This is a genomic window from Paraburkholderia sp. 31.1, assembly GCF_014397645.1.
GTDB classification, from domain to species: domain Bacteria; phylum Pseudomonadota; class Gammaproteobacteria; order Burkholderiales; family Burkholderiaceae; genus Paraburkholderia; species Paraburkholderia tuberum.
This window is the reverse complement of sequence record NZ_VZQN01000027.1, coordinates 1-57,671: the sequence shown is the minus strand read 5'-3', so window position 1 is coordinate 57,671 and position 57,671 is coordinate 1. Positions and strand designations below refer to the sequence as shown.

50 protein-coding genes and 1 tRNA gene (1 of these 51 running past the window's edge) are annotated in these 57,671 nt (G+C 64.4%); 39 read left to right on the top strand and 12 right to left on the bottom strand.

Translation table 11 applies throughout. The features are described 5' to 3' along the window. The 10 genes from F6X37_RS21345 to F6X37_RS21300 form a co-directional block, all read left to right on the top strand. Positions 1-313, top strand: partial view of a ferritin-like domain-containing protein gene (locus tag F6X37_RS21345; RefSeq protein ID WP_187612691.1) — the 3' end only. It extends 593 nt beyond the left edge of the window; only the last 313 of its 906 coding nucleotides appear in the window; its start codon lies beyond the left edge, outside the window; it ends in the stop codon at positions 311-313. A gap of 69 nt (positions 314-382) precedes the next feature. Next, entirely contained in the window at positions 383-1,267 is an 885-nt protein-coding gene (locus tag F6X37_RS21340; protein ID WP_187612669.1) for an alpha/beta fold hydrolase, read from the top strand. Between the two features lie 178 nt (positions 1,268-1,445). Continuing rightward, on the top strand, positions 1,446-2,276 hold the full coding sequence (locus tag F6X37_RS21335; protein WP_187612668.1) for a 3',5'-nucleoside bisphosphate phosphatase: 831 nt from the start codon (positions 1,446-1,448) through the stop codon (positions 2,274-2,276). 113 nt (positions 2,277-2,389) lie between these two features. Further along, positions 2,390-3,025, top strand: coding sequence for an L-threonylcarbamoyladenylate synthase (locus tag F6X37_RS21330; protein ID WP_090800752.1), 636 nt, complete (start codon positions 2,390-2,392; stop codon positions 3,023-3,025). 56 nt (positions 3,026-3,081) lie between these two features. Continuing rightward, entirely contained in the window at positions 3,082-3,744 is a 663-nt protein-coding gene (locus F6X37_RS21325) for a site-2 protease family protein (protein WP_090800750.1), read from the top strand. Positions 3,745-3,750: 6 nt separating this feature from the next. Next, positions 3,751-4,953 (top strand): tryptophan--tRNA ligase, encoded by a 1,203-nt coding sequence (locus tag F6X37_RS21320; protein WP_187612667.1) that lies wholly within the window; start codon positions 3,751-3,753, stop codon positions 4,951-4,953. A gap of 28 nt (positions 4,954-4,981) precedes the next feature. Next, positions 4,982-5,584 (top strand): class I SAM-dependent methyltransferase, encoded by a 603-nt coding sequence (locus F6X37_RS21315; protein WP_187612666.1) that lies wholly within the window; start codon positions 4,982-4,984, stop codon positions 5,582-5,584. Between the two features lie 43 nt (positions 5,585-5,627). Continuing rightward, on the top strand, positions 5,628-6,545 hold the full coding sequence (dapA, locus tag F6X37_RS21310) for a 4-hydroxy-tetrahydrodipicolinate synthase (RefSeq protein WP_090800745.1): 918 nt from the start codon (positions 5,628-5,630) through the stop codon (positions 6,543-6,545). Between the two features lie 123 nt (positions 6,546-6,668). Then, on the top strand, positions 6,669-7,808 hold the full coding sequence (bamC, locus tag F6X37_RS21305) for an outer membrane protein assembly factor BamC (RefSeq protein ID WP_184048909.1): 1,140 nt from the start codon (positions 6,669-6,671) through the stop codon (positions 7,806-7,808). Positions 7,809-7,816: 8 nt separating this feature from the next. Beyond that, positions 7,817-8,590: an MBL fold metallo-hydrolase gene (locus F6X37_RS21300; RefSeq protein WP_090800741.1), complete on the top strand. Its 774-nt coding sequence runs from the start codon at positions 7,817-7,819 to the stop codon at positions 8,588-8,590. Between the two features lie 145 nt (positions 8,591-8,735). On the opposite strand, the gene F6X37_RS21295 is transcribed toward F6X37_RS21300, so the two are convergent. Further along, positions 8,736-9,434, bottom strand: coding sequence for a Bax inhibitor-1/YccA family protein (locus F6X37_RS21295; protein WP_090800739.1), 699 nt, complete (start codon positions 9,432-9,434; stop codon positions 8,736-8,738). A 267-nt stretch (positions 9,435-9,701) separates the two neighbouring features. Between F6X37_RS21295 and ndk the strand changes: the two genes are divergently transcribed. From ndk to F6X37_RS21210, 17 genes are all read left to right on the top strand, one after another. Then, on the top strand, positions 9,702-10,127 hold the full coding sequence (ndk, locus tag F6X37_RS21290; RefSeq protein WP_187612665.1) for a nucleoside-diphosphate kinase: 426 nt from the start codon (positions 9,702-9,704) through the stop codon (positions 10,125-10,127). 210 nt (positions 10,128-10,337) lie between these two features. Further along, positions 10,338-11,489: a 23S rRNA (adenine(2503)-C(2))-methyltransferase RlmN gene (gene rlmN, locus F6X37_RS21285; RefSeq protein WP_187612664.1), complete on the top strand. Its 1,152-nt coding sequence runs from the start codon at positions 10,338-10,340 to the stop codon at positions 11,487-11,489. A gap of 221 nt (positions 11,490-11,710) precedes the next feature. Then, positions 11,711-12,835: a helix-turn-helix domain-containing protein gene (locus F6X37_RS21280; protein WP_187612663.1), complete on the top strand. Its 1,125-nt coding sequence runs from the start codon at positions 11,711-11,713 to the stop codon at positions 12,833-12,835. A gap of 85 nt (positions 12,836-12,920) precedes the next feature. Further along, positions 12,921-14,237: a flavodoxin-dependent (E)-4-hydroxy-3-methylbut-2-enyl-diphosphate synthase gene (ispG, locus tag F6X37_RS21275; protein WP_090800733.1), complete on the top strand. Its 1,317-nt coding sequence runs from the start codon at positions 12,921-12,923 to the stop codon at positions 14,235-14,237. Positions 14,238-14,257: 20 nt separating this feature from the next. Then, on the top strand, positions 14,258-15,598 hold the full coding sequence (gene hisS / locus F6X37_RS21270; protein ID WP_090800731.1) for a histidine--tRNA ligase: 1,341 nt from the start codon (positions 14,258-14,260) through the stop codon (positions 15,596-15,598). A 66-nt stretch (positions 15,599-15,664) separates the two neighbouring features. Beyond that, on the top strand, positions 15,665-16,294 hold the full coding sequence (locus tag F6X37_RS21265) for a YfgM family protein (protein ID WP_090800729.1): 630 nt from the start codon (positions 15,665-15,667) through the stop codon (positions 16,292-16,294). 79 nt (positions 16,295-16,373) lie between these two features. Beyond that, complete coding sequence (gene bamB, locus F6X37_RS21260) at positions 16,374-17,519, top strand: outer membrane protein assembly factor BamB (protein WP_184057293.1); 1,146 nt, start codon at positions 16,374-16,376, stop codon at positions 17,517-17,519. Between the two features lie 470 nt (positions 17,520-17,989). Then, positions 17,990-19,327 (top strand): ribosome biogenesis GTPase Der, encoded by a 1,338-nt coding sequence (gene der, locus F6X37_RS21255; protein ID WP_187612662.1) that lies wholly within the window; start codon positions 17,990-17,992, stop codon positions 19,325-19,327. Positions 19,328-19,502: 175 nt separating this feature from the next. Next, complete coding sequence (gene hfq / locus F6X37_RS21250) at positions 19,503-19,739, top strand: RNA chaperone Hfq (protein WP_006051315.1); 237 nt, start codon at positions 19,503-19,505, stop codon at positions 19,737-19,739. Between the two features lie 57 nt (positions 19,740-19,796). Beyond that, positions 19,797-20,984 carry a GTPase HflX gene (gene hflX, locus F6X37_RS21245; protein WP_187612661.1) on the top strand — a complete coding sequence of 396 codons (1,188 nt, stop codon included), beginning with the start codon at positions 19,797-19,799 and terminating at the stop codon, positions 20,982-20,984. Positions 20,985-21,035: 51 nt separating this feature from the next. After that, positions 21,036-22,439 carry an FtsH protease activity modulator HflK gene (hflK, locus tag F6X37_RS21240; protein WP_187612660.1) on the top strand — a complete coding sequence of 468 codons (1,404 nt, stop codon included), beginning with the start codon at positions 21,036-21,038 and terminating at the stop codon, positions 22,437-22,439. Between the two features lie 15 nt (positions 22,440-22,454). Next, positions 22,455-23,360, top strand: coding sequence for a protease modulator HflC (hflC, locus tag F6X37_RS21235; protein WP_187612659.1), 906 nt, complete (start codon positions 22,455-22,457; stop codon positions 23,358-23,360). A gap of 43 nt (positions 23,361-23,403) precedes the next feature. Next, complete coding sequence (locus tag F6X37_RS21230) at positions 23,404-23,595, top strand: DUF2065 domain-containing protein (protein WP_090800720.1); 192 nt, start codon at positions 23,404-23,406, stop codon at positions 23,593-23,595. A gap of 217 nt (positions 23,596-23,812) precedes the next feature. Continuing rightward, a complete protein-coding gene (locus tag F6X37_RS21225) occupies positions 23,813-24,964 on the top strand; it encodes an ATP phosphoribosyltransferase regulatory subunit (protein WP_187612658.1) in 1,152 nt (383 codons plus the stop codon). Positions 24,965-25,185: 221 nt separating this feature from the next. Further along, entirely contained in the window at positions 25,186-26,532 is a 1,347-nt protein-coding gene (locus F6X37_RS21220) for an adenylosuccinate synthase (RefSeq protein WP_187612657.1), read from the top strand. Between the two features lie 18 nt (positions 26,533-26,550). After that, positions 26,551-27,123 (top strand): phosphoribosyltransferase, encoded by a 573-nt coding sequence (locus F6X37_RS21215; RefSeq protein WP_167368598.1) that lies wholly within the window; start codon positions 26,551-26,553, stop codon positions 27,121-27,123. Between the two features lie 262 nt (positions 27,124-27,385). Next, positions 27,386-29,272 (top strand): potassium transporter Kup, encoded by a 1,887-nt coding sequence (locus F6X37_RS21210; RefSeq protein WP_187612656.1) that lies wholly within the window; start codon positions 27,386-27,388, stop codon positions 29,270-29,272. Positions 29,273-29,421: 149 nt separating this feature from the next. On the opposite strand, the gene F6X37_RS21205 is transcribed toward F6X37_RS21210, so the two are convergent. Beyond that, positions 29,422-31,776 carry a Tex family protein gene (locus F6X37_RS21205; protein WP_187612655.1) on the bottom strand — a complete coding sequence of 785 codons (2,355 nt, stop codon included), beginning with the start codon at positions 31,774-31,776 and terminating at the stop codon, positions 29,422-29,424. Positions 31,777-32,093: 317 nt separating this feature from the next. On the opposite strand from F6X37_RS21205, the gene F6X37_RS21200 reads away from it, so the two are divergent. The 3 genes from F6X37_RS21200 (at position 32,094) to F6X37_RS21190 (ending at position 35,736) form a co-directional block, all read left to right on the top strand. Beyond that, positions 32,094-33,041 (top strand): hypothetical protein, encoded by a 948-nt coding sequence (locus tag F6X37_RS21200; protein WP_316251989.1) that lies wholly within the window; start codon positions 32,094-32,096, stop codon positions 33,039-33,041. Between the two features lie 148 nt (positions 33,042-33,189). Continuing rightward, positions 33,190-33,408 (top strand): DUF465 domain-containing protein, encoded by a 219-nt coding sequence (locus tag F6X37_RS21195; RefSeq protein ID WP_013089766.1) that lies wholly within the window; start codon positions 33,190-33,192, stop codon positions 33,406-33,408. Between the two features lie 63 nt (positions 33,409-33,471). Next, positions 33,472-35,736: an ATP-dependent DNA helicase gene (locus tag F6X37_RS21190; RefSeq protein WP_187612653.1), complete on the top strand. Its 2,265-nt coding sequence runs from the start codon at positions 33,472-33,474 to the stop codon at positions 35,734-35,736. Positions 35,737-35,925: 189 nt separating this feature from the next. On the opposite strand, the gene F6X37_RS37010 is transcribed toward F6X37_RS21190, so the two are convergent. Next, positions 35,926-36,177 (bottom strand): hypothetical protein, encoded by a 252-nt coding sequence (locus tag F6X37_RS37010; RefSeq protein ID WP_167368596.1) that lies wholly within the window; start codon positions 36,175-36,177, stop codon positions 35,926-35,928. 231 nt (positions 36,178-36,408) lie between these two features. Beyond that, a complete protein-coding gene (locus tag F6X37_RS21185; RefSeq protein WP_187612652.1) occupies positions 36,409-37,662 on the bottom strand; it encodes a cupin domain-containing protein in 1,254 nt (417 codons plus the stop codon). Between the two features lie 32 nt (positions 37,663-37,694). Between F6X37_RS21185 and F6X37_RS21180 the strand changes: the two genes are divergently transcribed. After that, positions 37,695-38,237 carry a peptidylprolyl isomerase gene (locus F6X37_RS21180; RefSeq protein WP_187612651.1) on the top strand — a complete coding sequence of 181 codons (543 nt, stop codon included), beginning with the start codon at positions 37,695-37,697 and terminating at the stop codon, positions 38,235-38,237. Here F6X37_RS21180 and F6X37_RS21175 read toward each other — a convergent pair. The 4 genes from F6X37_RS21175 to F6X37_RS21160 all read right to left on the bottom strand — a co-directional run bounded on the left by F6X37_RS21175 (position 38,217) and on the right by F6X37_RS21160 (position 44,842). Next, positions 38,217-39,665, bottom strand: coding sequence for a hypothetical protein (locus tag F6X37_RS21175; protein ID WP_262419979.1), 1,449 nt, complete (start codon positions 39,663-39,665; stop codon positions 38,217-38,219). The genes F6X37_RS21180 and F6X37_RS21175 overlap by 21 nt on opposite strands. Then, positions 39,631-42,318: a DNA mismatch repair protein MutS gene (mutS, locus tag F6X37_RS21170; protein WP_187612650.1), complete on the bottom strand. Its 2,688-nt coding sequence runs from the start codon at positions 42,316-42,318 to the stop codon at positions 39,631-39,633. Before mutS ends, F6X37_RS21175 begins: the two co-directional genes overlap by 35 nt. Before the next feature lie 208 nt (positions 42,319-42,526). Continuing rightward, a complete protein-coding gene (lplT, locus tag F6X37_RS21165) occupies positions 42,527-43,825 on the bottom strand; it encodes a lysophospholipid transporter LplT (RefSeq protein WP_187612649.1) in 1,299 nt (432 codons plus the stop codon). A 213-nt stretch (positions 43,826-44,038) separates the two neighbouring features. Continuing rightward, positions 44,039-44,842, bottom strand: a complete 804-nt coding sequence (locus F6X37_RS21160; protein WP_090805360.1) for an inositol monophosphatase family protein — start codon at positions 44,840-44,842, stop codon at positions 44,039-44,041. 407 nt (positions 44,843-45,249) lie between these two features. On the opposite strand from F6X37_RS21160, the gene F6X37_RS21155 reads away from it, so the two are divergent. After that, positions 45,250-46,080 (top strand): RNA methyltransferase, encoded by an 831-nt coding sequence (locus F6X37_RS21155; RefSeq protein WP_090800702.1) that lies wholly within the window; start codon positions 45,250-45,252, stop codon positions 46,078-46,080. A 255-nt stretch (positions 46,081-46,335) separates the two neighbouring features. Then, positions 46,336-47,172, top strand: coding sequence for a serine O-acetyltransferase (gene cysE / locus F6X37_RS21150; RefSeq protein WP_187612648.1), 837 nt, complete (start codon positions 46,336-46,338; stop codon positions 47,170-47,172). A 45-nt stretch (positions 47,173-47,217) separates the two neighbouring features. On the opposite strand, the gene F6X37_RS21145 is transcribed toward cysE, so the two are convergent. From F6X37_RS21145 to F6X37_RS21130, 4 genes are all read right to left on the bottom strand, one after another. After that, complete coding sequence (locus tag F6X37_RS21145) at positions 47,218-48,015, bottom strand: UDP-2,3-diacylglucosamine diphosphatase (RefSeq protein WP_090800699.1); 798 nt, start codon at positions 48,013-48,015, stop codon at positions 47,218-47,220. 63 nt (positions 48,016-48,078) lie between these two features. Beyond that, complete coding sequence (locus F6X37_RS21140) at positions 48,079-48,573, bottom strand: peptidylprolyl isomerase (protein ID WP_187612647.1); 495 nt, start codon at positions 48,571-48,573, stop codon at positions 48,079-48,081. Positions 48,574-48,699: 126 nt separating this feature from the next. Beyond that, a complete protein-coding gene (locus F6X37_RS21135; RefSeq protein ID WP_090800696.1) occupies positions 48,700-49,281 on the bottom strand; it encodes a peptidylprolyl isomerase in 582 nt (193 codons plus the stop codon). A 50-nt stretch (positions 49,282-49,331) separates the two neighbouring features. After that, positions 49,332-50,123 (bottom strand): tetratricopeptide repeat protein, encoded by a 792-nt coding sequence (locus F6X37_RS21130; RefSeq protein ID WP_187612646.1) that lies wholly within the window; start codon positions 50,121-50,123, stop codon positions 49,332-49,334. 251 nt (positions 50,124-50,374) lie between these two features. On the opposite strand from F6X37_RS21130, the gene cysS reads away from it, so the two are divergent. The 6 genes from cysS (at position 50,375) to F6X37_RS21100 (ending at position 57,498) form a co-directional block, all read left to right on the top strand. Continuing rightward, a complete protein-coding gene (gene cysS / locus F6X37_RS21125) occupies positions 50,375-51,772 on the top strand; it encodes a cysteine--tRNA ligase (RefSeq protein WP_184057267.1) in 1,398 nt (465 codons plus the stop codon). A 47-nt stretch (positions 51,773-51,819) separates the two neighbouring features. After that, positions 51,820-52,929 carry a DNA-3-methyladenine glycosylase family protein gene (locus F6X37_RS21120; protein ID WP_187612645.1) on the top strand — a complete coding sequence of 370 codons (1,110 nt, stop codon included), beginning with the start codon at positions 51,820-51,822 and terminating at the stop codon, positions 52,927-52,929. A gap of 128 nt (positions 52,930-53,057) precedes the next feature. Continuing rightward, positions 53,058-54,029, top strand: a complete 972-nt coding sequence (locus F6X37_RS21115; RefSeq protein WP_187612644.1) for an acetyl-CoA carboxylase carboxyltransferase subunit alpha — start codon at positions 53,058-53,060, stop codon at positions 54,027-54,029. A gap of 53 nt (positions 54,030-54,082) precedes the next feature. Beyond that, entirely contained in the window at positions 54,083-55,558 is a 1,476-nt protein-coding gene (gene tilS / locus F6X37_RS21110) for a tRNA lysidine(34) synthetase TilS (protein ID WP_187612643.1), read from the top strand. Positions 55,559-55,973: 415 nt separating this feature from the next. Next, positions 55,974-57,224 carry an aspartate kinase gene (locus tag F6X37_RS21105; protein ID WP_090800687.1) on the top strand — a complete coding sequence of 417 codons (1,251 nt, stop codon included), beginning with the start codon at positions 55,974-55,976 and terminating at the stop codon, positions 57,222-57,224. Between the two features lie 180 nt (positions 57,225-57,404). Further along, positions 57,405-57,498 (top strand) — tRNA-Ser (locus F6X37_RS21100). Positions 57,499-57,671: the final 173 nt, after the last annotated feature.

Below are 57,671 nucleotides of genomic sequence, written 5' to 3'. Positions count from 1 at the left end.
GATCCGCGCGCGTCTGCAGCAGGCCGGCGATCACGCGTCGGCGGCGATTCTCGACGTGATCCTGCGCGATGAAATCGGCCACGTGCTGATCGGCAACCGCTGGTTTCGTCACCTGTGCGACGCGGACGGCCTCGATCCGCACCACACCTATGTGCGTCTCGCCGACCAGTATCACGCGCCGAAACTGCGTGGCCCGTTCAATTTCGAAGCGCGCCGCGACGCTGGTTTCGACGACGCCGAACTCGCCGCGCTCGCGAGTCAGGATGCGCAGCAAGCCATGCAGGCAACGGACGACCGAGCATCGCGTCAATAAACCGTTACCACTTCTTGCGCCGCTGTTCCTATAATCGAACGACCATTCTTTTTTACGGGTGCGCCGTTCATGAATACATCCCGCTCTGAGTTCGTTGCCGCGCGCGGCGTCCGGCTGCACGTGCGGCGCTGGGGCCATCCCGATGCGCGGATACTGTTCATGCTGCACGGCTGGATGGACGTCGGCGCGTCGTTCCAGTTCGTCGTCGATGCGCTCGGTGGCGACTGGCAGGTGATCGCGCCCGACATGCGCGGCTTCGGTCTGTCCGACTGGCCGGTCGCCGAGCGCGGCGGCGGCAGCTACTGGGTGCAGGACTATCTCGGCGATCTCGACGCGCTGATCGACCACTACGCGCCCGACGGCCAGGTGAACCTCGTCGGTCACAGCATGGGCGCGAACGTCGTGTGCCTGTATGCGGGCGTGCGGCCGCAGCGGGTACGGCGCGTGGTCGATCTGGAAGGCTTCGGGCTCGCGCCATCGCATTCGGCGCAGGCGCCGAAGCGCCTGCTCAACTGGCTCGACGAATTGCGCGATCCACCGCAGCTCAGGCGCTACGCGTCGCTCGACGAGGTCGCCGCGCGCCTGATCAAAACCAATCCGCGCCTCGTTCCGCGGCGTGCGCAGTTTCTCGCGCAGCACTGGTCGAAGCCGGATGGCGAAGGGCGCTTCATGCTGCTCGCCGATCCGGCGCACAAGGTCCGCGGCCCGACGCTGTATCGCCTCGACGAGGTGATGGCGGTATGGCGTAAGGTCAGCGCGAAGGTGCTGCACGTCGAGGCCGCCGGCTCGCCGACGCTCGCGCAGATCGCCGGCGACATTCCGCTCGACGAATTCAAGGCGCGTTTCCAGGCGTTTCCCGATTGGCGCGAGAAGATCATCGACGGCGCGGGGCACATGGTGCATCACGACCAGCCGGAGCAGATCGCCGCGTTGATCGAGGGGTTCTGCGCCTGACACCGCGCCTGAAGCTACGTTTGAAACGGCGCTCGTGGGTCGCCCGGAGGTCGCGGGATCGGCGCTGACTGGTCTTGGCCTCGCGGCACGCCGGCAACCGGCACTGGCGTCGCGAGATACCCCTGCGGCCCCTTACTGCATTGCAGTAAAATGACCGCAGAACCCTTCCAGGACCACGATGAACGCCGATCTTCACTGCCACTCCACCGTTTCCGACGGCCAGTTCGCGCCGGCCGACGTCGCGCGCCGCGCGCACGCTAACGGCGTGACGCTGTGGGCGCTCACCGATCACGACGAAGTGGGCGGCCAGCACGAGGCGCGCACCGCGGCCGAGGCTCTCGGCATGGATTACCTGAGCGGCGTCGAGATTTCGGTCACGTGGGCGGGGCGCACCGTGCACATCGTCGGACTCGGCATCGATCCGGGCAGCCAGATCCTGAGCGACGGTCTCGCCCGCACGCGCGACGGCCGCGCCGCGCGCGCCGAAGCAATCGGCGAGCAACTGGCCACGCTCGGCATTCCAGACGCGTACGAGGGCGCGTTGCATTACGTATCGAATCCCGACATGATGTCGCGCACGCATTTCGCGCGCTTCCTGGTCGAGCACGGCCACTGCGCAAACACCCAGGAAGTGTTCGACCGCTATCTCGGCGACGGCAAGCCGGCTTACGTCGCGCACCGCTGGGCCAGGCTCGCCGACGCACTCGGCTGGATCCAGGCCGCGGGCGGCGTCGCGATCGTCGCGCATCCCGGTCGTTACGCATATTCGCAACTCGAATTCGACGCGTTCTTTGGCGAATTCATCGACCTCGGCGGCGAGGCGATCGAGGTCGTGACCGGCAGCCACACGCCCGACCAGTACCGCGAATATGCGGACGTCGCGCGTCGCTATGGCTTCGAGGCCTCGCGCGGTTCGGACTTCCATGCGCCTGGCGAAGGCCGCATCGAACTCGGTGCACTGCCGCCGCTACCCGCTGATCTGAAGCCCGTTTGGGAACGCTGGCTGTGACCGCGCGCCGTGCCGGAGCGGCACGGCGCGCGCGCGGGCCGGCTGGATGCGGCACGCGCTCTGCTCGCCGCAGCCCATCCGCCGCAGTTCGTCTGCCGCCATCGTGAGTCTCCATGTCCCAATACTTTCGGCTTCACCCCGACAATCCGCAACCGCGTCTCGTCAAGCAGGCCGTGCAGATCATCAACGGCGGCGGCGTGGTCGCCTTGCCGACCGATTCGACCTACGCGCTCGCCTGCCGTCTCGACGACAAGGATGCGGTCGAACGCCTGCGGCGCATCCGCGGACTCGACGAAAAGCAACTACTGTCGCTGCTCGTGCGTGATCTGTCGGAGCTCGCCAATTTTGCTATGGTGGACAACTGGCAGTACAGGCTGCTTAAGTCGGTGACCCCGGGTCCGTACGTGTTCGTGCTGCAGGCCACCAAGGAAGTGCCGCGGCGCGTGTCGCATCCGTCGCGCAAGACGATCGGCCTGCGCGTGCCGGATCACGCGATCACGCTCGCGATTCTCGAGGAGCTTGGCCAGCCGCTGCTCGGCTCGACACTGATCATGCCCGGCGAAACCGAGCCGCTGAACGACCCCGAGGAAATCCGCGCGCGGCTCGAAAAGCAGCTCGATCTGGTGATCGACGGCGGCGCGTGCGTGTGCGAGCCGTCCACCGTGATCGATCTGACCGGCTCGGAGCCGGTGCTGGTGCGGGCAGGGCGCGGCTCGCTCGCGCCGTTCGGTCTCGAGGAAACGGCGTGAGCGTCGTGAGCGAAAGCGGACAGACACGCGCGAGCGCATTGTTACAATAGCGAGCTATGGATTCTTCCCTGATACAGACGATTGCGGTGTACGCGCTGCCGGTGATCTTCGCGATTACGCTGCACGAGGCTGCGCACGGCTACGTCGCGCGCTGGCTCGGCGACAACACCGCGTACGTGCTCGGCCGCGTGTCGCTGAACCCGATGCGGCACATCGATCCGCTCGGCACGATTGCCATTCCGCTGCTGCTGTACTTCGCGACGAGCGGCGCGTTCGTGTTCGGCTATGCGAAGCCGGTGCCGGTCGCGTTCGGCAATCTGCGCAACCCGCGCTGGGGCAGCCTATGGGTCGCGGCGGCCGGGCCCATGTGCAATTTCATCCAGGCGCTGTTCTGGGGCGTGTTCGGCGTTGCGCTCGCGGGGCTCAATGTCAACGAACCGTTTTTCACGCGCATGGCGGGCGCGGGCGTCGGCGTCAATCTCGTGCTCGGCGTGCTGAACCTGTTTCCGCTGCCGCCGCTCGATGGCGGCCGCGTGGTGATGGCCCTGTTGCCGCCGAAGCAATCGATCGCGTTGTCGCGGCTCGAGCCGTACGGCTTTTTCATCGTGATGGCGCTGGTAATGACGGGTACGCTCACGCGTTTCTGGTTGAGGCCACTCGTGACGCTCGGGTATAGCGCGATCACCGCAATTCTGACTCCACTTGTTTCGCTTTTCTAAATAACCATGTTCCCAGACCGTATCTTCTCCGGCATGCGGCCCACCGGGTCGCTGCACCTCGGCCACTATCACGGCGTGCTGAAAAACTGGGTGCGGCTGCAGTCCGAATACCCGTGCTTCTTCTGCGTGGTCGACTGGCACGCACTGACGACGCACTACGAAACGCCCGAAGTGATCGAAAAGAGCGTGTGGGACGTGCTGATCGACTGGCTCGCTTCCGGCATCGATCCGGCGCAGGCGACGCTGTTCATCCAGAGCAAGGTGCCCGAGCATGCCGAGCTGGCGCTGCTGCTCGGCATGAGCACGCCGCTCGGCTGGCTCGAACGCGTGCCGACCTACAAGGAGCAGATGGAAAAGCTGAAGGACAAGGACCTGTCCACCTACGGCTTCCTCGGCTATCCGGTGCTGATGGCGGCGGACATTCTGCTGTATCGCGGCTCGCTCGTGCCGGTCGGTGAAGACCAGGTGCCGCACGTCGAGATGACGCGCGAAATCGCCCGTCGTTTCAACTACCTGTACGGCCGTGAGCCGGGCTTCGAGGAGAAGGCGAACGAAGCCGCGAAGAAGCTCGGCGGCAAGCGCTCGAAGCTGTATCACGAGTTGCGCAACGCGTATCAGCAGGAAGGCGACGACGAAGCGCTCGAACGCGCGCGGGCGATGCTGCAGGAATCGCAAAGCCTGTCGATGAGCGATCGCGAGCGCCTGTTCGGCTATCTCGAAGGTTCGCGCAAGATCATCCTCGTCGAGCCGCAGGCGATGCTGACCGAGGCGTCGCGCATGCCGGGTCTCGACGGCCAGAAGATGTCGAAGTCGTACGGCAACACGATCGGCCTGCGCGAAGACGCGGAAACCATCACGAAGAAGGTCCGCACGATGCCGACCGACCCCGCGCGTGTGCGCCGCACCGATCCGGGCGATCCCGACAAGTGCCCGGTGTGGCAGTTGCATCAGGTCTATACCGACGAAGCGACCCACGAGTGGGTGCAGAAGGGCTGCCGCTCGGCAGGCATCGGTTGCCTCGATTGCAAGCAGCCGGTCGTCGAAGGGATTCTGCGCGAGCAGCAGCCGATGCTCGAGCGCGCGCAGAAGTACATGGACGACCCGTCGCTGTTGCGCGCGATCGTCGCCGATGGCTGCGACAAGGCACGCCGGTTCGCGACCGAAACGATGCGCGACGTCCGTGAGGCGATGGGGCTGTCGTACAACTGATGCGCACCCGACGCACCGCGGTGCAGCGATGAGCACGCCCGTTACCAGTGGCTTGCATGGCCTCGGTGAACCGTCGCGCTGGGTGCGTCACTGGGCGCACCTGATCGCGCCGGGCGGCGCGGTGCTCGACGTCGCGTCGGGGGCCGGGCGGCATGCGCGCTTTTTTGCGTCGCTCGGCCATCCGGTCACCGCGATCGATCGCGACGCGGCTGCTCTCGACCTGCTGCGCGACGCGCCGCTCGTCACACCTCTCGTGGCCGATCTCGAAGCCGCGACGTGGCCACTACCGGCCGATGCGGCGTTCGCCGCCGTCGTGGTCACCAACTACCTGCACCGGCCGCTTTTTCCGCAGTTGCTGCGCGCGCTCGCGCCCGGCGGCGTACTGGTTTACGAGACCTTCGCGCAAGGAAACGAAAGCGTCGGCAAACCCTCCAATCCGGCGTTTTTGCTCGCGCCTGGCGAGCTGCTCGACACCGTGCGGGGCCACCTGCGGGTGATCGCATTTCAGGACGGATTTCTCGCCGAGCCGCGTCCGGCCTACGTTCAGCGCATCTGCGCGGTTCGGGAAACGGCCCGGGCGCATGATCCCGCACGGGCAACAGCGCCACCTTGTTACGAGTTGGCTGGCTAATCCGCTACAATCGCGGTTTACCTGATCATATTCATGGCGTTTCATGACTAACGGCAACCACAGCGGTCACCAGGACGGCGTTCAGATCCGCGGCAGCATTCCTGCCATCATCACTCCGATGCTCGAAGACGGCAGCCTCGATCTGCCGGCGTTTCGCAAACTGATCGACTGGCACGTCGAGGAAGGCACGAATGCGCTCGTCGTGGTCGGCACGAGCGGCGAGTCGGCCACGCTGTCGGTCGAAGAACACGTGCTGATGGTCAAGACCGCGGTCGAGCACACCGCTGGACGCATTCCTGTCATCGCGGGCGCGGGTGCCAATTCCACCGCTGAGGCGATCGAACTCACGCAACACGCGAAGGACGTCGGCGCGGATGCCACGCTGCAGGTCGTGCCGTACTACAACAAGCCGACCCAGGAAGGCATTTACCGCCATTTCGCGAAGATCGCCGAAACCGTCGATCTGCCAGTGATTCTGTACAACGTGCCGGGACGCACCGTCGCCGACATGAGCAACGAGACCATCCTGCGCTGCGCACAGGTGCCGGGCATCGTCGGCGTGAAGGAGGCCACGGGCAACATCGACCGCGCCGCGCATCTGATCAAGTCGGCGCCGGCGCATTTCGGCATCTATAGCGGCGACGACCCCACCGCGATCGCGCTGATGCTGCTCGGCGGTCACGGCAATATTTCGGTCACCGCGAACGTCGCGCCGCGCGCAATGAGCGAACTGTGCAAGGCCGCGCTCGCTGCGGACGTGAAGACCGCGCGCGAGATTCATCTGAAACTCCTGTCACTGCACAAGTACCTGTTTGCCGAAGCGAATCCGATTCCGGCGAAGTGGGCGCTGCAGCAACTGGGGCGTGTGCAGGGCGGCATCCGCCTGCCGCTCACGCCGCTCGATGCGCAATACCACGAAGTGGTGCGCGGCGCGCTGCGCGAAGCGGGCCTGCTCGGCTGAACGGGCCGACCGTCCCGCCGCCCACGCAAGACCGCCACCGGCATTTCATTAACCGACGTCGCTTCAGCCCACGTTCCCGGCAGATCGAACGAGGCATCGCGTTCCAGCATCACGAAGGACCTCATGAAACGTTCCGCACTTTCCCTCCACGCAACCCGCATGGCGGCGCTGGCGCTTGCCCTGTCGACGCTCGCCGGCTGTGACACGCTGAACGACTGGTTCGCTTCCGACCGCGTCAACTACAAGGCGACCTCGAGCGCGCCGCCGCTCGCCGTGCCGAGCGATCTGAGCACGTCGCCGAACGACCAGCGCTATGTGGCACCGCCGGCCAATCTGGCGCTTGGTGGCACGCCGACGCGCGCTGTCACGGCGGCCGGCAACGCAACCGAAGGTCAGCCGAACGCGCAGGATCCGCTCGGCATGCATATCGAGCGCGACGGCGACCGTCGCTGGCTGGTGGTAGACGGCCGTTCCCCGGAACAGCTCTGGCCGCAGCTGCAGGAGTTCTGGCAGGAAAACGGCTTCGTGCTGAAGACCGATGCGCCGGCCACCGGCATCATGACGACCGACTGGGCGGAAAACCGCGCGAACATTCCGGACGACTGGTTCCGCCGCACGGTCGGCAAGGTCATCGACTTCGCCTATTCGTCGGGCACCCGCGACAGTTTCCGCACGCTGGTATCGCGCGGTCCGGACAGCGCGACCGATATCTCGATCACGCACAGCGCGATGGAAGAGGTGATGACCGGGCAGGACAAGACGTCTTCGCGCTGGGAAGAGCGTCCGCGTGATCCGGCGCTCGAGGCGCTGTTTCTCGCCAAGCTGATGCAGAAGTTCGGCCTGACTGAAGCACAATCGAAGCAGTTGCTGACCGACGCGCGCACCGCCGCCGCGCCGACCACGATCGAGCAGAACGCGGGTGCGTCGACGCTCGATCTGCAGGAGTCGTTCGACCGTGCCTGGCTGCGTGTGGGCCTCGCGCTCGATCGCACCAACTTTACGGTCGACAACCGCGATCGCGAGAAGGGCATCTACTACGTGCGCTACGCGGATTCGATGCAGGAACTGAAGAAGGAAGGCCTGTTCGGCAAACTGTTCTACAGCGGCAATTCGACGCGCAAGCCGGGCCAGGAATTCCTCGTCAACGTGCGCGCGAAGGGCGACGCGGTGACGCAGGTCGCGGTCGTCGACGCGAATGGGCAGATCGACACGTCGTCGGACGCGCAGCGCATCGTGTCGCTGCTGCACGCGCAACTGAACTAAGGCGGGTCGTGCGCTTCGCAAGTCTCGGCAGCGGCAGTGAAGGCAATGCGCTGCTGGTGGAGGCGCGCAGCGGTGCGGTCACCACGCGTGTGCTGCTCGATTGCGGTTTTTCCGCGCGCGAAGTCGAGCGGCGTCTGACGCGGCTCGGCGCGAGTGCCGAGCACCTCGACGCGATCCTGATTACGCATGAACATAGCGATCACATCGGCAGCGCATTGACGCTGGCGCGCAAGTGGTCGATTCCGCTGTACATGAGCTGGGGCACCGCGCGCGCGGTGGGCGCCGACGAAGCCGATGTTGACCTGCAGGTGCTGTGGGGCGACGAGGCGGTATCGATCGGAGAGCTCAGCGTTCTCCCTTATACCGTTCCGCACGACGCCCGCGAACCGCTCCAATACGTGTTCTCGAACGGCGCGAGCCGGCTTGGCGTGCTCACCGACGTGGGCACGTCCACGCCGCATATCAGCGCGGTGCTGAGTGGCTGCGACGCGCTCGTGCTCGAATGCAATCATGACGTGCAGATGCTCGCGGGCAGTCGTTACCCGCCGTCGCTGAAGGCGCGTATCGGCGGCAATCACGGGCATCTGAATAATCACGCGGCGGCTGAAATCCTGGCGTCGCTCGACCGCTCGCGCTTGCGGCATCTGGTCGCGGCGCATCTGAGCCAGCAGAACAATCTGCCGGAACTTGCGCAGGCGGCGCTGGCGGGCGTGCTTGACGCGGCTCCCACGGAGGTGGTGGTTGCGTCGCAGAGCGAAGGTTTCGCATGGTTGACGGTGTGACTGTGGCGCCCGGTTGGCGTCCGGTCGCGCTGCACGCCATGCGCCGGGTGGTCAGGTAATGAAAAAGCCCATAACGAGCAATCGTTATGGGCTTCTAATTTGAGCGTCGAGTGCGGCGTGGGGCACGCCGCACGACCGGGCAAACTTAATTGCGGTTGCCGCCAAAAATGCCGAGCAGCGCAAGCAGATTGACGAACACGTTGTACAGATCCAGGTAGATCGCCAGCGTCGCCGTGATGTAATTCGTCTCGCCGCCGTTCACGACGCGCTGCACGTCGAACATGATGTAGACGGAAAAGATCACGATTGCCATGACTGAAACCGTCAGCATCAGCGCCGGCAGTTGCAGGAACACGTTCGCGACCGAAGCCAGCAGGATCACGATCACGCCCATGAAGAGCCACTTGCCGAGGCCCGAGAAGTCACGTTTGCTGACCGTGGCGATGGTCGCCATGGCCGCGAAGATCACACCGGTGCCACCAAAAGCGAGCATGATCAGCGACGGGCCGTTCGAGAAGCCGAGCACGAACGCGAGAATGCGCGACAGCATCAGCCCCATGAAGAACGTGAAGCCGAGCAGTACGAAGACGCCGACGGCGCTGTCCTTGGTGCGCTGGATCGCGAACATGAAGCCGAAGGCGATCGCGAAGAATGCCAGCATGCTCATGGCGGGGCTGGTGGCGGCAAACAGTGAGAAGCCGGTGGCAAGACCCACCCACGCGCCGAGCACGGTCGGAATCATGGACAGCGCGAGCAGCCAGTAGGTATTCCGCAGCACGCGGTTGCGTGTTTCGACCGTGCTGACCGCGCCGTTGCGGCCAAACATATACGGATGTTCGTTCATGATCTCTCCTTACCTCGGAAGCGTGTTTCGTGATGGTGATACGGCAATTTGCGAAGCGCCGGCGGCGCACCGTTCATCCGTAAGATTAGCGCGGCAGCACGGAGTTTCAATACCTCCAGTCGCCCACATCGCCTACGCTACCAGTATTTCGCGCCCTTTGCTTTGATCCTTTCAGTGCTGTAAGGGTTCAATCGCAATGATGCACGGGAACATGCTACAATAGCGGATTCATTTGAATCTGTAACTTCTTAATTTTTTGGAGTTTTTATGGCGATCGAGCGCACCCTGTCGATTATCAAACCGGACGCAGTGGCCAAGAACGTGATCGGCCAGATCTATACCCGTTTTGAAAACGCTGGTCTGAAGATCGTGGCATCGCGCATGGTTCATCTGTCGCGTGCTGACGCCGAGAAGTTCTACGCCGTGCACGCAGCACGTCCGTTCTTCAAGGACCTCGTCGAATTCATGATCTCGGGTCCGGTGGTCGTGCAGGCGCTGGAAGGCGAAAGCGCGATCCTGAAACACCGTGATCTGATGGGTGCGACTGACCCGAAGAAGGCAGAAAAGGGCACGATCCGTGCCGACTTTGCGGACAGCATCGACGCCAACGCGGTGCACGGCTCGGACGCACCGGAAACGGCCGCGATTGAAATCGCATTCTTCTTCCCCCAAGTCAACGTCTACTCGCGTTGAGCGCCTCGCGCTGAGGTCAGGCACTGGCCTCGGTCGTAAGCCGTGTCCGCCTGGCGCGCTTCGTGCAGCCGAATTGTTTTATCGCATGAATCGCGCGCGTTGCACGGCAAAGTAGTAAGGTAAAAGCAGCAGGAATGGGCGCGAACGGGCACGGCGTTCATGCAGCTTGTTGCATGAACGTAGTCTCGCAATGAAATGGCAGGATTCGATATGACGAGCAGTCCCTCCGTCAACCTTCTCGACCTCGACGCCCAAGGGCTCGTCGCCTATTGCGACAGCCTGGGCGAGAAACCGTTTCGCGCCAAGCAATTGCAGCGCTGGATTCATCAATACAACGCTGCCGACTTCGACGGCATGACCGATCTCGCGAAGTCCTTGCGCGAAAAGCTCAAAGGGCGCGCCGCGATCACGATGCCGGGCGTCGTCAGCGACCACGTTTCGTCGGACGGCACACGCAAGTGGCTGATCGACGTCGGAAACGGCAACGCCGTTGAAACCGTCTACATCCCCGAAGAAACGCGCGGCACGCTGTGTATGTCGTCACAGGCTGGGTGTGCGGTCAACTGCCGGTTCTGCTCGACCGGCAAGCAGGGGTTCTCCCGCAATCTCACCACCGGCGAAATCATCGGCCAGTTGCGCATGGCTGAGTTTGCGCTGCGCGCGTCGCGTGGTGATGCCGGCGGCCGCGCGATGGGGGGCGACGGCAAGGGCGAGCGCGTCGTCACGAACGTCGTGATGATGGGGATGGGCGAGCCGCTGCTCAATTACGACGCGGTCGTGCCGGCCATGCGCCTGATGCTCGACGACAATGCGTACGGCCTGTCGCGCCGGCGCGTTACGTTGTCCACTTCGGGCGTCGTACCGATGATGGACCGGCTCGGCGCGGATCTGCCCGTGGCGCTCGCGGTGTCGCTGCATGCCTCGAACGACGCGCTGCGCGACGTGCTGGTGCCGCTCAACAAAAAGTACCCGCTGCGCGAGCTGATGGCGGCGTGCGAGCGCTATCTGAAAGTCGCGCCGCGAGATTTCATTACGTTCGAATACTGCATGCTCGATGGCGTGAACGACAGCGAGGCGCACGCGCGCGAGTTGCTCGCCGTCACGCGTAACGTGCCGTGCAAGTTCAATCTGATTCCGTTCAATCCGTTCCCCGAATCGGGCCTTATCCGTTCGAAGCCGGAACAGATCAAGCGGTTTGCGCAGGTGTTGATGGACGCTGGCGTGGTCACCACTGTGCGCAAGACCCGCGGCGACGATATCGATGCTGCCTGCGGTCAGCTGGCCGGCGCGGTGAAAGACCGCACGCGTCTTGCTGAGCGCACCGGGAAGGCGGCGAAGGTGATCGAGGTTCGCGCCGTGTAACGCCGTGTAATCGCGAGGGCGGCAGGGCGTCGGCGTTCGGCGGAAAGTACCGCGAGCGCAAAAATGCTCGCATGCCACCGGCGATTAAAAGAAAGTTTGCAGAATCGATCGGGAGCGGTACACAAAGCCGCACATTTTGTTATAAACGGTCTGCGATTTGGACGTGACGCTCGAGCCCGTCCGGTCGCACGATTAAAAGAATCGACGCGAAAGGATTTGGGATGAGTGAGCCGCAGCACCCGCAGCCGCACGAGACAGACACGAGCGATGGCCATCCGGCACCCGTTGCAAGGGCGGTGGTCCAGCCTGTCGTGCAGCCGGCCCTTGATTCGTTGGCAGCGGTTGGCGCGCGCTTGACCCAGTTGCGCGAGGCGAAAGGCTGGACTATCGAGGACGTGTCGGCGCGGCTGAAGGTGTCGGTCGTCAAGCTGAGCGCGCTCGAGGCGGGCGACGTCAGCCATCTGCCGGACACGACGTTCGCACTCGGCGTCGTGCGCAGCTACGCGAAAATGCTGGGCGCCGATCCGGCGCCTTTTACGGCGGCGCTGCGTCGCGAGAAGGGCGTGCCGGCGCCGAATCTGTCGATGCCGGCGTCATCGGGCAAGGATCTGCCGCGCGGCAAGGTTTCGCTGTCGCTCGGCGACAGCGGGCATAAGAGCCGTTCGTGGCTGTGGGGCATTGCGGCGATCGTCGTCGCGGTCATCGCACTCGGGATGTGGCGCACTAACGGCGGTGATTCGTCCGCGTGGCTTGCGCGCCTGAAGGCAAGCGCGAATAGTTCGACTATCAGCGACACGGCGGCTTCGGGCGCGGTCGCTAAGGGTCCGGCGACGGCGGCGCAAGGGGCATCGGCGCCGGACGCGGCGGCCACGGCTGACAACGCGGCGAGCGCGGATAGCGCGGCGTCTGCGTCGGCAACGCCGATGCCGGCTCCGCTTGCCACTGGCACCGCGCCGGGCTCGGCCCCGGCAGCGAATCCAGCGGCAACGCCGGCACCGAAGGCCGGCTCGCAGGCTCAGGCACAGGCCGCCATGGAGAGCGCAAATGCACCGGCAGTCGTGGCGAACGCGTCGGCACCGGCGGTCACGCCAGCGCTCGGCGAGGCGGTCGTCGCGCTGCGCGTGACGCAGGACAGCTGGTTCAGCGTGCGTGACAAGAACGGCAAGGAACTGTTCTCCGGCCTCGTGCATGCCGGCGATCCGAAGCAAGTGACGGGTGTCGGTCCGTTCAAGGTCACGGTCGGCAACAAGGCGGGTCTCGAGTCGGTGACGCTCGACGGCCAGCCGGTCGATCCCTCGAAATATGCGACAGCCAAGGGCAACGTGGCGCGCTTTGCGCTGCCTTGACAGATACGGTACGCGCCGCGGTCAACCGGTCCGCGGCGCTTTTTCAATTCAGGCGCTGCGTTTTTGCATAGCGCGTGCGGCGTAAATGGGTTTTTCGATGCAAACCGACGCTCAATCCCAATCCTGTAGCAAGATCGTTTCAGACGAGCCGGTGTTCGGCGGCCCCGCGATGCGGCGCAAGTCGCATGCGGTCAACGTCCGCTGGGGCGGCGAGCTCGTGACCATCGGCGGCGATGCGCCGGTGCGCGTGCAGTCGATGACCAACACCGACACCGCCGACGTGATCGGTACCGCTATCCAGATCAAGGAACTGGCGCAAGCCGGGTCCGAACTGGTGCGTATCACCGTGAATACGCCGGAAGCGGCGGCGGCCGTGCCGGCGATCCGCGAGCAACTCGACCGCATGGGCGTGATGGTGCCGCTCGTCGGCGACTTCCATTACAACGGCCACCTGCTGCTGCGCGACTATCCGGGCTGCGCGGAATCGCTGTCGAAGTACCGGATCAATCCGGGCAACGTCGGGCACGGCGCGAAGCGCGACACGCAGTTCGCGCAGATGATCGAGACGGCGGTCAAATACGACAAGCCGGTGCGCATCGGCGTGAACTGGGGCAGCCTCGACCAGGACCTGCTCGCGAAGATGATGGACGAAAACGGCTCGCGCGCCACTCCGTGGGAAGCGCAAAGCGTGATGTACGAAGCGCTGATCCAGTCGGCGATCGGCTCGGCGGAACGTGCGGTCGAACTCGGCCTCGGGCGCGACCAGATCATCCTGTCGTGCAAGGTCAGCGGCGTGCAGGATCTGATTGCCGTGTACCGCGAACTCGCGCGCCGTTGCGATTTCGCGCTGCATCTTGGCCTGACCGAAGCGGGCATGGGTTCGAAGGGCATCGTCGCGTCAACCGCGGCGCTGTCGGTTCTGCTGCAGCAGGGCATCGGCGATACGATCCGTATTTCGCTGACGCCGGAACCGGGCGCGTCGCGCACAGGCGAAGTGATCGTCGGTCAGGAGATTCTGCAGACCATGGGCCTCCGGTCGTTCACGCCGATGGTGATCGCGTGCCCCGGCTGCGGGCGCACCACGAGCACGCTGTTCCAGGAACTCGCGTCGCAGATCCAGACCTACCTGCGTCAGCAGATGCCGGTGTGGCGCGACCAGTATCCCGGCGTCGAGCAGATGCACGTCGCGGTGATGGGCTGCATCGTCAATGGTCCGGGCGAATCGAAGCAGGCGAATATCGGCATCAGCCTGCCGGGCTCGGGCGAGAATCCGGCCGCGCCGGTGTTCATCGACGGCGAAAAGGTGAAGACGCTGCGCGGCGAGAACATCGCGCAAGAATTCCAGCAAATCGTGAGCGACTACGTCGAGCGCCGCTATGGCCGCGCCGACGCGCTCAACTAAAAACCGCTATCGAAACACAGATGACTGAACAGAAGAAAAAGCTCGAGAAGCTGTCTGGCGTGAAGGGCATGAACGACATCCTTCCGCAGGAAGCCGGGCTCTGGGAATTTTTCGAAACCACCGTCAAGTCGATGCTGCGTTCGTACGGATACCAGAATATCCGCACGCCGATCGTCGAGCATACGCAGCTGTTCACACGCGGTATCGGCGAAGTGACCGACATCGTCGAAAAAGAGATGTACAGCTTCACCGACGCATTGAACGGCGAAAACCTGACGATGCGCCCGGAAAACACGGCGGCCGTGGTGCGCGCGTCGATCGAACACAACATGCTGTACGATGGCCCGAAGCGTCTGTGGTATATCGGTCCGATGTTCCGTCACGAGCGTCCGCAGCGCGGCCGTTATCGCCAGTTCCACCAGGTCGGTGTCGAGGCGCTCGGTTTCGCGGGTCCGGATGCGGACGCGGAAATCATCATGATGTGCCAGCGTCTGTGGGACGACCTCGGCCTGACTGGCATCAAGCTCGAAATCAACTCGCTGGGCCTCGCTGAAGAGCGCGCCGCGCATCGTGTCGAACTGATCGCGTATCTCGAAAAGCACATGGACGTGCTCGACGAAGACGCGAAGCGCCGTCTCTATACGAACCCGCTGCGCGTGCTCGATACGAAGAATCCTGCGCTGCAGGAAGTTGCGCGGAACGCGCCGAAGCTGATCGATTTTCTTGGGGAAGAATCGCGCGCGCACTTCGAAGCTCTGCAGCGTCTGCTGAAGGCGAACAACCTTCCGTTCACGATCAATCCGCGTCTCGTGCGCGGTCTCGATTACTACAATCTGACCGTGTTCGAGTGGGTGACCGACAAACTCGGCGCGCAAGGCACGGTCGCGGCGGGCGGCCGCTACGATCCGCTGATCGAACAGCTCGGCGGCAAGCCGACGGCTGCGTGCGGCTGGGCGATGGGCGTCGAGCGGATTCTCGAGCTGCTGAAGGAAGAACAGCTCGTGCCGGAAGACGAAGGTTGCGACGTGTACGTGGTCCATCAGGGCGACACCGCGCGCGAGCAGGCGTTCATCATCGCCGAGCGTCTGCGCGATACCGGTCTCGACGTGATCCTGCATTGCAGCGCGGACGGTCAGTCGGCAAGCTTCAAGTCGCAGATGAAGCGCGCCGACGCGAGCGGCGCCGCGTTCGCGGTCGTGCTCGGCGAAGATGAGATCGCCAACGGCACGGTCGGCGTGAAACCGCTGCGCGATACGCAAGCCCACGGCGGTAAGAACGAGCAACAGAACGTGCCCGCCGAAGACTTGACCGAATATCTAATCAATGCGATGGTTGCATCCGCCGAAGACGGCGACGACTGATCGCGATGTCGTTGGGCCGGCTGGCTCGACACGCACACGTAGCAAGAATGAGGAAATCGCCGGGCAATGAGTTACCACGACGAACAAGAATCGATCGAAAGTCTGAAGGCATGGTGGACGCAGTGGGGCAATGCGACCACGTGGATCGTGCTGGTGGTGTTGCTGGCAGGCGCGAGCTGGAACGGCTGGAATTTCTGGCAGCGTCGTCAGGCCGCGGAAGCCGCGGTGCTGTATGACCAGGTTCAGCAAGCCGCGGCATCGGGCGATAAGGCGCAGATTGCGCGCGTCGCCGCCGACATGGAAGACAAGTTCGGCCGCACTGCCTACGCGCAGATGACCGCGCTGGGCGCCGCCAAGGCGCTGTACGCCGCTGGCGACGAAGCCGGCGCGAAAGCGCAGTTGCAATGGACGATCGATCACGCGAAGGACGACGAGTTCAAGCAGATCGCGAAGCTGCGCATGGCATCGCTGCTGCTCGACGACAAGGCATACGACCAGGGCCTCGCGCTCCTGGCCGAGCCACAATCCGATGCCTTCAAGGGCGTCGTGGCGGACCGCCGCGGCGACCTGCTCGCCGCCCAGGGCAAGCGCGACGACGCGCGCGCGGCCTACAAGCTCGCGCTCGACTCGCTGTCGAACAGCGACAGTTCGGCGCGCCAGCTGATCCAGTTCAAGCTGGATGCGCTTGGCGGCTGAGCGTCCCGCGCGGCGCGCCGCGAGCCACGACCGCAAGGCGGTCTCCTTTAATCCAATTTCCTGAATGCTTCGTCCACCGATGAATCTGCTGAAACGTTACGCCGTGCCCGTTATCTGTGCGATGACCGTTCTCACGCTGGCGGCTTGCTCATCCACGAAAGACGAGCGCCGTGTGCCGACGCCGCTCACCGAGTTCAAACCCGTGCTCGACGTGCAGCAGTCCTGGTCGGCGAGCGTCGGCAAGGCGGGCCGCTACCTGTTCTCGCCGGTTGCGCTCGGCAATGCCGTGTATGCTGCCGGCACGAATGGCACGGTCGCCAAGATCGACGCGCAAACGGGCAAGGACGTGTGGCGCGTCAAGTTGCACGATGATCTGTCGGCGGGCGTCGGCAGCGATGGCACGCTCACCGCGGTCGGCGGCTTGAAGGGCGACGTGTACGTGCTAGGCGCGGACGGCAAGCAGCTGTGGACCGCGAAGGCGCCGGGCGAGATCATTACGCCGCCGCTCGTTGGCAACGGCCTCGTGATCGTGCGCACGATCGACGGCCAGATCGTCGCGTTCAACGCGCAAACCGGCGAGCAGAAGTGGAACTTCCGCAACCGCGCCGTGCCGCTGAACCTGCGCGTGTCGTCGGGCATGACGTTCGCAGGTGACGCGGCCGTGCTGGCCGGCTTCCCGGGCGGCTCGTTCGCCGCGATCAACTTGCAGACGGGCGACGCCTACTGGCAGACGCCGGTGTCGTATCCGAAGGGCGTGACCGAGGTCGAGCGTATCAACGACGTGACCGGCCCGCCCACGCTGGTGGGTTCGGAGACCTGCGCGGTGACGTTCCAGGGCCAGATTGGCTGTTTCGACGCCAACTCGGGCCGCGCGCTGTGGGGCAAGCCGTTCTCGAGCACGACCGGCCTCGCGCAGGATGAGCGCAGCGTGGTCGCCGCCGACGACTGGTCGGTCGTGTCCGCATTCGACGTGAACAACGGCTCGGTGCTGTGGAAGAACGACACGCTGAAGAACCGCGACCTGAGCGTGCCGACGCTGCTCGGCCGCGCGGCCGTGTTCGGCGACTACAAGGGCTTCGTGCATTTCCTGTCGACCGTCGACGGCACGCTCGTCGCACGAGTGAAGACCGACGGCAGCGCGATTACCGCGGCGCCGGTGCTGGCTGGCGACACGCTGGTCGTACAGACGCGCGACGGCGGCCTGTTCGGCTATCGTCCGCGCTGATCGCGATAGATGATGTCAGGCGCGCAGGCCGGCTTTGCCGGCCGCGCGCTTTTTAATTGAAGTCTGCGCTGGCTTTGGCGTGCGGCTCCTGCGTCGGGTTGCCACGCTGCCCGTCGCGTGATCGGGCAGGCTCAATAGAAAAAATCGCCGGACGGGCTGGTCCGGCAAGTCGGATCGAGGCTGTGGCCGCCGGCATGCAAGGCGGCGCGTGCGCTTCGTCGGCGGCCTTGCAAATTAAAGACGCCCTCGAACACGAGCGCGTCAGCCGTCGAGCAGCCCGGTCTGAAGCAGGCGCCCCCGGCGGCGTCTGGGCAGCCCACGCCCGTCCGCCTGGATGCGCATATCGATCGCGCATCCGGAGCAGGCTGAATTCGTGATAATTTCGTCAGAACGCCACCCCGTGGCGGCCGCCTGGCGTCGCTACGCGCGCGATCGATTGCGATCCCGCGTTTCACCGTGAACAACATCAGATGAAACCCGTTATTGCCCTCGTTGGGCGCCCCAATGTGGGGAAATCCACGCTGTTCAACCGCCTTACGCGTTCGCGTGACGCGCTGGTTGCCGACCTGCCCGGTCTCACGCGCGATCGCCATTACGGCGAAGGACGCGCCGGCGAGCGGCCGTATCTGGTCGTCGACACCGGCGGCTTCGAGCCGGTCGCGAAAGACGGCATCCTGCACGAGATGGCGCGCCAGACCCGCCAGGCGGTCGAGGAGTCGGACGTCGTCGTGTTCATCGTCGATGGGCGCAACGGTCTCGCGCCGCAGGACAAGTCGATCGCCGACTATCTGCGCAAGGTCGGCCGGCCGATCTTCCTCGTCGTGAACAAGGCCGAGGGCATGAAGTACGCCAACGTCGCGGCCGACTTTTACGAACTCGGTCTCGGCGATCCGCGCGCGATTTCGGCCGCGCACGGCGACGGCGTCACCGACATGATCAACGAGGCGCTCGAAGTCGCGTATGCCGGTCAGCCGGAAGAGAGCGAGGAAGACAAGGGAGCGCGCGGCGTGAAGATCGCCATCGTCGGCCGGCCGAACGTTGGTAAGTCGACGCTGATCAATGCGCTGGTCGGCGAAGAGCGCGTGATCGCGTTCGACATGCCCGGCACTACGCGCGACTCGATCTACGTCGATTTCGAGCGCAACGGCAAGCCGTATACGCTGATCGACACGGCCGGCCTGCGCCGCCGCGGCAAGGTGTTCGAGGCGATCGAAAAGTTCTCGGTCGTGAAGACGCTGCAGTCGATCTCCGATGCGAACGTCGTGATCCTGCTGCTCGACGCGCGTCAGGACATCTCGGATCAGGATGCGCACATCGCTGGCTTCGTCGTCGAGCAGGGCCGCGCGCTGGTGGTTGGCGTGAACAAATGGGACGGTCTCGATCCGCATGTGCGCGAGCGCACCAAAGCCGACCTCGAACGCAAACTAAAATTTCTGGACTTCGCCAAATTCCATTTCATTTCCGCCGCGGAAAAAACCGGAATCGGGCCGCTGATGCGTTCGGTCGACGACGCGTACACGGCCGCGATGTCGAAGCTGCCGACGCCGAAGCTGACGCGCGCGCTGATCGAGGCGGTCGAATTCCAGCAGCCGCGCCGTCGCGGTCCAGTGCGTCCGAAGCTGCGTTACGCACACCAGGGCGGACAGAATCCGCCGATTATCGTGATTCACGGCAATGCGCTCGACGCGATCACCGACACGTATAAGCGATACCTCGAAAATCGCTTCCGGGAAACTTTCAAGCTGACGGGGACTCCATTGCGAATAGAGTTCAGATCGTCGACGAACCCTTACGCGGACAAAGGCTGAAGCAAGCTGAAGCTGGTCTTAAAGCTGGGCTGAAACCCGCGTGTATGCTGGGTTTGGCCGGGGGTCCCGGGCCCGCGCGTCGAAATGAAAATCAGCTATAGTGTAGCGGTTGGCGGCGGATCTCTTTTTCTTCGCCGTCAATTCAGTCAACCTGCAAAAAAATACGGAGTTTGCTATGAGCAACAAAGGGCAATTGTTACAAGACCCGTTTTTGAACGCACTGCGTAAAGAGCATGTGCCGGTGTCGATCTACCTGGTCAACGGCATCAAGCTTCAAGGGAACATCGAATCGTTCGACCAGTACGTCGTGTTGCTCCGGAATACGGTCACCCAGATGGTCTACAAGCACGCCATTTCGACGGTCGTGCCTGCCCGTCCGGTGAATTTCCACCCGGATTCCGAACAGTCCTAACCCTCGCCGCGGCCGGCACACTGTCGCCCGTTGGCGATCACTCCCGGCCGCGTCATTTTGATACCCTCCAATTTGATCAATGCAGCGCTTGTTGGCATCGACTTCGGCAAGATCGATTTCGAAGCCAGTCTCGAAGAACTCAGCCTGCTCGCGCACAGCGCGGGCGCGAACCCCCTGGTCACCCTCACCGGACGCCGTTCCAGTCCCGACGCGAAGATGTTCGTCGGCAGCGGCAAGGCCGAAGAATTGCGCCTTGCGTGCGAAGCAAACGACATCGAACTCGTGATCTTCAACCATGCTCTGGCGCCTGCGCAGCAGCGCAATCTGGAGCGGGCGCTTAATCGGCGCGTGGTCGATCGCACCAGTCTGATCCTCGACATTTTCGCGCAGCGCGCGCGCAGCCACGAAGGCAAGCTGCAGGTCGAACTCGCGCAGCTGCAATATCTGTCGACCCGGCTGATTCGCGCGTGGACCCACCTCGAACGTCAGAAGGGCGGTATCGGATTGCGCGGTCCAGGCGAGACGCAGCTCGAAACCGACCGCCGGCTCATCGGCGAGCGCATCAAGGCGCTCAAGATCCGCCTCGACAAGCTGCGCCGCCAGCATGGCACGCAACGCCGGGCGCGGCATCGCAACCAGACGGTGTCGGTGTCGCTCGTCGGCTACACCAACGCCGGCAAATCGACGCTCTTCAACGCGCTGACCAAGGCGCAGGCGTATGCCGCCGACCAGTTGTTCGCCACGCTCGATACCACCTCGCGGCGCGTGTATCTGGGCGACGAAGCGGGGCAGGTGGTGGTGTCCGATACCGTCGGTTTCATCCGCGAGCTGCCGCACCAGCTCGTCGCCGCGTTCCGCGCGACGCTCGAGGAAACCATTCACGCGGACCTGCTGCTGCATGTCGTCGATGCATCGAGCGCGGTGCGGCTCGACCAGATCGATCAGGTCAACGAGGTGTTGCACGCGATCGGCGCGGACACGATCCGTCAGGTGCTCGTGTTCAACAAGATCGACGCGGTGCCAGAGCTGGCAGCCCGTGGCGACGCGGTCGAGCGGGACGAGTATGGTAATATTTCGCGCGTCTTTTTGAGCGCGCGCACCGGGCAGGGGCTGGATGCATTGCGCGCTGCCATCGCCGAAATCGCTACAGCCGAACCGCTTGCCGACATGCCGTTCGATGCGTCGCAAGATGACCGCCCGGCGCAACTGCGCGACGACCACAAGGTTCCAGAACTCGGGCACTGACCCGTTCCAAAATTGCACTGACCCGCTGTCTACTCTGGTGAACGAACACAGGTGAACGATTACAACGAGCGGAGTATCTGGCTGCGTATGCGCGCCTTGCTTTCACTGAACGATCCGCGTTGGGGCCGGGGCGACGGCAACGGCGACCGGCAACGGCCGAACGATCCGAAGCGACCGGCACGCGACGGTGAAGGTCCGCCCGATCTCGACGAAATGTGGCGTGATTTCAATCGCCGTCTGTCCCGGATTTTCGGGCGCAGGGGCGGCGGTGTCGGCGGTGGCCGTCCTGACAACGGCCGTGGCGCGCGCATCGGCGTCGGCATCGTGATCGGCGTGCTGATCGCGATCTATCTCGGCAGCGGTGTGTTCGTCGTGCAGGATGGCCAGGCGGCCGTCGTGCTGCAGTTCGGCAAGTATCGCTATACCGCGGCGCCGGGCGTGCACTGGCGTCTGCCGTTTCCGTTCGAGTCCCACGAGTTCGTCAATGTCGGGCAGATCCGCCAGGTCGAGATCGGCCGTAGCAATGTGGTGCGTCTCGCGAACGTGAAGGACGCGTCAATGCTCACGCACGACGGCGACATCGTCGACGTGCGCTTCGCCGTGCAGTACCAGGTGCGCAAGCCCAACGACTTTCTGTTTCGCAGCGTCGATCCCGATCAGAGCGTGATGCATGCCGCGCAGGCGGCGGTGCGCGGCATCGTCGGCGCGCAGAGCACTAGCGATATCCTCGATCAGGATCACGAAACTTTGCGCCAGCAGCTGATCGCGGCGATCCAGCAATCGCTCGATCAGTACCAGTCCGGTCTGGCAGTCACGGGCGTGACGATCCAGAGCGTGCAGGTGCCCGAGCAGGTGCAACCCGCGTTCGCCGACGCTGCGAAGGTGCACGACGAAAACGAACGCGCGAAACGCGATGCGCAGGCTTATGCGGCCGATCTCCTGCCGCGCGCGCAGGCCGACGTCGATCGTCAGGTCCAGGAAGCCAAAACCTATAGCGAGACCACGGTCGCGCAGGCGCAGGCCGAGGCCGAGCGCTTCAACCAGGTCTACGCCCAATACGCGAAGGCGCCGGCCGTCGTGCGCTTCCGCCTGTACATGGAAACCATGCAGCAGATATACGCGAACGCGACCAAGGTGTTCGTCGACGCGAAGAACGGCAACAACGTGCTGTATCTTCCGCTCGACAGGCTCGTCGAGCAGAACCGCGAACGCCAGGCCGCGGCGGCGGGCGCCGCCGCTTCGGGTCCTGCTGTCGCGGGCGCGCCGCAAGCGGCGAGTGCGGCCGCGCCGTCGGCCGCGTCGGCCGCTGAGACCGGTGCCGCGGCAGGCTCCGCCGCCGCTGGCGCATCCGCACCCGCCGCTTCCGCGCCTGCGCCAGCGAGCCGGCCGAGCGCCGCGTCGCTGCGCTCGCGCGAAGCGTTCCGCAATCGCATGCGCGAAGACGACGTTCAATAAGGAGCGCACAAGAATATGAACCGAATCATTGCGCTCGTCGTCGCGCTCGTCATCGTGCTGTTCGCGGCATCGTCGATGGTGTTCGTCGTCGATCAACGGCATATGGCTGTGTTGTCCGCGCGCGGCGACGCGACGCCCACGCTGCTCGGCCCGGGGCTGCACGTGAAGCTGCCGCCGCCGCTGCAAACGGTCGCGTTCGTCGACAATCGCATCCAGTCGCTCGACGCACCCGACGAAGATCATTACGTCACGTCCGACAAAACCGATCTGCTGGTCAACCCGGTCATCAAGTTCCGCGTGACCGATCCGCTGAAGCTGATCGCCGAAACGAAGGGTGATCCGCAGAGCCTGCCCGACCGGCTCGCGCTGCTGTCGCGCGGCGCGCTCGGCGACGCGTTCGGCAAGTTCACGCTGTCCGACGCGCTCGCCAAACAACCGGCGATCGCCGAACAGGCCCGCGGTGCGATGGACAAGGGCGCGGCATCGCTCGGCGTATCGGTCGTGGATGTGCAACTCACGCGCGTCGATTTCCCGGCCGCGGTGGCCGACTCGGTATTCAAGCGCATGATCGCCGCGCGCAAGCAGGTCGCGGCGGACGAGCGAGCGAAGGGCGCCGCCGAAGCGAACCAGATCCGCGCGGACGCGCTCGCGAAGCAGCAGGCGGTGCTCGCCGACGGCCTCGCGCAGGCGCAGGGCATTCGCGGCGAAGGCGATGCAAAGGCCGCGGAGATCGCTGCCGAAGCGTTCGGCAAGGATCCGCAGTTCTACCAGTTTTATCAAAGCATGCAGGCGTACCGGAAGACCTTCAAGCCGGGCGACCTGATCGTGGTCGACTCCAGTAGCGAGTTCTTCCGCTTCATGCGTAGCCCGACCGGCGGCGTCGCCCCGGACGCTTCCGCGCCTGCTGCGCGCAAACGCTGATTACCGAAGGCCGCGGCATCCGCATCGCGGCCGCTTCACTCGCATGGACATAGCTGGTTCGTTATTGCTCGCGATCGCGCTGATGCTGATTATCGAGGGGATGTTTCCGTTCGTTTTTCCAACCGCCTGGCGCGACACGTTCCGTAAAATAGCGGAACGACCGCCGCATCAGATTCGTGTCGGAGGGCTCATCGTGATGTTGCTCGGGCTGGTTCTACTGTTCATCGCGACCTGAAGCCGGCTTGCTCGTCTGACGAACGCCGCGTGTTGCGGCGTGTTTTGCCGGCCCGAGCAAAACGCGTACTGACCGGCCACGCCGCCGCGCGTCGCGCGCGTGCCGCAAAGCGCCGCCCGAGCGTCTGTGTCAGCCGCCAGAATCAAGCCGCTCTACGTCATTCACACTCATCATCGGCGCTGCAAGACGCCGTGTTCAACGCCGTAGGACTGTATCGATGTCGACCTGGTTGCTTCCTGAGAATATCGCCGACGTGCTGCCGTCGGAGGCCCGCAAGATCGAAGAATTGCGGCGTCATTTGCTGGACCGTTTCCGCTCGTACGGCTACGAGATGGTGATGCCGCCGCTGCTCGAATACCTCGAGTCGCTGCTGACGGGCGGTGGGCACGATCTGAATCTGCGCACCTTCAAGCTCGTCGATCAGCTGTCGGGCCGCACGCTCGGTCTGCGCGCCGACATCACGCCGCAGGTCGCGCGCATCGACGCGCATCTGCTGAACCGCCAGGGCGTCACGCGTCTTTGCTATGCGGGCAACGTCGCGCATACGCGCCCGCGCGGCCTGCATGCGACGCGTGAGCAGATCCAGATCGGTGCGGAAATCTACGGCCACGCGGGGCTCGAAGCGGACCTCGAAATCCAGCAGCTGATGCTCGACGCGCTGCGTCTCGCCGGCCTCGCGAAGGTGCGTCTGGACCTGTGTCACGCGGGTGTGCTGGCGGCGCTGATCAAAGCCGAGCCGGCCGCCGAGGAACTGGGCCCGGCGCTCTACGACGCGCTGGCCGGCAAGGACGTGCCGCGCCTGGTCGAGATGACCGCGCAATTCTCGCCGGTGATTCGCGATGCGCTGCGCGCGCTGCCGACGCTGTACGGCGACGCGTCGGTGCTCGAAGAGGCCCGCGCGCGTCTGCCGAATTCACCGGCGATCGCCCGCGCGCTCGACGACCTCGCGTTCCTCGCGAGCCAGGTCGACGGCGCCGAAGTGATGATCGACCTCGCCGATCTGCGCGGCTACGCGTACCACAGCGGCGTGATGTTCTCCGCTTACGTGGACGGCGTGCCGAACGCGGTCGCGCGCGGCGGCCGTTACGACCACGTCGGTCAGGCCTATGGCCGCGCTCGCGCGGCAACCGGCTTTTCGCTGGATCTGCGCGAAGTCGCGCGGATCTCGCCGGTCGAAGCGCGCAGCAGCGCGATCCTCGCGCCGTGGCGGCACGACGAAGCGTTGCGCGTGGCGGTCGCGGCATTGCGCGATGGCGGTGAAGTGGTAATCCAGGCGCTGCCTGGCCACAAGCACGATCTCGATGAATTCGCGTTCGACCGGGTGCTGGTCGAGCGCAATGGCGCATGGGTGGTTGAACCGCGCGCTTGAGCCGCGCGTTCCGATCTACGCTGCCGGGGACCCGTCCCCCGACGCTCGCCCGAGGGCGGCGCAACCACCGCCCGAATCGCGCGCGGTCGAGCGACTCTGCGCGGCCGCGCATCCCTCCCAATATTCGACATAACGTGCATACCGTTGAGCGGAAACGGAAAAATTCCGGAAGCTTCCGCGAACCCAGGTAAAATACGTTTTTAACCAGCTTACGAAACAACATGTCTGCCAGCGCAGTGAATGTGAACCCCGGGCGCAACGTCGTCGTCGTGGGTACCCAATGGGGTGATGAGGGCAAGGGCAAGATCGTCGACTGGCTGACGGACCACGCTGAGGGCGTCGTTCGCTTCCAGGGCGGTCACAATGCCGGTCACACGCTTATCATCGGCGGCAAGAAAACCATCTTGCGTCTGATTCCGTCGGGCATCATGCATCCCGGCGTCGCGTGCTACATCGGCAATGGCGTCGTGTTGTCGCCGGAAGCGCTGTTCAAGGAAATCGGCGAACTCGAAGCCGCCGGCATCGACGTCCAGAAGCGCCTGTTCATTTCCGAAGCCACCACGCTGATCCTGCCGTACCACGTCGCGATCGACCAGGGCCGCGAAGCGCGCCGCGGCGCGAGCAAGATCGGCACGACCGGCCGCGGCATCGGCCCGGCCTACGAAGACAAGGTCGCGCGCCGCGGCCTGCGCGTGCAGGACCTGTTCGACGCGCCAGCCTTCGCCGAGCGTCTGCGCGAAAACCTCGACTATCACAACTTCGTGCTCACGCAGTACCTCGGCGCCGCCGCGGTCGACTTCCAGCAAACGCTCGACACGATGCTGAGCTACGCCGACCGACTGAAGCCGATGGTCACCGACGTGTCGCGCCGTCTCTACGACGTCAACGCGAACGGTGGCAATCTGCTGTTCGAAGGCGCGCAGGGCACGCTGCTCGACATCGACCATGGCACCTATCCGTTCGTCACCTCGAGCAACTGCGTCGCGGGTGCCGCGACGGCGGGCGCGGGCGTCGGTCCGCAGAAGCTCAACTACATCGTCGGCATCACGAAGGCGTACTGCACGCGTGTCGGTTCGGGCCCGTTCCCGAGCGAACTGTACGATGCGGACAATGCCTCGCGCCAGGACCCGATCGGCCTCGAACTCGCCACCGTCGGCAAGGAATTCGGCTCGGTCACCGGCCGTCCGCGCCGCACCGGCTGGCTCGACGTCTCCGCGCTGCGTCGCTCGATCCAGATCAACGGCGTGACGGGGCTGTGCATGACCAAGCTCGACGTGCTCGACGGTCTCGACGAAGTGAAGCTGTGCGTCGGCTACACGATCGACGGCCACAACGTCGATCTGCTGCCGCGCGGCGCGACGGAAGTCGCGCGCTGCGTACCGGTCTACGAAACCTTTGCGGGATGGAAGGAAAGCACGGTCGGCATCAAGGAGTGGGACAAGCTGCCCGCCAACGCGCGTGCGTACCTGACGCGCGTGCAGGAGGTCGCGGGCATTCCAATCGACATGGTCTCCACCGGTCCGGACCGCGACGAAACGATTCTGCTGCGTCATCCGTTCAAGGTCTAAGCGATGCAAGGTGTACCCATGATCGCGATGAAAGATCCGCGCAACGACGACAAGAACCTGTGGGTCGGCTGGGACGAATATCACCGGCTGATCGAGATGCTCGCACTTGCCGTGCACGAATCGGGCTGGAAGTTCGACAAGATCCTGTGCCTCGCGCGCGGCGGTCTGCGCGTCGGCGACCAGCTGTCGCGCATCTACGATCTGCCGTTGGCGATTCTGGCAACGAGCTCTTATCGCGAGGCAGCGGGCACGCAGCAGGGCGAACTCGACATCGCGCAATACATCACGATGACGCGCGGCGAACTGCACGGTAACGTGCTGCTCGTCGACGACCTCGTCGATTCGGGCGTCACGCTCGCGCGCGTGCAGCAGCATCTGAAGGAACGCTATCCGGCCATCACCGCGGTGCGCTCGGCCGTGCTGTGGTACAAGGGCTGCTCGAAGGTGAAGCCCGATTACCACGTGCAGTATCTGCCGACCAACCCGTGGATTCATCAGCCGTTCGAGGAGTGGGACACGGTGCGTCCGCATAACCTCGGCGCGTGGATCAAGCGCGGCATCGCCCAGGCCGATGAGGCGTCGGGCAATTGACGCGAAGCCGCGCGCCTCACGCTTTGTCGCATCGGATCTCGTGCGTCATCGCGGTGTCACAAAACGGAGCCCAGTCGGGCTCCGTTTTTTTATGCGTCAAGCGCCGCGCCAGGACGTCCGCACCGCGGCAGGCGCGTCCATATCGCAGTGCTACACTGCGCGGACATCCACGTGGCGTATCCACAACAAGCCGGGCGGTACCGGATGGGCAGTTTAAAATAGCGGTCGTTTTTTCCGCCCCGGAACGGATTTCCTCGCGTCCATGACAGATAACAATCACGTACACAAACAGCCACTGCCTTCCCTTGCGATTGCCGCGATCGGAGTGGTGTTCGGCGACATCGGTACGAGCCCGTTGTACGCACTGAAGGAAGCCTTCAGTCCGTCGCACGGCATCCCGTTGACCGATCAGTCGATCCTTGGCGTTATTTCGCTGCTGTTCTGGGCAATCGTGATCGTGGTCGGCGTCAAGTACGTGCTGTTCGTGATGCGCGCCGACAACAACGGCGAGGGCGGCGTCCTCGCGCTGATGGCGCTGGCGATGCGCTCGGTCGATCAGAAATCGAAAATGGCCGGCCTTCTGATGATGCTCGGCATCTTCGGCGCCTGCATGTTTTACGGCGACGCGGTGATCACGCCGGCAATCTCGGTGATCTCGGCGGTCGAAGGTCTCCAGATCGCCGCGCCGCATCTGGCGCATCTGGTGATTCCGCTGACCATCGTGATCCTGATCGTGCTGTTCTGGATCCAGCGGCACGGCACGGCCACGGTCGGCCGTCTGTTCGGGCCGATCATGACGCTTTGGTTCCTCGTGCTCGCCGTGCTCGGCCTGTGGCACATCATGCAGTCGCCGAATGTGATCCAGGCGCTCAATCCCTACTACGCGTACACGTTCATGGCCGCGCACGTACTGCAGGCCTACGTGGTGCTCGGCTCGGTCGTGCTGGTGCTGACCGGCGCGGAGGCGCTGTACGCGGACATGGGCCACTTCGGCGCGCAGCCGATCCGCATGGCGTGGTACGTGCTCGTGATGCCTTCGCTCGTGCTGAACTACTTCGGCCAGGGCGCGCTGCTGATGCACGACCCAAAGGCGATCGAAAATCCGTTCTTCCTGCTCGCGCCGGACTGGGCGTTGTTGCCGCTCGTCGTGCTGTCGACGGTCGCGACGGTGATCGCGTCGCAGGCGGTGATTTCGGGCGCGTACTCGCTGACGAGCCAGGCGATCCAGCTCGGCTACGTGCCGCGCATGAAGGTCCTGCACACGTCCGAACTCGCGATCGGGCAGATTTATGTGCCGGTCGTGAACTGGATGCTGCTGTTCATCATCCTGTGCATCGTGATCGCGTTCAAGAGCTCGGACAATCTGGCGGCCGCGTACGGTATCGCGGTGACGGCAACGATGGTGATCACGACGATCCTTGCCTGCGTCGTGATGGTGAAGGTGTGGAACTGGAACAAACTGCTGGTTGGGCTCATTATCGGCGTGTTCATGGTGGTCGACCTGGGCTTTTTCGGCGCGAACCTGCTGAAGGTCGAAGAGGGCGGCTGGTTGCCGCTGTGCATCGGCGGCCTGCTGTTCTTCCTGCTGATGACGTGGTTCAAGGGCAGGATGATCGTGAAGGAACGCACGGCCGCCGACGGTATTCCGCTGATGCCGTTCCTGCAAGGCCTGCTCGCGCATCCGCCGCATCGCGTGTCGGGCACCGCGATCTATCTGACCGGCAGCGATTCGCTGGTGCCGGTGAGCCTGCTGCACAATCTGAAACACAACAAGGTGCTGCACGAGCGCACGATCTTTCTGACCTTCGTCACGCGCGACATTCCGTACGTGAAGGACGCCGATCGCGTGACCGTGAAGGACATGAACGGTGGCCTGTGGCTGGTGAAGGCAGCCTACGGCTTTAACGAAACGCCCGACGTGAAGGCGGTGCTGCTCGACGTCGGCCGCACGCACGACATGAGCTTCGAATTGATGGACACGTCATTCTTCCTCGCACGCGAAACGGTGGTGCCGACGCAATTGCCGGGCATGTCGGTATGGCGCGAGCGTGTGTTCGCGTGGATGCATCAGAACGCCGCGAAGCCGACCGACTTCTTCAGCATCCCGGCTAACCGGGTCGTGGAACTGGGAACGAAGATCGAGATTTGACGGCTCGCGCGTGACGTGCGGGAGCGCAAACAAAAAGCCCACGCATTGCGTGGGCTTTTTGTTCATGCGCGCGTGCAAGCGGTTGAGCGCGCGACGCAGTCATGTCACGGACCGGAGCGCGTGCGACGACGTGCTCCGGTCCGTGACGCTCACTTCTGCTTGAGCTTCGCAAACGCAGCCGCCATCGCGCCGCCCGGCTCCGGTTCGCGCGAGCGTTGCGGCGCACCGCGTCCCGCTCCGCCGCGATTGAAGCTGCCGCCCGAGCCACCGCGATCCTGCTGCGCACCGCCGCCGCTGCGCGCGGCCGCTGCACCGGGTTCGTCGTCGAGACGCATCGTCAGTGCGATACGCTGGCGCTTCACGTCGACTTCGAGCACCTTGACCTTGACGATCTGACCGGCTTTCACGACCTCATGCGGATCCTTCACGAACTTCGTCGACATCGCCGACACGTGCACGAGGCCATCCTGATGCACACCGATGTCGATGAACGCGCCGAACGCCGCGACGTTCGTCACGACGCCTTCGAGCACCATGCCCGGGATCAGATCGCTGACCTTCTCGACACCTTCGCGGAACGTCGCGGTCTTGAACTCGGGACGCGGATCGCGGCCCGGCTTCTCGAGTTCGACCAGGATGTCGCGCACGGTTGGAAGACCGAAACGCTCGTCGACGAATTCGGTGGGTGACAGTCCGCGCAACGCGTCGCGATTGCCGAGCACTTCGCCGACCTGCTTACTGATCTTCGCGAGGATGCGCTGGACGACCGGATACGCTTCCGGGTGCACCGACGAACGGTCGAGCGGATTCTCGCCGTTATTGATGCGCAGGAAGCCGGCAGCTTGCTCGAAGGTCTTGTCGCCGAGACGCGGCACCTTGCGTAGATGCTCGCGCGACGGGAACGGCCCGTTCGCATCGCGATAGTCGACGATGTTGCGCGCGAGCGTTGCGTTTAAACCCGACACCCGCGCGAGCAGCGCGACCGACGCGGTGTTCGCATCGACGCCGACCGCATTCACGCAGTCCTCGACGACCGCGTCGAGCGAGCGCGCGAGTTCGCGCTGGTTCACGTCGTGCTGATACTGGCCGACGCCGATCGCCTTCGGCTCGATCTTCACGAGCTCGGCGAGCGGGTCCTGCAGACGTCGCGCGATCGACACGGCGCCGCGCAGCGACACGTCCATGGCGGGGAATTCCTTCGCGGCAAGCTCGGACGCCGAGTACACCGACGCGCCGGCTTCGGACACGACGATCTTCTGCAGCTTCAGCTCCGGATGACGCGCGATCAGCTCGCTCGCGAGCTTGTCCGTCTCACGCGACGCGGTGCCGTTGCCGATGCTGATCAGCTCGGCCTGCGTTTGCGCGGCGATTCGCGCGAGCTTCGCGAGCGAGCCGTCCCAGTCGCGGCGCGGCTCGTGCGGGTAGATCGTGTCGGTCGCGAGCACCTTGCCGGTGCGGTCGACCACCGCCACCTTCACGCCGGTGCGCAAGCCCGGATCCAGACCGATCACGGCCTTCGGACCAGCCGGCGCCGCGAGCAGCAGGTCCTTCAGATTGCGCGCGAACACGCGGATCGCTTCGTGTTCGGCTTCGTCGCGCAGATTGGTCAGCAGCTCGTTTTCGAGGTGCGGCTGCACCTTCACGCGCCAGCACCAGCGGCACACGTCGGAGAGCCACTTGTCGGCGGGGCGGTTCTGATTGGCGATGCCGAAGTGCCGCGCGATCAGCGCTTCGCCCGGGTGCGGCACCTGCGCGTCGAGCTCTTCGCCAAGGCCGAGCTTGATCATCAGCACGCCGGCATTGCGGCCGCGGAACAGTGCGAGCGCGCGATGCGACGGCACCGTGCGGATCGTTTCCGCGTAGTCGTAGTAGTCGCGGAATTTCTCCTCTTCCGCGGTTTCCTTGCCTTCCACGACCTTCGACGACACCACGCCCTGGTTGAACAGATAGTCGCGCAGCTTGCCGAGCAGCTCGGCGGTCTCGCCGAATTGTTCGGAGAGGATGTCGCGCGCGCCGTCGAGCGCGGCCTTCACATCGGCGACGCCTTTGTCCGCGTCCACGTACGCCGCGGCTTCGGCTTGCGGATCGAGCAGCGGATTGCCGAGCAGCGCGTCGGCGAGCGGCTGCAAGCCGGCTTCGCGCGCGATCTGCGCGCGCGTGCGGCGCTTCGGTTTGTATGGCAGATAGAGGTCTTCGAGCACCTGTTTGCTGTCGGCGCCTTCGATCGCGCCGCGCAGCTCGTCGGTGAGCTTGCCCTGTTCGTCGATGCTCGCGATGATCGCCGCGCGCCGGTCTTCCAGCTCGCGCAAATAGACTAGGCGTTCCTCGAGATTGCGCAGTTGCGTGTCGTCGAGATTGTCGGTCACTTCCTTGCGATAACGGGCAATGAACGGAACGGTCGCGCCTTCGTCGAGAAGTTCCACTGCGGCCGCGACCTGGCGCGGCTGGACGGACAGTTCGGTGGCGATGCGCTGGACGATCTTGAGTGCTACGGTTTCCGTCATAAGGTCTTGGTGTTCCTGCGGACTCAGTGATGGGCCGCGCGCGGGCGGCAAATCGGGACAGGCCGGGCATGTGCCGCGACCAAGTCTAGAGCGGGGCATTTTGCCATAAATGCCAAAGGGCTCAACCGTGGGGTGTTAGAATTTCGGGCATGTTCCGTTGACCCTCTACGACGTTGCCAATCTCCTTGTCCCTCAACCGCCTGGTCTCTTCGCTGGCGTCAGGTTCACTGCCGGGTTCACTGCCGGGTTCGTCTCAATTGCCGCTGGTTTCTTTGCGCTCGTTCGGTCGGTCGGCTTTAACGGCCGCCGCGTCGTGCGTGATCGCCGCAGCGCTCGTCGTGCCGGTGTCGGCCGTGGCGCAAAGTGCGACGCCGGCGCAAGGTACGGGACCCGTCGCGGCCTCGGGCCCGCAAGCCGCCGCAACCGCCGACGGCCCTCAAAGCGCAAGTGACGTAGCCGTGCTGGACAAGTCGTTCGACGAGCGGCAACAGGTGCTCAATCAGCGCACCGACGACAACAACTATCAATTCGCTGTCGCGCAACACAACTGCTACAGCCGCTTCTTCGTCAATCACTGTCTGAACCGCGCACGCGACGCGATGCGCAGCGTGCAGGCGGACATCCGCAAGGAACAGCTCGCGCTCGACGCCGAGCAGCGTGCGCAGCGCGCCCGTGAACGCGACGAACGCACCGCGTTGCGGCGCGCGCAAAACGAGGCGGAAGCGCCGCAACGTGCCGCCGAAGACGCGCGCAACGAGCAGGCGTATCAGGAAAAGCAGCATCAGCACGCGCTCGATCAGGCGCAGCACAACGCCGAGGCGCCGCAGCGCGAAGCCAATGCGCAGGCCTACGCGGAGAAGCAACGTCAGCACGCGCTCGATCAGGCGCAGCGCAACGCCGCGGCACCGCAGCACGAAGCCAATGCGCAGGCCTACGAGGAGAAGCAGCGCCAGCACGCGCTCGATCAGGCGCAGCGTGGTGTCACGCCTGCGCAGGCGGCGGCCAATCAGAAGGCCTACGACCAGAAGCAGAGCGACTACCAGCGCAAGCTCGAGGAAGCGCGTCGGCAGGGTGCGCAAAAGGCCGCGGAGCGCCAGCAGAAACAGGAGACTTTCGAGCGGAAGCAGGCCGAGGCCGCGCAGCACAAGCTCGATGTCGAAGCACGTCAAAAGCAGGCCACCGAGAAGGCCGGGCAGAAGCGTCAGGACGAGTTGAAGCAGCAACAGCTCGAAGAGCAGCAAAAGCAGCAACAAGAGCAACAGTAAGCGTGCTGTAGTGGCTGTATCGTAGAGTAAGCCGTGGCGGTCGTGGCCAGGGCCGCCGTAGTCGCCGTAATGCGTTTTGAGGCGGACAGCAACCTCAGGCATCGGACCGCGCGCACGCGGTTCGTGCCGCCGACCAGAGGAGGCGAGCATGCGCGATCGTCATCACGTCATCGACGCAAACACACTTCGCGACCGCATTCTGCAACTGGAATCGGAGCATAGTGGACTCGACCGGTTGATCGACCGGATGTCGGATGAACCCGGCATCGACGACTTCGAGTTACAGCGCCTGAAAAAGCGCAAACTTAAAGTCAAGGACACCATCATCTTGCTGCAATTGCAGCTCGAACCGGACGCGCGCGCCTGAGTTCGCGGCCTGGCAGGCGCCGGGCGCGCAGCGCGCGAGCCGGACTTAGCAGGAACGCTTGCCTTGAATTCATCGCATGACACTTCATCCCGGGCCGCGCCGGACAACGCATCTGCTTCGGGCACGCCCGCGCCGCGCGCGGCAGCACCGGTGCCAGGTGTGTCGCTGAATCGGCGCCGCGCGAGCGAGCTCGACGACATCTTCGCCGACAACGGTCTGCTCGCACGGCAGATCGACGGTTATCGGCCGCGTGCGTCGCAGATCGAGATGGCGCGCGCGGTTGCCGCGGCGATGGAGGCGTCGGGCCGCGCGATGCCCGAGCCCGCGATGTTCGAGACGCAGAAGCGCCCGGCGCGGCGCCTGCAGCAGACCGGCGCTGAAGCCGTCTCTGAGTCGACCGGGAGCAACGCGCAAGCCGATGGTGTCGACGGTGGTGAGAATACGCTGATCGTAGAGGCGGGTACCGGCACCGGCAAGACCTATGCGTACCTCGTGCCGGCCATGCTGTGGGGCGGCAAGGTGATCGTCTCGACCGGCACCAAGCATCTGCAGGATCAGCTGTTCCAGCGCGACATTCCGACCGTGCGCGACGCGCTCGCGGTGCCGGTGTCGGTCGCGATGCTGAAGGGCCGCGCGAACTACCTGTGCCACTACTACCTGCAACGCACCGCGGACAACGGCCGTCTGCCGTCGCGCCAGGAGACCTCGTATCTGCAGGACATCGTGCGCTTCGCGAAGATCACGCGCACCGGCGACAAGGCCGAACTCGCGAGCGTGCCGGAAACGGCGCAGGTGTGGTCGATGGTCACGTCGACGCGCGACAACTGTCTCGGCCAGGAGTGTCCCCACTACAAGGACTGCTTCGTGATGCAGGCGCGCCGCGAAGCGCAGCAGGCCGATATCGTGGTGGTCAACCACCATCTGTTTTTCGCCGACATCATGCTGCGCGATACCGGCATGGCGGAGCTGCTGCCGACTGCGAATACGGTCATCTTCGACGAAGCGCACCAGTTGCCCGAAACCGCGACGCTGTTTTTCGGCGAGACGCTATCGACCGCGCAGTTTCTCGAACTCGCACGCGATTCGGTCGCCGAGGGCCTCGGTCACGCACGCGATGCGGTCGATTGGGTCAAGCTCGGCGCGACGCTCGAGCGCGCCGCGCGCGACGTGCGGCTCGCGTTCAAGGAAGACTCGGTGCGTCTGTCGATCGGCCAGCTGCCCGACGATCACCCGCTGTTCGCCGCGCTCGAGACGCTCGATGCCGAGCTCGACGCGTTGGCCTCGGTGTTGGCGGGCCAGGCCGAGCGAGCCGAATCGCTCGGCGCGTGTTTGCGTCGCGCGCGCGAGTTGCAGGACGTGCTGAGCGGCTGGACCATGCCACCCACGAGTGCAGAACGCGACGCGGTTGCGACCCGCGAGGGTGACGCCAGCGCGGAGCGCGCCGATCCGAATGAAAAGGTGCGCTGGATCGAGGTGTTCTCGCAGACGGTGCAGCTGCACGAAACGCCGTTGTCGGTCGCGCCGATTTTCGCGAAGCAGCGCGCCGGCGTACCGCGCGCGTGGATCTTCACATCGGCGACGCTGTCGGTGCGCGGCGACTTCACGCACTATGCGGCGCAGATGGGCTTGAACTCGAAGCGCTCGATGACATTGCCGAGCCCATTCGACTATCCATCGCAAGGGCTTCTGTACGTACCGCGCAATCTGCCACAGCCGTCATCGCCGATGTTCACCGACGCCGTGTTCGATGCCGCATTGCCCGCGATCGAAGCCTCGGGCGGCGGCGTCTTCATGCTGTGCACGACGCTGCGCGCGGTGGATCGTATCTCGGCGAAGCTGCGCGACGCGATCGAGTCGCGCGGCTGGGACTATCCGCTGCTCGTGCAGGGCGACGCGAGCCGCACCGAACTGCTCGACCGCTTTCGCGCCTACGGCAATGCGATCCTGGTCGGCAGTCAGAGCTTCTGGGAAGGGGTGGACGTGCGCGGCGACGCGCTGTCGCTGGTCGTGATCGACAAGCTGCCGTTTGCGCCGCCGGACGATCCCGTGCTGGCCGCGCGGCTCGACGCACTGACGAAGAAGGGCTTGAGCCCGTTCGCCGTGCATCAGCTGCCGCAGGCCGTCATCACGCTGAAGCAGGGCGCCGGCCGGCTGATTCGCGCGGAGACCGATCGTGGCGTGCTGATGATCTGCGATACACGTCTCGTCGATAAACCTTATGGCCGCCGCATCTGGCAGAGTCTGCCGCCGTTCAAGCGCACCCGCGAGATCGACGTGGTGCGTGAGTTCTTTGAGGAGAGCGCTGGGCCAGCGGCGCCGGTTCGATAGGGGATGTGTTCCACACATGCGACGAGCTCCGCAGCGGAAAGCGGCCCTGAATGACAAAACGCCACGGATGTGAATCCGTGGCGTTTTTCTTTGCCCGTTTGCGGCCCGCGCCGTTTCCGGCCAGCCTCCAAACGTTTCGTGCGCAGGCGCTGTAGCGGGAGCGCCGCTACAGCGCCGAACCGTTGCGGCTTACTGGCTTGCGCCTGCTGCCGGCGATGCTGCTTCAGCCGGCGATGCCGCCTCGGCCGGCGATGCTGCTTCGGCCGGCGATGCTGCTTCGGCCGGCGATGCCGCAACTGCCGGCGATGCTGCTTCAGCAGGCGATGCTGCCGCCGGTGCGGACGCAGCTTCCGACGGTGCAGCAGCCTGATCGTTGCTCTTGTTGCATGCAGCGAGTGCCACAACTGCCAACAGGGATGCTACGAGGAGGGATTTCTTCATGATCACGTCCTTTTATGGTTTAAAGGTAAGCAACAGCGCAAAATAAAACCGGTAATGTGCTCCAACACCGACCTGGGCCGCTGGTGGAGATGCTCTTTTGACGAGCTGGAATCTTCCCTACGGCTTGGGCGGAAATTATATGCACTTTCGTACTGACAGTCGATAAATGCGGGTCAATACGTTGTCTTTCTCATACAAAATTTCACCGTACGGTATAACAGGCGGGCAGAGTTACGCAATCTCGCCTACCTGTATCCAGCCCGCACAATACCACTCGTGTAGCAGTGCTGTCACCGATGAATCGTGTGATAGTGTTACAAAGCGTATCGCACTCATGCACCGCAGATTTGCGAGTTCAAACAGCCATTTTTTCACGCCGGTCCACGATATTTCTTCTCCATTTACGAAGAAAAAACGTCGTTCATACAACAGGTTAGTCTTGCGATCGAGCCGTAGACCGGATCTCGACGCCGCGCCGATGAAACGGGCTTCGTTGAGCGGCCGTTGCGGCGGATCGAAGACGACACTCGGCTTGGGTTCGCTGAGGTACGTGCCAAGGAACGACGCAATGTCCTGCTCATTCCATCGCACTTTAGCAAGCATCGCGCCCACCCGTTCGACGAGCGCCGCGGGCAACTCGGCCGGCTGTTCGACGGCGGCCTGCCGTGGGTCGCGATAAAGGGCGCCCGCCTTGCCCGTGGCCTCTCCGCGCTCGGCCAGGTGGTAGAGGAACTGCGCGGTCAGCTCGCTTTCGGAGGGCGCGCGAAAACCGATCGAGCAGGTCATGCATTCGCCCTCGGCGATGCCGTCGTGCGCGATGTGCGGCGGCAGGTACAGCATGTCGCCGGGCTCGAGTACCCACTCCTGTTCGTGCTCGAAGTGCTGTAAAACCTTCAACGGCAAGCCGGGCTGCAGCGTCAGATCTTTCTGCGCGCTAATGCGCCAGCGGCGCTTGCCTTTTACTTGCAAAAGAAACACATCGTAGGAATCGAAGTGCGGGCCGACGCCGCCGCTATCGGTCGCATACGAAATCATCAGGTCGTCGAGACGGGCGTCCGGCACGAAACGGAAACGGTCGAGCAACGCGCGCGCGCGGTCGTCGTGCAGATCCACGCCCTGCACGAGCAGTGTCCATGCGCGCTGTTTGACGGACGGCAGTTCGTCGGGCGCGAACGGGCCGTGCTCCAGCTGCCATTTGTTGCGCAAGTGCGTGATCAGGCGCGCTTCGATGTCGTCCCGATCGGCCAGCTCGAACAGCTCGTCGCGCGACAGCGGCGCTTCGATGTCCGGAATCGCCTGACGGATCAGCAGCGGCTTTTTCTGCCAGTAGCGGCGCATGAATTGCGACGGGCTCAGATGGCCGAGAAGTGCGGTCGGAACGTCGGGCGAGGGCGGAAGAATGGGCCGCGTGGCCGGCTTTGCAGCAGACGGCGAATTGCTTGCCGAACCTGCATCGGCCGGGAGGTGGGTGGGCCGCCTGGGCATCGTATAATGTGAGTTGTATTCTGGAGAATCGAATGAAAATCGCAAAGAACACCGTCGTGTCGGTCGCCTACAAGCTGTCGGATGCGCAGGGCAATCTGATCGAGGAAAGCGAAGAGCCGATGGTCTATCTTCACGGCGGCTATGATGGCACGTTCCCCAAGATCGAGGAAGAGCTCGACGGCCAAGAGGCTGGCTTCGAGACCCAGATCCAGCTCGAGCCGCAAGACGCGTTCGGCGAATACGATCCTGACCTTGTGAAGATCGAGCCGCGCGATCGCTTCCCGGAACCGCTCGAAGTCGGCATGCAGTTCGAAGGCACCCCGGAAGATGGCGACGAGGAAATCGATGCGCTGGTGTACGTGGTGACCGACGTCGCGGAAGACAAGGTCGTGCTCGACGGCAATCATCCGCTCGCCGGCATGGCGCTGCGTTTCGCGTTGACCGTCAAAGACGTGCGTCCGGCAACTGAAGACGAAATCCAGCACGAGCACGCGCATGGCGCGGACGGCCTCGAAGTTCTCGACGACGATGAAGACGAGGACGAAGAAGACAGCTCAAAACCGACCCTGCACTGAGCTTGCGGGCATGCGCGGTGTCGTCGCGGGGGCAGACGGCACCGATGCGGGCAACGCAGGCGAGGCTGGCAGTATCGACCCCGGCGGCATCGAGATAGCGGGCCCATAGTCGCCGCCGCCCTGGTCGGACGGGATGCGCGGCTGCTGCTCCTGCGACTCTCCAGGTGCCTGCAATACGGGCGGCAATTCCGACGCCGGCCCGAAACCTTCCACATTCGGCATCTCCGGCGCAACCGGCATCGACGCGCCGGATTCGTCGCGCGGCGATGCGGGCGGCAAGACCGGCGGCGTGGTGGGCAGCGGCATCTGCTTCGGCACGTCGCGCACGCTGACTCCGAACGGCGGCTTCCTGCCGAAATCCGCTTCTATCTGAATCCATTGGTTGAGACGATCATGCGGCGCGAGCGCAATGCGCGTGAGGTTCGTCACGACCATCCCCTTGTCGTTGCGTAGCGGCTGATCGATGACGAAACCGCCGGCCGGCCGGTCGTCGTCTGCATGAATGACGACCACGGGTCCGGGGAAAATCTGCGCGAGCTTGACCAGACTGCGCTTGAATTCCAGAAAGCCGTCGCGGCGCGAGCTATGTGCGAAGTGCAGCCAGGCGAACCGTTCGGGTCGCTCGTAGCGCTCCGGGTCGAAGTCGCCCTGAATGAACACGACGATCGCGCGCGCGTCGCGGCGCTTCGCGTATTCGGCCGCGTGCTCGAGCCAGAATGCGTTGGCGATCACGCGATCTTCGAACTCGCCGTTGCGGCCGCCCGCGCTCAGGTAGTGGTTGTTCGGACCCGGCGCGTTCAGGCCGATGAAGACGATGTCGCCGGCGTTGGTGTTCGCTTTGTCGTTCGTTTTTTCGTTGACCACCCAGCGCACGTTTTCACGGAACGGGCGGAAGCGCGACACCTCGCTCTCGCGCGTCAACGCGATCGGGTTCTGCCCCATCGACGTTGGATCGGCGAACAGCGTTTGCCGCAACTGGTCGAGCCGCTCGACCGGATCGAAGCCGCCGGCTTCCGCCGTGCCGCAATCGACCCAGTCATGCTGGCCGGGGATAAAGAAGAGGGCAGTGCGCGAGCTGTCGAGCAGCGCGTGGCGGCGCTCGAACAGCGCGTCGCGGCAAACTTCCTTCGGCCCCTTCAGATTGCCGTCGTAGACGATGAAGCGCACGTCGCGCTCGCGGCCGATCGCCTCGAGCAGCCGTTGCGTGGCGGCTTCGTCGGCGGGGCTGTGCATCGTGCCGGAAATCACCGCGAACGCGAAGCGCGAGGCCTCAGCGCGCGCCGGCGCGGTCCATGCGCACACTGCCACCAGCACGACGATGCCGCCTGCCGGTGCGAGCACGTGGCGCAGCGCCGCGCGAAGCCCGCGCGGGCGCGGCGGGTGTCCCGGCGTGTCAGTGGTCCGCATCCGGCGCGACGGCCAGTTCATGCAGTTCGTACAGCAGATCGAGCGCTTCGCGCGGCCGCAGATCGTTCGGATCGATGCCGCGCAGACGCTCGACGAGTGTCTGCATCGCGGGCGACGCAGGCGTTGCGTCGCTCGCCGCCTCGTGGTCGTCGTCCGTGTCTTCGGCGAGCATGGCAGGCTGCGTCGCGAACAGATCGAGTTGCGGCGCGGGCTGCGCGGCCGATTGCTGCTCCAGATGCGCGAGATGCTTGCGTGCCGCGCGGATCACCGCGTTCGGCACGCCGGCGAGCTGCGCGACCTGCAGACCGTAGCTCTGATTGGCGGGCCCTTCGTTGACCGCGTGCAGGAACACGATGCCGTGCCCGTGCTCGACTGCCGACAGATGCACGTTGGCCGCGTGCGGAAACTCCGCGGGTAGTTGCGTCAGCTCGAAATAGTGCGTCGCGAACAGCGTGTAGCAGCCGTTGTGGGCGAGCAGGTGGCGCGCGATCGCCCACGCCAGCGCGAGGCCGTCGAACGTCGACGTGCCGCGGCCGATCTCGTCCATCAGCACGAGGCTTTGCGATGTCGCGTCGTTGAGGATCGCGGCGGCTTCGGTCATCTCCACCATGAAGGTCGAGCGGCCGCCGGCGAGGTCGTCGGCCGCGCCGATGCGCGTGAAGATGCGGTCGATCGGTCCGAAGGCCGCGCGCCGCGCTGGTACATAGCTGCCCACGTAAGCGAGCAGCGCGATCAGCGCGGTCTGGCGCATGAAGGTCGACTTGCCGCCCATGTTGGGACCGGTGATCAACAGCAGCTTGCGCTCGGTCGCGAGTGAGCAATCGTTGGCGATGAACTGCTCGACCTGCGCCTCGACCACCGGATGACGACCCTGCTCGATGTCGATACCCGCGTTTGCCGAGAACGTCGGCGCAACCCAGTCGAGTGCGCGAGCGCGTTCGCCGAGCGCGGCCAGCAGATCGAGTTCGGCGAGCGCGAGCGCAACGCGCTGACAGTCGGGAATGAACGGCAGCAACGATTGCAGCAACGCGTCGTACAGTGCGCGTTCGCGCGCGAGCGCGCGTTCCTGCGCGGACAGCGCTTTGTCCTCGAAGGTCTTCAGCTCGGGCGTGATATAGCGCTCGGCATTCTTCAGCGTTTGCCGACGGCGATAGTCGTCCGGCACCTTGTCGGTCTGGCCGCGCGTGACTTCGATATAGAAGCCGTGCACCTTGTTGTACTCGACGCGCAGATTGCTGATGCCGGTGCGCGCGCGTTCGCGTGTTTCGAGATCGATCAGGAACTGTCCGCAGTTCTCCGAAATATCGCGCAGTTCGTCGAGCTCGGCGTCATAACCACGCGCGATGACGCCGCCGTCGCGCACCATCGCGGCCGGCTCTTGCGCGACCGCGAGCTTCAGCAAATCGGCGCACGCGTGCGGCGGTTCGAGCGCCGCGTCGATGCGCGCGAGCGAATCCGCGTTCGAGGCCACCGCCGCGAGCTGCGCGCGCAATGCAGGTAGCGCGATGAAGGTATCGCGCAGGCTCGACAGATCGCGCGGCCGCGCCGACAGCAGCGCGAGACGTCCGGTGATCCGTTCGATGTCCGAAATCTGCCGCAATGCGCTGCGCAAGGTATGGAGGTCGGCGCCCGGCGGCGTGTCGAGCAACGCGCCGATCGCCTGCTGACGTGCCTGCGCCACTGCCGAATCGCGCGGCGGATGATGCAGCCAGTGCCGCAGCAGGCGGCTGCCCATCGTCGTGCAGCAGGTGTCGAGCAGCGAGCACAGCGTCGGCGATTCGGTGCCGCGCAGTGTCTCCGTGAGTTCGAGGTTGCGGCGCGTGGCCGGATCGAGGCCGATGTATTCGGATTCGTATTCGACCTTCAGGCTGCGCACATGGCGCAGTTGCTGGCCCTGCGTGGACGCCGCATACAGCAGCAACGCGCCGGCCGCGCCGCACGCGCAGCCGAGCGAATGCGCGCCGAAGCCGTCGAGGCTCGCGACTTCGAGCTGGTCGCACAGGCGCTTCGTGCCCGAGGTGATATCGAAGTGCCAGGCTGGTACACGCTTGAGCGCGCTGGCGTTGACAGGCGGTGTCCAACTGGTCGAATCGGCGGTGGCGTCGGCGACCAGAATTTCCGCGGGACGGATGCGCTCCAGCGCGGCGGCGACCTGATCGGGCGCGACTTCGGCGAGGCGCAGCGCGCCGCTCGCGAGATTGAGCCATGCGAGACCGACGCTCGTGGCGACGCCGCGGCGATTGTGCGCGACGCCCAGCGCGAGCAGATAGACGTCGCTCTTGTCGGACAGCAGTGCGGCGTCGGTCAGCGTGCCAGGCGTAACCACGCGCATGACCTTGCGCTCGACCGGGCCTTTCGAGGTGGCCGGGTCGCCGATCTGTTCGCAGATCGCGACCGATTCGCCGAGCTTCACGAGCTTGGCCAGATACTGTTCGACAGCGTGATGCGGCACGCCGGCCATCTTGATCGGATTGCCCGCCGACGCGCCGCGCTGCGTGAGCGTCAGGTCGAGCAGGCGCGCGGCTTTTTCCGCGTCGTCGAAAAAGAGTTCGTAGAAGTCGCCCATCCGGTAGAACACCAGCGTGCCCGGATGCTCCGCCTTGATGCGCAGGTACTGCTGCATCATCGGCGTGTGTTGTGCGACGTCGTTGGCCGCTGCGGTTTGAATACCCATCCTTCGTGTCTTCTTGCGGTAGATGCTCAGGGCGTGAGTTTAACCCGCCGGCGCGGCGAGCGGACCCTGGCCGAACGGACGATGCCCAACACAAGAGCTGAATGTCAGCATGACCTATTCGATCAAAGCGGGGGTTGCACGCCGTCGCGGCGGGTTACGGCCGTCGAGCCGAGCCTCGCGCTGTCTTTGCTGGAGCACCGTGGTGCATTCATTCCTTGATCATCGCCCGCATGTCCACCCTGCGTTCGTTCGCCGCGCTGCGGCGTTTCGCGAGCCACATCAGCAGCGTGATGAAGGTGCCGAACACGACGATGATCCACTGTGCGGGCATCTTCGCCGTGAGCAGCAGCGCGTACACGCCGAGCATCAGCAGCACCGCGAGGTTCTGGTTGAAATTCTGCACAGCGATCGAGTGACCGGCCGACAGCAGCGTCGCGCCGCGATGCTGCAGGATCGCATTCATCGGCACGATGAAAAAGCCCGACAACGCACCGAGCACGATCATCAGCGGATAGGCCAGCAGAATGTAGTAGGGCGCGACGTGCGTGCCGAAGCGCAGGCCCGCGCCCGCCGGGAACAGGTCCTTGTTGTAGAAGGCCATCGCGATCGCCACCGCGCCCGTCAGCACGCCGACCGGCAACACCTTCAGCGAGTGGCGCAATGGAATCAGCGCGGCCGCGCCCGCCGCGCCGATCGCGATGCCGAAGCCGGTCACGCCTTGCATCACCGCCGCCTTCGACAACGACAGCCCGAGGTTCACGTTCGCCCATTTGAGCACCAGCAACTGCATCGTCACGGCGGCGCCCCACATCAGCGTGGTCACCCACAGCGCGATCTGCGCGAGCTTGTCGGCCCACAGCACCCGGAAGCAGTGATGGAAATCGCCGACCAGCTTATTCGGCTCGGTCAGCCGGTTCGGATAGCGCGCGCCAGTGTCCGGAATGAAGATGTTGATCGCGGCGGCGATCGCGTAGGTGAGCATGACCGCGCCCATCGCGAGATCGGCGGCCGAGCGGATCAGCGGCATATGCGCACGCGTGACGAAATGCTCGAAGACGGTGCTGATCAGCGCACCGCCGAGCATCGTGCCGGCGATCGTCGACAGCACCGTCGCCGATTCGAGCCACGCGTTCGCCTGCACGAGCTTTTCGGCGGGCAGCAGCTCGGTGAGGATGCCGTACTTGGCGGGCGAATACGCGGCTGCGCCGAAGCCGACTACGCCGTAGGCGATCATCGGATGAACGCCCAGAATCATCATCAGGCAGCCGCTCGCTTTCAGCGCGTTGGAGATGAACATCACGTGACGCTTCTGCATCGAATCGGCGAACGCGCCGACGAACGGCGCGAGCATCACGTACGAGATCGTGAAAAAAATCTGCAGCAGCGGCGTAACCCACGCGGCCGAGCGCATCACGGAAAGCAGGGCGATGGCGGCGATCAACAGCGCATTGTCGGCCAGCGACGAAATGAACTGTGCCGCGATGATCGTATGGAAGCCTTTTTTCATGGGGCAGATTGGAGGCTGCGCCCGGGGCGAAAGTCGGGCAGGGTCAAAGCGGCATGGAGCAGGGAATGGTCCCGGCGGAGTACCGCCCCGAATAACTTTCCGCTTTTTAGCACGACGCTCCGGACACTGGAGCGCCGCCAACAGAAAAGCGGCCGAAGCCGCTTTTCTCTGCAACCGTTATGCGTTGCCGCGGACCGGCCGCGGCGGCGCACCTTACGCCGACTGCTGACGCGTGCGGCTGTAGCGCGACAGGATCGGAATCATCTGCGCGTAGACCTTCGGGTTGCCCGCGACGACTTCGCCGACGTGCAGGAACTCCGAATCACCGGTGTAGTTGCCGACCAGGCCGCCGGCTTCGGTGATCAGCAGGCTGCCCGCCGCGACGTCCCATGCGTTCAGGCCCTGCTCGAAGAAGCCGTCCATGTGGCCGGCCGCGACGTTGGCCAGATCGAGCGCGGCGGCGCCCGGACGGCGCAGGCCGGCGCAGGCTTCGGTCATCTCGGCGAACTGACGGCCGTACGATTCGAGGCTGTCCTGCGCGCGGAACGGAAAGCCGGTGCCGATCAGGCAGTCGGCCAGGCGGTCACGCTTGGCGACGCGGATGCGGCGATCGTTGAGAAACGCGCCACGGCCGCGCGATGCGGTGAACAGATCGTTGCGGGTCGGATCGTAGACGACGGCCTGCGTGACGACGCCCTTGTGCGCGAGCGCGATCGACACGCAGTAGTAAGGGAAGCCGTGGATGAAGTTGGTGGTGCCGTCGAGCGGATCGATGATCCACTGGTATTCGGAATCGTGGTCCGACTTGCCCGACTCTTCGGCGAGGATGGCGTGATCGGGATAAGCGGTCTTCAGCGTTTCGATGATCGCCGCCTCGGACGCTTTGTCGACCTCCGTGACGAAATCGTTGTGCTGCTTTTTGCTGACCTGAATCAGGTCGAGATCGAGCGATGCGCGGTTGATGATCTGAGCTGCGCGGCGCGCGGCCTTCACAGCGATATTGAGCATGGGATGCATAAACTGATCCTTGTGCCGGGGCAGCACGGCTGCCGGCCGGTAAATAAGCGCGAAACTGCGCTGACGGGCGCCGCAACGACGCAAAAACAGCACGGAACGGCAGACCGGCTATCAAACCGGAGAGCATTCCGTCGACGGAGACGAATTGAATAAGAACGGTGCGACCGGTTCGACGCAAGCTTCAGCAAACGTCGGCGCCGGACGCGAAAAGCGGTATTTTACCTGAGTCCGGGCGCCCTCGCGCATGCTCGCTCACGTGCGGCTGATGTACCGCACAGGCGCCCGCCGGTGCCGGTCAGATGCTGCGCCCTCGTCTGCGCGCGTGGCTCGCGCGTGCGCCTGATTCGGCATAAGTGCCCGTTGGCGCTACCATACGCGTCTTGAGTCCTAGCCAGCCGAGTTTCATCGTGGATCACACCCACCATTCCTCCGACCCCGCCGTGGCCGATTTGCGCGGCGGCTTCACGTCGACGCGTTTCGTGCTGGTCGAGCCCAGCCATCCGGGCAATGTCGGCGCCGCGGCGCGCGCGCTGAAAACCATGGGCTTTTCGCGGCTCGTGCTCGTGTCGCCGCGCGTGCCGAACGTGCAGAACGACCCCGAAGCGATCGCGATGGCGAGCGGCGCCGATGACGTACTCGCCTCCGTGCACGTGGTGCCGTCGCTCGCCGATGCACTGACTGGCGTGCACTGGTCGATTGCGCTAACCGCGCGGCTGCGCGAATACGGTCCGCCGCAATGGACGCCGCGTGCGGCTGCCGCCGCCGCGCACGCAGAGGCGATGCACGGCGAGATCGCGCTGGTGTTCGGCAACGAGCGCACGGGCTTGTCGAACGAGGACGTCGAGCGATGCAGCGCGATCGCGCATATTCCGGCCAATCCGGCCTATAGCTCGCTCAATCTCGCGCAGGCGGTGCAGGTGCTCGCCTACGAGCTACGCACCGCGTACCTCGGCGCCGACGAAGCGAGCGACGGCGCACCCACCGCGGGAGCACACGCGGCGCCGGCCGAATCCGCCGCTCCACGCGCGCAGATGGCGGCCAGCGACGAGATCGAGAGCATGTTCGCGCATCTGGAAAGCGCACTGGTCGCGCTCGAGTTTCTCGATCCGGCCAATCCGAAGAAGCTGATGTCACGGCTGCGGCGGCTCTTCGCGCGCTCGGGCCTCGAGCGCGAGGAGGTCAACATCGTGCGCGGCATCGCCAAGCACATCCTGCTCAAGACCAGGCGGACCGGCTGACGGTCCGTTGACCAGCCCGTGACGGCGCACCTGATGCGCCGCCTTCGTCTGACGACAACCTTGCAAGTGACGGGGACTTCCGGCAGGTTTCGCACAATCGCCCTACAATCCACGAAACGTTAGAAGCAAAGCTGCCGCCGTGCTAAGCGGCAGCGATGCCATTAGCTATGGCGCGAAATGCAGAGTCCCGCGCATGCGCAAACCGCGCGGATTCGCTCACGCAGACGGTTTTCCCCCAACAATACAGTCCCTGCCATGTTCACGAGACTTCGCGAAGATGTTGCCACCATCCGCGAGCGCGATCCCGCCGCCCGCAGCGCATGGGAAGTGCTCACGTGTTATCCGGGGCTGCACGCGCTCGTGCTGCATCGGATCGCTCACGCGTGCTGGCGCGCGAAGCGCCGCTGGCTCGCGCGTTTCGTGTCCCAGATGGCGCGCTTCATGACCGGCATCGAGATTCATCCGGGCGCGAGCGTCGGGCGGCGCGTGTTCATCGATCACGGCATGGGCGTCGTGATCGGCGAGACCGCGCAGATCGGCGACGACTGCACGATCTACCAGGGGGTGACGCTCGGTGGCACGTCGCTCACGCGCGGCGCGAAGCGGCATCCGACGCTCGAGCGTGGTGTGATCGTCGGTGCGGGCGCGAAGGTGCTCGGCGGCTTCACCGTCGGCGCGGACGCGAAGATCGGATCGAACGCGGTCGTGACGAAGCCGGTGCCCGCGCGTGGCACTGCGCTCGGCAATCCGGCGCGGATCATCGTGCCGGCCGCGGCGGCTGCGAACGGTGCGAACGGTGCGAACCCGAATGCGAACGACGCCGCGCGTGACGCGAAGCGCGGCAGCGAAATCAGCGCGTTTTGCGCATACGGCATCACGCCCAACGCGGACGATCCGGTTTCGCTCGCAATTCACGGTCTGATCGACCATGCGGCTACTCAGGCGCGACGTATCGATGAAATCGTCGATGCGCTCGAGCGGCTCGGCACGAGCCTCGAAGGTCTGCAAGGCGCGGATGCGGCGTTGCTCGATTTGCGGCGGCTATCGGCGGCGATCGCGGGGAAGGTGGAGGGGCTGGCGGGGGAGCGCTAGGTATCGGCGCCTCGGCAGCGCGAAGCGCACGCCGTACCCACGAGGTCAATCCAGCGGCAACGCTCGAATCCCGTCGGCATCGATCTTCAGATAGCCGCCCCGGCGCTCGCCGTGATCGAGATCCCAGTCGGGCAGAACCCAGCGCGTGCCGCCCGGCTCGCGATGCCGCGCGGGCAGATGGGTATGCCCATGAATGATCGTCGCGGTCTTCGATTTCCTGAACAGCGCGGCGACACCTTGCGGGGTCACGTCATACTTGATCGGCATCGGCCGCGTGCGGCCATGCTCGCTCTTCGAGCGCATGTTCTCGGCGAGCTTGCGACGCCAACGAAACGGCCACGCGAGAAACAGAATCTGCGCGAGTCGATTGCGCGCGAAACACCTGAACAACTGATAGCCGCGATCCGCGGTGCACAGACCATCGCCATGGGCGAGCGCAATGCGCGTGCCGAACGCGGTAATCACGAACGGATCGGGCAGCCAGATCGCGCCGGCCGCTTTCATGAAGCGCTTGCCCAGCAGAAAGTCGCGGTTGCCGTGCATGATGTAAAGCGCGATGCCGCGCTCGGACAGCGTGTGCAGCAGCGCCGCAATATGGGCGACGAACGGCTCGCTCAGCATGTCGTCGCCGACCCAGTACTCGAACAGGTCGCCGAGGATGAACACCGAGTCGGCCGCTTCCGCGCTCACGCGGATGAAATGCTCGAACGCGGCGACCGTGCGCGGAATCGCCTCGCTCAGATGCAGATCGGAGAGGAAGAAAAAAGGGCGCGCGGCGTGCGGGCGTTGGCCCTCGCCTGGCACGCCCGCGGCGACGCTTCGCAGCGGCGTCTCTTGCAGCATTGAAGGTGCCTGATTTCAGTTCAAAGGAGTCGACGCCCGCATGAGGCGCGACTCACTCACGGTTTAGCCGACGACGACAGCTTTTTCGATCACGACATCATCGACCGGCACGTCCTGATGGAAGCCCTTCGAACCGGTCTTGACCTTCTTGATCTTCTCGACCACGTCCATGCCTTCGACGACCTTGCCGAACACCGCATAGCCCCAGCCTTGCGGCGTCGGCGACGAGTGGTTCAGGAAGTCGTTGTCGTTCACGTTGATGAAGAATTGCGCGGTCGCCGAATGAGGGTCGTTGGTACGCGCCATCGCGATCGAGCCGTTCTCGTTCTTCAGACCGTTGTTCGCCTCGTTGGTGATCGGCTCGGCCGTCGGCTTCCGCTTCATGCCGGGTTCGAAGCCGCCGCCCTGGATCATGAAGCCGTCGATCACGCGGTGAAACACCGTGTTGTCGTAGTGGCCGGCCTTCACGTAGTTCAGGAAGTTCTCGACCGACTTCGGCGCCTTTTCGGCATTCAGCTCGAGTTTGATGAGGCCGTGGTTCGTATGCAGTTCAACCATGATGGAATCCTTTGATGAACAGGTGGATAAAAGGCGCGGCGCGTCGTCATGTGCTGACGACCGGCCGCGCCGGGGCGTTGGTTGGGGCCGGGCTTCGGCCGCGCGGGTTCGCTTGCCCGTTCGCTTTTACTTGCTCACCACCGTCGCCGACTGGATCACGATCGGCTTCTGCGGCACATCGCTCATCGGGCCGCGCGTGGTGGTGGGCGTGGCTTCGATGCGTTTCACGACGTCCATGCCGCTCGTGACCTTGCCGAATACCGCGTAGCCGTTGCCGTCCGGATTCGGGTAGTCGAGATTGGCATTGTCCACCGTGTTGATGAAGAACTGCGCGGTGGCCGAATTCGGGTCGCTGGTACGCGCCATCGCGATCGTGCCAGCGGTGTTCTTCAGACCGGTGCGGCTTTCGAGCGGAATCGGCGCGCGCGTCGGCTTCTCGACGAAGCTCTGCGTGTAGCCGCCGCCCTGGATCATGAAGCCCGGAATCACGCGATGGAAGATCGTGCCGCTATATTGGCCGGCTTTCACGTAGTCGAGGAAATTGGCGACCGTCTTTGGCGCTTTCTCGGGATACAGCTCGACGCGGATGTCACCCTCCGACGTCTTCAGCAGCACGGAAGGATGAGCGGCCTGCGAACCGGACTGCGCAAAGGCGGGTGCGTTTGCGATCAGGGCGGCGCTGCCGAGCGCCAACATCAACCATTTCATGAAAGTCCTCGGGGTTGGAGAAAACTTGCGGCAGGCAACGAGCCCGGCGCTCAGCGCGACGGCGCCATGTACGGCGGCATGGCGAGCGAGCCATTCGGGCCGCCGAACTGGAAGCTCGGGCTGTCCGTGATGTTCGACGTGGGGTGCGCGGCGGGCACGGTCGTCTGCTCGGCGGCAGGCTGCGACGCCGCGGCAGCGGGCGTTGCCGGCGACACGACCTTCTGGATATCCGCGAGACGCTGCGCGGTCCTCGGGCTCGCCTTGCCGAGGCTCTCCGCGCGACGGTACGCGGCATCGGCGAGGCGCAGATAGAGGTCACCGAGGTTCTCGAACGCGAGGCCGTAGTTCGGATTGACCTGGGTGGCCATCTCGAGCGCCGCGCGCGCTTCGGTCAGACGGCCTTGTCTCGCGAAGAGTGTGGCGAGGTTGTTGTACGGCTCGGGCAACTCGGGATACAGCTGCGTGAGTTCGGTGAACGCCGTGATCGCTTCGTCGTCGCGATTCAGATGCACGAGCACGTTTGCGCGTTTGAACTTCGCTTGTGCGTCGCGCGGATTCGCGGCGACGCGCGCATCGAGTTGGGTCAGCGCGGCTTGCCAGTTTTTCTGCGCGATCGACGCGTCGATTTCCGGCGTATTGTCACGCACGGCGGGGCCTTGCGGCATCACCGCGGTCTTCTGCGCATAAGCGCTCGCGACCGGCACCGCGGCAAGTGCGGCAAGGACGGTGACGCGCCACGCGAGGGCACGCGCCGCTTCGAAAGTAACGCCACCGACAACGTTGCCAAACGCAGTCGCGGCGAGGGTCGCAGCGCTGTGCGCGCGGCCGCTGGAGTGTTTCATAGGCTCAGGTCTGGATGTTATACTCCGAGCCATTCTAACAAAAGGTCTGCGCGTTCCGTCGAACCGCCGACTGTCTTTTCGCCACTCGTGGCCGTCTCCGCCCGGTTCGCAGCCTCGTCTGCAGCCTGATCGCCGCACGAGGTGCGCCGGTTTCAGCTGTATGCGATGCACCCCGTTATCCTGTTCGTTTCGCGGGTCGTGGCGCGCATGAAGCACAATGCGGAATTCTTTCGGCCCACGCACCGCTCTCTATGGAATCTCTGCGCATTTACAACACGCTCGCGCGTGACAAACAGACTTTCGTGCCGCTGCGCGAAGGTGTCGTGCGGATGTACGTCTGCGGGATGACCGTGTACGACTATTGTCACGTCGGTCATGCGCGCGTGATGGTCGTGTTCGACATCGTGCAGCGCTGGTTGCGTGCGCTTGGCTACAACGTGACTTACGTGCGCAACATTACCGATATCGACGACAAGATCATCAAGCGCGCAGTCGAGAACGGTGAAACCATCAAATCGCTGACCGATCGCTTCATCGCCGCGCTGCATGAAGACGCGGACGCGCTCGGCATCGAGCGTCCGGATATCGAGCCGCGCGCGACCGACTTCATTCCGCAGATGCTCGGCATGATCGAGACGCTCGAGAAAAACGGCTACGCCTACCAGGCGAGCGACGGCGACGTCAACTACGCGGTACGCAAATTCGCAGGCTACGGCAAGCTATCGGGCAAGTCGCTCGAAGACCTGCGCGCTGGCGAACGCGTGGCGGCCAACGACGCCAAACAGGACCCGCTCGACTTCGTGCTGTGGAAGCAGGCGAAGCCCGAGGAACCGGCCGACAGCGGCTGGGATTCGAAGTACGGGCGCGGTCGTCCCGGCTGGCACATCGAGTGCTCGGCGATGGGCTGCACGCTGCTCGGTGAACAGTTCGACATTCACGGTGGCGGCCAGGATCTGCAGTTTCCGCACCACGAAAACGAGATCGCGCAAAGTGAGGCCGCGACCGGACAAACATTCGTCAATTACTGGATGCACAACGGCTACGTACAGATCGACAATGAGAAGATGTCGAAGTCGTTGAACAATTTTTTTACGATTCGCGAAGTGCTCGCGCAGTACGATGCAGAGGTGGTGCGTTTCTTCATCGCGCGCGCGCATTACCGCTCGCCGTTGAACTACAGCGACGTACATATCGACGACGCGCGCAATGCACTCGCGCGTTTGTACACGGCGTTGAAAGACGTGACGCCCGATAGCGCCGTGCTCGACTGGAACGAAGCGCACGCGCAGCGTTTCCAGGCGGCAATGAACGACGACTTCAACACGCCGGTGGCCGTGTCGGTGCTGTTCGAGCTGGCCACCGAAGTGAACCGCACGCGCGACCCCGCGCTGGCCCGTCAATTGCGCGCGCTTGGCGCGGTGCTCGGGCTGCTCGGACGCGAACCGCGTGCATACCTGCAGCAGGCAGCGGGTGCTGCAGCCGAAGGCGCGCTCGAGCCCGTCGCGATCGAAGCGAAGATCGCCGCGCGCATCGCCGCCAAGCAGGCAAAGGACTATGCGGCAGCAGACCGGATCCGGGCCGAATTGCTCGATGCCGGCGTTGCCCTTGAAGACAAACCCGGCGGGTTGACCGAGTGGCGGCGCGTGTGAGCGCACCTCGTACTTCCCTCTGAACGACTCGCCAGGCAGGAGGCAGGATGGCAACGGCCACGAAGACGCCGGCTAAACGCGCGGCGTCTCAAACCAGTGCGGCAGCCGCGGCATCGGCTGCCGCAGCATCGGCTGCCGCAGCTCAGTCGACTCGTGCGGGCGGCGGCGCGGTAGACAAAGCGCCCTCGAAAGCGGGCGGGGCGGCGGCGAAAGCCGACTCGGCCGCGGCAAAGAAGAGCGCGGCCAAACGCTCGCTCAATGGCGCGGGCACTGAAGCTGCGCACGCGCCTGCGAAACGCGCGAAAACGGCGTCGCGTGCGAAGGGCAACGGTGCGTTGCCGGCCAAACTCGCGGCCGAGCTCGCCGGCGACGTGCAGGAACTCGCGCGCGACAAGAACGCGGGCGAAGTCGTGCGCAAGACGCGCGTATCGGCCACCTCGGCGAGCACGGCCAGCGCGGGCGGCGAAGCGGCCGGTGTCGCATCGCTCGCGAACGAAGTCGCGGTGCCGGTGCAGATCGGCGGTCTCGCGCCTGAAGTCACGCGTCCCGCGTATTGGGACAAGGCGTGCGCGGATCTCGTCAAGCGCGATCGCATTTTGAAGAAGCTGATTCCGAAGTTCGGCCCCGTGCATTTGCTGAGTCGTGGCGATCCTTTCGTCACGCTTGCGCGCTCGGTGGTCGGCCAGCAGATCTCGGTCGCCTCGGCGCAGGCCGTGTGGGCGAGGGTCGAAGTCGCGTGTCCGAAGCTCGTGCCGCAGCAGTTCATCAAGCTCGGTCTCGAGAAGCTGACCGCGTGCGGTTTGTCGAAACGCAAGGCCGAGTACGTGCTCGATCTCGCGAGGCATTTGGTGTCGGGCGCGTTGCACGTCGGCAAGTGGACGTCGATGGACGACGAGGCGGTGATCGCCGAACTCACGCAGATTCGCGGCATCGGCCGCTGGACCGCGGAGATGTTCCTGATTTTCAACCTGTCGCGTCCCGATGTGCTACCGCTCGACGACCTCGGCCTGATCCGCGCGATCAGCGTCAACTATTTCAGCGGCGAACCCGTCACGCGCAGCGAAGCGCGCGAGGTTGCCGCGAACTGGGAGCCGTGGCGCACGGTGGCGACCTGGTACATGTGGCGTAGTCTCGATCCGTTACCGGTCGACTACTAAAGAAGAACAGGAAACGAAGCCGTTTCAAAGACTATCGCGTATATGATATCGATAGTTGAGAAATGGTTTTGACATCGGCGCACGCGGTTAGAATACGCGCTGCCCGGTAAGTCCAAGGATTACAACCAATGAAGACCACGTTTCTGGATTTCGAACAGCCGATCGCTGAACTCGAAGCGAAGATCGAAGAATTGCGCTTCGTGCAGGACGACTCGGCCGTCGATATTTCGGAAGAGATCGAGCGGCTGTCCAAGAAGAGCCAGCAGCTCACCAAAGATCTGTATGCGAACCTCACACCGTGGCAGGTTTCGCAAATCGCCCGTCATCCGCAGCGTCCGTACACGTTCGATTACGTAAGCGAGCTGTTCACCGACTTCCATGAACTGCATGGCGACCGCAACTTCGCGGACGATCTGTCGATCGTCGGCGGTCTCGCGCGGTTCAACGGCCAGGCGTGCATGGTGATCGGTCATCAGAAGGGCCGCGACACCAAGGAGCGCGCGCTGCGCAACTTCGGCATGCCGCGTCCGGAAGGCTATCGCAAGGCCGAGCGGCTGATGCGCCTCGCCGAGAAGTTCGGCCTGCCGATCTTCACGTTCATCGACACGCCGGGCGCGTACCCGGGCATCGGCGCGGAAGAGCGGGGCCAGTCCGAAGCGATCGGCCGCAATCTGTACGTGATGGCCGAGCTGAAGACGCCGCTGATCGCGACGATCATCGGCGAGGGCGGCTCGGGCGGCGCACTCGCTATCGCGGTGGGCGACAGCGTGCTGATGTTGCAGTTCTCGACCTACTCGGTGATCTCGCCGGAAGGCTGCGCATCGATCCTGTGGAAAAGTGCCGCCAAGGCACCGGAAGCAGCGGAGGCGCTTGGCCTGACCGCGCATCGTCTGAAGGCGCTCGGTCTGATCGACAAGATCGTCAACGAGCCGCTCGGCGGCGCGCATCGCGATCCGAAGGGCATGGCGGCGATGCTGCGCCGTGCGCTCGCCGATTCGCTGCGCCAGTTCCAGGGTATGAGCACCAACGACCTGCGCGAACGCCGTTTCCAACGGCTGATGGCGTACGGCAAATTCAAGGAAACGACGCCGGGCGCATAAGCCCGCGCGTTGGCCTGTCTCTTTCGTCCACCGGCGCTTTCCGCGCTAACGACGTGACCACCACCGCCGACTCATCCGCCGAGCGCCTCGTGATCGAGGCGCTCGGCGCCGCGCTGTCCGGGCTCGATTCGAACGCGCGCATTGCGGTCGCGTTCAGCGGCGGCGTCGATTCGAGCGTGCTCCTCGATGCGGCGGTGCGCATCGCGGGTGCGTCGCGCTGTATCGCGCTGCACGTGCATCATGGTTTGAGTCCACATGCCGATACGTGGCTCGCGCACTGCGAGGCTTTCGCGCGCGAACGTGGCGTCGAATTCGACGCGCGACGCGTGGATGTTTCGCGCGCGCCGGGCCTGAGCATCGAGGCCGCGGCACGCGACGCGCGTTATCGCGCGCTCGAAGCGATGTGCGCGACGCACGGCATTGGCACGCTATGGCTCGCGCAGCATGCGGACGATCAGGCCGAGACCGTGCTGCTGCAACTGCTGCGCGGCGCGGGGCTCGCGGGTCTCGCGGCGATGGCGCCCGGCACGCTGCCGACAGGTGCGTCGACGACACGTGTGCGGCCGCTTTTGCATCTGCTGCGCGCGCAGCTCGAACACTATGCGAGCGCGCGCAAGCTGCGCTGGATCGACGACGAATCGAACGCGGACACGCGTTATGCGCGCAACGCCTTGCGTCTTCAGGTGATGCCGGTGCTCGCGGTGCACTTCCCGGGCTTTCGCGATGCGCTCGCGCGCACGGCCGCGCATTCGGCATCGGCGCAGCGATTGCTCGACACGCTCGCGCGCGCCGATATGGAAAGCGCGTCGCGCGATGAAGGACGCGCCCTCGCGCACGACGTGCTGCTCGCTCTCGACGACGATCGCGCGCTGAATCTGCTGCGCTACTGGATGCGTACGCTCGGCTTCGTCGCGGCATCGAGCGCGCGTGTCGCGGATGCACTGCGGCAGTTGCGCGAAGTGGCAGCGGGGCAGGACGGACATCGGCTGCGCATCGATCATGCGGGGCATGCGTTGCGCAGCTATCGCGGCCTCGTCTACTGGGAAGCCGGCGATAGCAGCGAACCCGCCGACGAAACCGCGCTCGTCGAGCGCGAGATCAGTGAACTCGCGTGGCAAGGGCAAGAGATCTGGCATTTGCCGCAATGGCGCGGCACGTTCGTGTTCGCGATGGTGGATGCAGCCGCTGCTTCCGACGTAGCCGACGCAACGCACGCAGCGCCACGTAACGAAGCATGCGACATGGTTCCCGTCAGCGTCCTGCAACGAGCCTCTCTAAGCGTGCGGGCGCGCCGCGGCGGAGAACGCATGCGCGTCGGTGTGCCGAACACGCCCAGCCGCACGCTGAAGAACCTGTTTCAGGAGCGCGGCATTCCCGCATGGAAGCGCGACGTGCCATTGCTTTACGTTGGCGATGAACTGCTGTTCGTGCCGCTGATCGGCGTGAATCGCGGGACTGTGCGTGACGCATCTCCGGAGCGCGAAGCGTGCGTGAAAATCGTCTGGCGCGAGGATCTGCTGATCGCCTGAGCGCCGGTCGGACAGTCGCGCAAGCCGTGCGTGCAGATGTCGAAAGCGTGAAACAGGGCGCAAATCAACGATAAAACAGGCCATTGCAGGCCTGATTCGCCGCATTTGAGCGCTCGTTGCGTCTTGTCTTTTTGCGCCTAATCAGGTACTTTAGCTTGTTTGCCCGACCCGATTTCGCCGTCGCTTTTGTCGCTATCGGTCGTTAGTGTCGGCAGGCGTGCGTGATCCGTCGTCGCCGTTCAATTCCGATCAGCCATTTGCGATTTCATCCCGGGCAAATCCGCGCGTGCTGCACGCGTGCTGCATCTACGCCGCCACACACTTTGCCGCCGTTCACGAGACGTTGCGCCCCTGTGCTTTCTGTGCGGTCGTCTCCAGCGCGCCAGCGCGGTTTCTCTTCCAGTTCAGAACGACAATGGCACTCATCGTACATAAATACGGCGGCACCTCGATGGGCTCGGTCGAGCGCATCAAGAACGTCGCCAGGCGCGTCGCGAAATGGCACAAGGCCGGCCATCAGATGGTCGTCGTGCCGTCGGCAATGTCCGGCGAAACCAATCGCCTGCTTGGCCTCGCGAAAGAAATCACGACTCAACCGAGCCCGCGTGAACTCGACATGATCGCCGCCACCGGCGAGCAGGTCAGCTCGGGTCTGCTCGCGATCGCGCTGCAGGAAGCCGGCGTCGAAGCGGTCAGCTACGCAGGCTGGCAGGTGCCGGTCAAGACCGATAGCGCGTTTACGAAAGCGCGCATCAGCGACATCGACGGCGAGCGCGTCATGCAAGACCTCGCAGCCGGCAAGGTGGTCGTGATCACCGGCTTCCAGGGCATTGACCCGGACGGCCACATCACGACGCTCGGCCGCGGCGGCTCGGACACGTCGGCAGTCGCGGTCGCGGCCGCGCTGAAGGCCGACGAGTGCCTGATCTACACGGACGTCGACGGTGTGTACACGACGGACCCGCGCGTCGTTGAAGAAGCGCGCCGGCTCGACCGCGTGACGTTCGAAGAAATGCTGGAAATGGCCAGCCTGGGTTCGAAGGTGCTGCAGATCCGCTCGGTGGAATTCGCCGGCAAATATCAGGTGAAAACGCGCGTGCTGTCGAGCCTGACCGATCCGCTGATGCCACTCGACGAAGAAATGAAGTCGGGCACCCTGATTACTTTTGAAGAAGACGAGACCATGGAAAAAGCAGTCATCTCGGGTATCGCGTTCCAGCGCGACGAAGCTCGCATCGCCGTGATGGGCGTGCCCGACAAGCCGGGCATCGCGTATCAGATTCTCGGCCCGGTGGCGGACGCGAATATCGATGTCGACATGATCATCCAGAACCAGAGCGTCGAGGGCAAGACGGCATTCACGTTCACGGTTGGCCGCGGCGACTATGCGCGTGCAATGGAAATCCTCACCGGCACGGTAAAGGCGCACGTCCAGGCCGAGCAGGTGCTGGGCGACCCGAAGGTGTCGAAGGTGTCGGTGGTCGGCGTCGGGATGCGCTCGCACGTCGGCATCGCCAGCAAGATGTTCCGCACGCTGTCGGAAGAGGGCATCAACATTCAGATGATCTCGACCTCGGAGATCAAGATTTCGGTGTTGATCGACGAAAAGTACATGGAGCTCGCGGTACGCGCGCTGCATAAGGCCTTCGAACTCGATCAGGCATAAGTGGCGGGAAAAACGGGGCGCTCTGGAGCGTCCCGTTTGTTTTGTGGCGTTCATGTGAATGAATTGCGTGATGAGACGCCACGTTGGCACAAATAATGTTCGTCAGACATTGACCTTATCGGCCCGGCCCGCTATGATCTTGGCTTCGTCGCACTGACTCCCTGTGCGACCGAAAGTTTGGGAGACGTGGCCGAGAGGTCGAAGGCACTCCCCTGCTAAGGGAGCATCTGGGCCAAAACCTGGATCGAGGGTTCGAATCCCTCCGTCTCCGCCAGCAATGGTGGCGAAACCCCGCAGAGTCTAGGCTCTGCGGGGTTTTTGTTGTGTGCCGAGCATGCTCAACAGCTCGGGGGTGAAAGTCCCCTATCCAGCCTGATGGTGGTGAAGGATTAGCGAAGCGCAAGGGCGTCGTCGTGAGGCGGGGTCTGAAAGAAGCGCGTAGCAAAG

Coding starts and splice junctions, on each gene's coding strand:
- F6X37_RS21340 (WP_187612669.1), top strand. CDS start 383: ATGAATACATCCCGCTCTGAGTTCGTTGCCGCGCGCGGCGTCCGGCTG.
- F6X37_RS21335 (WP_187612668.1), top strand. CDS start 1,446: ATGAACGCCGATCTTCACTGCCACTCCACCGTTTCCGACGGCCAGTTC.
- F6X37_RS21330 (WP_090800752.1), top strand. CDS start 2,390: ATGTCCCAATACTTTCGGCTTCACCCCGACAATCCGCAACCGCGTCTC.
- F6X37_RS21325 (WP_090800750.1), top strand. CDS start 3,082: ATGGATTCTTCCCTGATACAGACGATTGCGGTGTACGCGCTGCCGGTG.
- F6X37_RS21320 (WP_187612667.1), top strand. CDS start 3,751: ATGTTCCCAGACCGTATCTTCTCCGGCATGCGGCCCACCGGGTCGCTG.
- F6X37_RS21315 (WP_187612666.1), top strand. CDS start 4,982: ATGAGCACGCCCGTTACCAGTGGCTTGCATGGCCTCGGTGAACCGTCG.
- dapA (WP_090800745.1), top strand. CDS start 5,628: ATGACTAACGGCAACCACAGCGGTCACCAGGACGGCGTTCAGATCCGC.
- bamC (WP_184048909.1), top strand. CDS start 6,669: ATGAAACGTTCCGCACTTTCCCTCCACGCAACCCGCATGGCGGCGCTG.
- F6X37_RS21295 (WP_090800739.1), bottom strand. CDS start 9,434: ATGAACGAACATCCGTATATGTTTGGCCGCAACGGCGCGGTCAGCACG.
- ndk (WP_187612665.1), top strand. CDS start 9,702: ATGGCGATCGAGCGCACCCTGTCGATTATCAAACCGGACGCAGTGGCC.
- rlmN (WP_187612664.1), top strand. CDS start 10,338: ATGACGAGCAGTCCCTCCGTCAACCTTCTCGACCTCGACGCCCAAGGG.
- F6X37_RS21280 (WP_187612663.1), top strand. CDS start 11,711: ATGAGTGAGCCGCAGCACCCGCAGCCGCACGAGACAGACACGAGCGAT.
- ispG (WP_090800733.1), top strand. CDS start 12,921: ATGGGTTTTTCGATGCAAACCGACGCTCAATCCCAATCCTGTAGCAAG.
- hisS (WP_090800731.1), top strand. CDS start 14,258: ATGACTGAACAGAAGAAAAAGCTCGAGAAGCTGTCTGGCGTGAAGGGC.
- F6X37_RS21265 (WP_090800729.1), top strand. CDS start 15,665: ATGAGTTACCACGACGAACAAGAATCGATCGAAAGTCTGAAGGCATGG.
- bamB (WP_184057293.1), top strand. CDS start 16,374: ATGAATCTGCTGAAACGTTACGCCGTGCCCGTTATCTGTGCGATGACC.
- der (WP_187612662.1), top strand. CDS start 17,990: ATGAAACCCGTTATTGCCCTCGTTGGGCGCCCCAATGTGGGGAAATCC.
- hfq (WP_006051315.1), top strand. CDS start 19,503: ATGAGCAACAAAGGGCAATTGTTACAAGACCCGTTTTTGAACGCACTG.
- hflC (WP_187612659.1), top strand. CDS start 22,455: ATGAACCGAATCATTGCGCTCGTCGTCGCGCTCGTCATCGTGCTGTTC.
- F6X37_RS21230 (WP_090800720.1), top strand. CDS start 23,404: ATGGACATAGCTGGTTCGTTATTGCTCGCGATCGCGCTGATGCTGATT.
- F6X37_RS21225 (WP_187612658.1), top strand. CDS start 23,813: ATGTCGACCTGGTTGCTTCCTGAGAATATCGCCGACGTGCTGCCGTCG.
- F6X37_RS21220 (WP_187612657.1), top strand. CDS start 25,186: ATGTCTGCCAGCGCAGTGAATGTGAACCCCGGGCGCAACGTCGTCGTC.
- F6X37_RS21215 (WP_167368598.1), top strand. CDS start 26,551: ATGATCGCGATGAAAGATCCGCGCAACGACGACAAGAACCTGTGGGTC.
- F6X37_RS21210 (WP_187612656.1), top strand. CDS start 27,386: ATGACAGATAACAATCACGTACACAAACAGCCACTGCCTTCCCTTGCG.
- F6X37_RS21205 (WP_187612655.1), bottom strand. CDS start 31,776: ATGACGGAAACCGTAGCACTCAAGATCGTCCAGCGCATCGCCACCGAA.
- F6X37_RS21195 (WP_013089766.1), top strand. CDS start 33,190: ATGCGCGATCGTCATCACGTCATCGACGCAAACACACTTCGCGACCGC.
- F6X37_RS37010 (WP_167368596.1), bottom strand. CDS start 36,177: ATGAAGAAATCCCTCCTCGTAGCATCCCTGTTGGCAGTTGTGGCACTC.
- F6X37_RS21185 (WP_187612652.1), bottom strand. CDS start 37,662: ATGCCCAGGCGGCCCACCCACCTCCCGGCCGATGCAGGTTCGGCAAGC.
- F6X37_RS21180 (WP_187612651.1), top strand. CDS start 37,695: ATGAAAATCGCAAAGAACACCGTCGTGTCGGTCGCCTACAAGCTGTCG.
- F6X37_RS21175 (WP_262419979.1), bottom strand. CDS start 39,665: ATGAACTGGCCGTCGCGCCGGATGCGGACCACTGACACGCCGGGACAC.
- mutS (WP_187612650.1), bottom strand. CDS start 42,318: ATGGGTATTCAAACCGCAGCGGCCAACGACGTCGCACAACACACGCCG.
- lplT (WP_187612649.1), bottom strand. CDS start 43,825: ATGAAAAAAGGCTTCCATACGATCATCGCGGCACAGTTCATTTCGTCG.
- F6X37_RS21160 (WP_090805360.1), bottom strand. CDS start 44,842: ATGCATCCCATGCTCAATATCGCTGTGAAGGCCGCGCGCCGCGCAGCT.
- cysE (WP_187612648.1), top strand. CDS start 46,336: ATGTTCACGAGACTTCGCGAAGATGTTGCCACCATCCGCGAGCGCGAT.
- F6X37_RS21145 (WP_090800699.1), bottom strand. CDS start 48,015: ATGCTGCAAGAGACGCCGCTGCGAAGCGTCGCCGCGGGCGTGCCAGGC.
- F6X37_RS21140 (WP_187612647.1), bottom strand. CDS start 48,573: ATGGTTGAACTGCATACGAACCACGGCCTCATCAAACTCGAGCTGAAT.
- F6X37_RS21135 (WP_090800696.1), bottom strand. CDS start 49,281: ATGAAATGGTTGATGTTGGCGCTCGGCAGCGCCGCCCTGATCGCAAAC.
- F6X37_RS21130 (WP_187612646.1), bottom strand. CDS start 50,123: ATGAAACACTCCAGCGGCCGCGCGCACAGCGCTGCGACCCTCGCCGCG.
- cysS (WP_184057267.1), top strand. CDS start 50,375: ATGGAATCTCTGCGCATTTACAACACGCTCGCGCGTGACAAACAGACT.
- F6X37_RS21120 (WP_187612645.1), top strand. CDS start 51,820: ATGGCAACGGCCACGAAGACGCCGGCTAAACGCGCGGCGTCTCAAACC.
- F6X37_RS21115 (WP_187612644.1), top strand. CDS start 53,058: ATGAAGACCACGTTTCTGGATTTCGAACAGCCGATCGCTGAACTCGAA.
- F6X37_RS21105 (WP_090800687.1), top strand. CDS start 55,974: ATGGCACTCATCGTACATAAATACGGCGGCACCTCGATGGGCTCGGTC.